The 46,127-nt window shown below is 72.8% G+C and carries 47 protein-coding genes and 1 riboswitch; of the genes, 20 read left to right on the forward strand and 27 right to left on the reverse strand.

Features of this window, described 5'->3' with window-relative positions:
* Window positions 1-85: 85 nt before the first annotated feature.
* The 3 genes from ACFCV8_RS13570 to ACFCV8_RS13580 all read right to left on the reverse strand — a co-directional run bounded on the left by ACFCV8_RS13570 (window position 86) and on the right by ACFCV8_RS13580 (window position 2,156).
* Window positions 86-475 carry a DUF3040 domain-containing protein gene (locus ACFCV8_RS13570; RefSeq protein WP_376685485.1) on the reverse strand — a complete coding sequence of 130 codons (390 nt, stop codon included), beginning with the start codon at window positions 473-475 and terminating at the stop codon, window positions 86-88.
* 292 nt (window positions 476-767) lie between these two features.
* A complete protein-coding gene (locus ACFCV8_RS13575) occupies window positions 768-1,526 on the reverse strand; it encodes a class I SAM-dependent methyltransferase (protein WP_376685486.1) in 759 nt (252 codons plus the stop codon).
* 102 nt (window positions 1,527-1,628) lie between these two features.
* A complete protein-coding gene (locus ACFCV8_RS13580; protein WP_376685487.1) occupies window positions 1,629-2,156 on the reverse strand; it encodes an SAV_6107 family HEPN domain-containing protein in 528 nt (175 codons plus the stop codon).
* A gap of 166 nt (window positions 2,157-2,322) precedes the next feature.
* Here ACFCV8_RS13580 and ACFCV8_RS13585 point away from each other — a divergent pair, with 166 nt between their 5' ends.
* From ACFCV8_RS13585 to ACFCV8_RS13605, 5 genes are all read left to right on the forward strand, one after another.
* Entirely contained in the window at window positions 2,323-3,117 is a 795-nt protein-coding gene (locus ACFCV8_RS13585) for an ATP-binding cassette domain-containing protein (RefSeq protein ID WP_376685488.1), read from the forward strand.
* Window positions 3,089-5,176 carry a YhgE/Pip family protein gene (locus ACFCV8_RS13590; protein WP_376685489.1) on the forward strand — a complete coding sequence of 696 codons (2,088 nt, stop codon included), beginning with the start codon at window positions 3,089-3,091 and terminating at the stop codon, window positions 5,174-5,176. Before ACFCV8_RS13585 ends, ACFCV8_RS13590 begins: the two co-directional genes overlap by 29 nt.
* Before the next feature lie 29 nt (window positions 5,177-5,205).
* Window positions 5,206-5,817, forward strand: a complete 612-nt coding sequence (locus ACFCV8_RS13595; protein ID WP_376685490.1) for a TetR/AcrR family transcriptional regulator — start codon at window positions 5,206-5,208, stop codon at window positions 5,815-5,817.
* Window positions 5,818-6,178: 361 nt separating this feature from the next.
* A complete protein-coding gene (locus ACFCV8_RS13600; protein ID WP_376685491.1) occupies window positions 6,179-6,799 on the forward strand; it encodes a DUF4126 domain-containing protein in 621 nt (206 codons plus the stop codon).
* A 30-nt stretch (window positions 6,800-6,829) separates the two neighbouring features.
* On the forward strand, window positions 6,830-8,347 hold the full coding sequence (locus ACFCV8_RS13605; RefSeq protein WP_376685492.1) for a phytoene desaturase family protein: 1,518 nt from the start codon (window positions 6,830-6,832) through the stop codon (window positions 8,345-8,347).
* Between the two features lie 37 nt (window positions 8,348-8,384).
* Here the strand turns inward: ACFCV8_RS13605 and ACFCV8_RS13610 are convergent, their stop codons facing one another.
* The 5 genes from ACFCV8_RS13610 to ACFCV8_RS13630 form a co-directional block, all read right to left on the reverse strand.
* Window positions 8,385-9,308, reverse strand: a complete 924-nt coding sequence (locus ACFCV8_RS13610; RefSeq protein ID WP_376685493.1) for a hypothetical protein — start codon at window positions 9,306-9,308, stop codon at window positions 8,385-8,387.
* Between the two features lie 50 nt (window positions 9,309-9,358).
* Window positions 9,359-10,276 carry a methylenetetrahydrofolate reductase [NAD(P)H] gene (gene metF / locus ACFCV8_RS13615; RefSeq protein ID WP_376685494.1) on the reverse strand — a complete coding sequence of 306 codons (918 nt, stop codon included), beginning with the start codon at window positions 10,274-10,276 and terminating at the stop codon, window positions 9,359-9,361.
* A gap of 98 nt (window positions 10,277-10,374) precedes the next feature.
* Window positions 10,375-11,028 carry a thiamine phosphate synthase gene (gene thiE, locus ACFCV8_RS13620; protein WP_376685495.1) on the reverse strand — a complete coding sequence of 218 codons (654 nt, stop codon included), beginning with the start codon at window positions 11,026-11,028 and terminating at the stop codon, window positions 10,375-10,377.
* 106 nt (window positions 11,029-11,134) lie between these two features.
* Window positions 11,135-11,500, reverse strand: a complete 366-nt coding sequence (locus ACFCV8_RS13625; protein ID WP_376685496.1) for an Rv2175c family DNA-binding protein — start codon at window positions 11,498-11,500, stop codon at window positions 11,135-11,137.
* A gap of 67 nt (window positions 11,501-11,567) precedes the next feature.
* Window positions 11,568-12,824: an NAD(P)/FAD-dependent oxidoreductase gene (locus tag ACFCV8_RS13630; protein ID WP_376685497.1), complete on the reverse strand. Its 1,257-nt coding sequence runs from the start codon at window positions 12,822-12,824 to the stop codon at window positions 11,568-11,570.
* 93 nt (window positions 12,825-12,917) lie between these two features.
* Window positions 12,918-13,029: riboswitch (TPP riboswitch) on the forward strand.
* Between ACFCV8_RS13630 and thiO the strand changes: the two genes are divergently transcribed.
* The 6 genes from thiO to ACFCV8_RS13660 all read left to right on the forward strand — a co-directional run bounded on the left by thiO (window position 13,027) and on the right by ACFCV8_RS13660 (window position 18,817).
* Complete coding sequence (gene thiO / locus ACFCV8_RS13635) at window positions 13,027-14,232, forward strand: glycine oxidase ThiO (protein ID WP_376685498.1); 1,206 nt, start codon at window positions 13,027-13,029, stop codon at window positions 14,230-14,232. (Overlaps the previous riboswitch by 3 nt.)
* Window positions 14,229-14,447 (forward strand): sulfur carrier protein ThiS, encoded by a 219-nt coding sequence (thiS, locus tag ACFCV8_RS13640; RefSeq protein WP_376685499.1) that lies wholly within the window; start codon window positions 14,229-14,231, stop codon window positions 14,445-14,447. Before thiO ends, thiS begins: the two co-directional genes overlap by 4 nt.
* A 3-nt stretch (window positions 14,448-14,450) precedes the next feature.
* A complete protein-coding gene (locus ACFCV8_RS13645) occupies window positions 14,451-15,245 on the forward strand; it encodes a thiazole synthase (RefSeq protein ID WP_376685500.1) in 795 nt (264 codons plus the stop codon).
* Between the two features lie 112 nt (window positions 15,246-15,357).
* The gene (gene pknB, locus ACFCV8_RS13650; protein ID WP_376685501.1) at window positions 15,358-17,274 is read left to right on the forward strand and encodes a Stk1 family PASTA domain-containing Ser/Thr kinase; all 1,917 of its coding nucleotides are present in this window, start codon (window positions 15,358-15,360) and stop codon (window positions 17,272-17,274) included.
* Between the two features lie 6 nt (window positions 17,275-17,280).
* Window positions 17,281-18,141, forward strand: a complete 861-nt coding sequence (locus ACFCV8_RS13655; protein ID WP_376685502.1) for a deoxyribonuclease IV — start codon at window positions 17,281-17,283, stop codon at window positions 18,139-18,141.
* Between the two features lie 67 nt (window positions 18,142-18,208).
* Window positions 18,209-18,817 carry a DUF4396 domain-containing protein gene (locus ACFCV8_RS13660; RefSeq protein ID WP_376685503.1) on the forward strand — a complete coding sequence of 203 codons (609 nt, stop codon included), beginning with the start codon at window positions 18,209-18,211 and terminating at the stop codon, window positions 18,815-18,817.
* Window positions 18,818-18,856: 39 nt separating this feature from the next.
* On the opposite strand, the gene ACFCV8_RS13665 is transcribed toward ACFCV8_RS13660, so the two are convergent.
* The gene (locus tag ACFCV8_RS13665) at window positions 18,857-19,489 is read right to left on the reverse strand and encodes a sulfite oxidase-like oxidoreductase (RefSeq protein ID WP_376685504.1); all 633 of its coding nucleotides are present in this window, start codon (window positions 19,487-19,489) and stop codon (window positions 18,857-18,859) included.
* 154 nt (window positions 19,490-19,643) lie between these two features.
* On the opposite strand from ACFCV8_RS13665, the gene bfr reads away from it, so the two are divergent.
* Window positions 19,644-20,123 carry a bacterioferritin gene (bfr, locus tag ACFCV8_RS13670; protein ID WP_376685505.1) on the forward strand — a complete coding sequence of 160 codons (480 nt, stop codon included), beginning with the start codon at window positions 19,644-19,646 and terminating at the stop codon, window positions 20,121-20,123.
* 40 nt (window positions 20,124-20,163) lie between these two features.
* Here the strand turns inward: bfr and ACFCV8_RS13675 are convergent, their stop codons facing one another.
* The gene (locus ACFCV8_RS13675; RefSeq protein WP_376685506.1) at window positions 20,164-20,385 is read right to left on the reverse strand and encodes a bacterioferritin-associated ferredoxin; all 222 of its coding nucleotides are present in this window, start codon (window positions 20,383-20,385) and stop codon (window positions 20,164-20,166) included.
* Between the two features lie 167 nt (window positions 20,386-20,552).
* Complete coding sequence (locus ACFCV8_RS13680) at window positions 20,553-21,905, reverse strand: class II 3-deoxy-7-phosphoheptulonate synthase (RefSeq protein WP_376685507.1); 1,353 nt, start codon at window positions 21,903-21,905, stop codon at window positions 20,553-20,555.
* A 98-nt stretch (window positions 21,906-22,003) separates the two neighbouring features.
* Between ACFCV8_RS13680 and ACFCV8_RS13685 the strand changes: the two genes are divergently transcribed.
* Both ACFCV8_RS13685 and ACFCV8_RS13690 read left to right on the forward strand, forming a co-directional pair.
* Complete coding sequence (locus tag ACFCV8_RS13685) at window positions 22,004-22,060, forward strand: trp operon leader peptide (protein ID WP_078513512.1); 57 nt, start codon at window positions 22,004-22,006, stop codon at window positions 22,058-22,060.
* Window positions 22,061-22,153: 93 nt separating this feature from the next.
* Window positions 22,154-24,058 carry an anthranilate synthase family protein gene (locus ACFCV8_RS13690; protein ID WP_376685508.1) on the forward strand — a complete coding sequence of 635 codons (1,905 nt, stop codon included), beginning with the start codon at window positions 22,154-22,156 and terminating at the stop codon, window positions 24,056-24,058.
* Window positions 24,059-24,080: 22 nt separating this feature from the next.
* On the opposite strand, the gene ACFCV8_RS13695 is transcribed toward ACFCV8_RS13690, so the two are convergent.
* From ACFCV8_RS13695 to ACFCV8_RS13710, 4 genes are all read right to left on the reverse strand, one after another.
* A complete protein-coding gene (locus tag ACFCV8_RS13695; RefSeq protein WP_376685509.1) occupies window positions 24,081-25,085 on the reverse strand; it encodes a 2-hydroxyacid dehydrogenase in 1,005 nt (334 codons plus the stop codon).
* Between the two features lie 137 nt (window positions 25,086-25,222).
* Window positions 25,223-25,915 carry a response regulator gene (locus ACFCV8_RS13700; protein WP_376685510.1) on the reverse strand — a complete coding sequence of 231 codons (693 nt, stop codon included), beginning with the start codon at window positions 25,913-25,915 and terminating at the stop codon, window positions 25,223-25,225.
* Window positions 25,912-27,153, reverse strand: coding sequence for a MacS family sensor histidine kinase (gene macS, locus ACFCV8_RS13705; RefSeq protein ID WP_376685511.1), 1,242 nt, complete (start codon window positions 27,151-27,153; stop codon window positions 25,912-25,914). Before macS ends, ACFCV8_RS13700 begins: the two co-directional genes overlap by 4 nt.
* 52 nt (window positions 27,154-27,205) lie before the next feature.
* Window positions 27,206-27,949, reverse strand: a complete 744-nt coding sequence (locus ACFCV8_RS13710) for a lysophospholipid acyltransferase family protein (RefSeq protein ID WP_376685512.1) — start codon at window positions 27,947-27,949, stop codon at window positions 27,206-27,208.
* Between the two features lie 185 nt (window positions 27,950-28,134).
* Here ACFCV8_RS13710 and ACFCV8_RS13715 point away from each other — a divergent pair, with 185 nt between their 5' ends.
* Window positions 28,135-28,914, forward strand: a complete 780-nt coding sequence (locus tag ACFCV8_RS13715) for an alpha/beta hydrolase (protein WP_376685513.1) — start codon at window positions 28,135-28,137, stop codon at window positions 28,912-28,914.
* Window positions 28,907-29,611, forward strand: a complete 705-nt coding sequence (locus ACFCV8_RS13720; RefSeq protein WP_376685514.1) for a hypothetical protein — start codon at window positions 28,907-28,909, stop codon at window positions 29,609-29,611. Before ACFCV8_RS13715 ends, ACFCV8_RS13720 begins: the two co-directional genes overlap by 8 nt.
* Before the next feature lie 13 nt (window positions 29,612-29,624).
* Here ACFCV8_RS13720 and ACFCV8_RS13725 read toward each other — a convergent pair whose 3' ends face one another.
* From ACFCV8_RS13725 to ACFCV8_RS13750, 6 genes are all read right to left on the reverse strand, one after another.
* A complete protein-coding gene (locus ACFCV8_RS13725; protein WP_376685515.1) occupies window positions 29,625-30,383 on the reverse strand; it encodes an endonuclease/exonuclease/phosphatase family protein in 759 nt (252 codons plus the stop codon).
* Between the two features lie 78 nt (window positions 30,384-30,461).
* Entirely contained in the window at window positions 30,462-31,403 is a 942-nt protein-coding gene (locus tag ACFCV8_RS13730) for an ROK family glucokinase (protein WP_376685516.1), read from the reverse strand.
* A 72-nt stretch (window positions 31,404-31,475) separates the two neighbouring features.
* Entirely contained in the window at window positions 31,476-31,949 is a 474-nt protein-coding gene (locus tag ACFCV8_RS13735) for a DUF5304 domain-containing protein (RefSeq protein ID WP_376685517.1), read from the reverse strand.
* Window positions 31,950-32,032: 83 nt separating this feature from the next.
* The gene (locus ACFCV8_RS13740; protein ID WP_376685518.1) at window positions 32,033-33,295 is read right to left on the reverse strand and encodes an ArsA family ATPase; all 1,263 of its coding nucleotides are present in this window, start codon (window positions 33,293-33,295) and stop codon (window positions 32,033-32,035) included.
* 5 nt (window positions 33,296-33,300) lie between these two features.
* Window positions 33,301-33,747, reverse strand: a complete 447-nt coding sequence (locus tag ACFCV8_RS13745) for an SRPBCC family protein (protein WP_376685519.1) — start codon at window positions 33,745-33,747, stop codon at window positions 33,301-33,303.
* Window positions 33,748-33,857: 110 nt separating this feature from the next.
* Window positions 33,858-34,661 carry a metallophosphoesterase gene (locus ACFCV8_RS13750; protein ID WP_376685520.1) on the reverse strand — a complete coding sequence of 268 codons (804 nt, stop codon included), beginning with the start codon at window positions 34,659-34,661 and terminating at the stop codon, window positions 33,858-33,860.
* Between the two features lie 279 nt (window positions 34,662-34,940).
* On the opposite strand from ACFCV8_RS13750, the gene ACFCV8_RS13755 reads away from it, so the two are divergent.
* Entirely contained in the window at window positions 34,941-36,737 is a 1,797-nt protein-coding gene (locus tag ACFCV8_RS13755) for an AMP-dependent synthetase/ligase (protein ID WP_376685521.1), read from the forward strand.
* A gap of 60 nt (window positions 36,738-36,797) precedes the next feature.
* Here ACFCV8_RS13755 and ACFCV8_RS13760 read toward each other — a convergent pair whose 3' ends face one another.
* Window positions 36,798-37,940, reverse strand: a complete 1,143-nt coding sequence (locus tag ACFCV8_RS13760) for a glycosyltransferase family 4 protein (RefSeq protein WP_376685522.1) — start codon at window positions 37,938-37,940, stop codon at window positions 36,798-36,800.
* Between the two features lie 144 nt (window positions 37,941-38,084).
* Here ACFCV8_RS13760 and ACFCV8_RS13765 point away from each other — a divergent pair, with 144 nt between their 5' ends.
* Entirely contained in the window at window positions 38,085-39,323 is a 1,239-nt protein-coding gene (locus tag ACFCV8_RS13765; RefSeq protein ID WP_376685523.1) for a glycosyltransferase 87 family protein, read from the forward strand.
* A 7-nt stretch (window positions 39,324-39,330) separates the two neighbouring features.
* On the opposite strand, the gene ACFCV8_RS13770 is transcribed toward ACFCV8_RS13765, so the two are convergent.
* The 5 genes from ACFCV8_RS13770 to ACFCV8_RS13790 all read right to left on the reverse strand — a co-directional run bounded on the left by ACFCV8_RS13770 (window position 39,331) and on the right by ACFCV8_RS13790 (window position 44,839).
* Entirely contained in the window at window positions 39,331-40,581 is a 1,251-nt protein-coding gene (locus ACFCV8_RS13770; RefSeq protein WP_376685524.1) for a hypothetical protein, read from the reverse strand.
* Window positions 40,582-40,612: 31 nt separating this feature from the next.
* Window positions 40,613-41,644, reverse strand: coding sequence for an NlpC/P60 family protein (locus ACFCV8_RS13775; RefSeq protein WP_376685525.1), 1,032 nt, complete (start codon window positions 41,642-41,644; stop codon window positions 40,613-40,615).
* A 238-nt stretch (window positions 41,645-41,882) separates the two neighbouring features.
* Window positions 41,883-42,911 carry an NlpC/P60 family protein gene (locus ACFCV8_RS13780; protein WP_376685526.1) on the reverse strand — a complete coding sequence of 343 codons (1,029 nt, stop codon included), beginning with the start codon at window positions 42,909-42,911 and terminating at the stop codon, window positions 41,883-41,885.
* A 286-nt stretch (window positions 42,912-43,197) separates the two neighbouring features.
* Window positions 43,198-44,559, reverse strand: a complete 1,362-nt coding sequence (locus ACFCV8_RS13785; RefSeq protein ID WP_376685529.1) for an NYN domain-containing protein — start codon at window positions 44,557-44,559, stop codon at window positions 43,198-43,200.
* A gap of 37 nt (window positions 44,560-44,596) precedes the next feature.
* Window positions 44,597-44,839, reverse strand: a complete 243-nt coding sequence (locus tag ACFCV8_RS13790) for a hypothetical protein (protein WP_376685527.1) — start codon at window positions 44,837-44,839, stop codon at window positions 44,597-44,599.
* A 162-nt stretch (window positions 44,840-45,001) separates the two neighbouring features.
* Here ACFCV8_RS13790 and ACFCV8_RS13795 point away from each other — a divergent pair, with 162 nt between their 5' ends.
* Together ACFCV8_RS13795 and ACFCV8_RS13800 are read left to right on the forward strand one after the other, a co-directional pair.
* Window positions 45,002-45,754: a rhomboid family intramembrane serine protease gene (locus ACFCV8_RS13795; protein WP_376685528.1), complete on the forward strand. Its 753-nt coding sequence runs from the start codon at window positions 45,002-45,004 to the stop codon at window positions 45,752-45,754.
* The gene (locus tag ACFCV8_RS13800; protein ID WP_072483264.1) at window positions 45,751-46,032 is read left to right on the forward strand and encodes an Lrp/AsnC family transcriptional regulator; all 282 of its coding nucleotides are present in this window, start codon (window positions 45,751-45,753) and stop codon (window positions 46,030-46,032) included. The genes ACFCV8_RS13795 and ACFCV8_RS13800 overlap by 4 nt, the downstream gene beginning before the upstream one ends.
* Window positions 46,033-46,127 lie beyond the last annotated feature (95 nt).

The raw sequence follows: 46,127 nt of genomic DNA on the forward strand, positions 1-46,127 counted from the left end.
TCGCGGTACTGGGGTGGGGGGGGGCCGGTCAACCCGGGCCCCCCCCTCACCCAAGTCTCTGCCCGGGCCCCGAGGGCCCGGTGGCCTACTGGCCCTGCTCGTCGCGGCGGCGCTGCCACCGCTGCTCGATGCGGTTCATCACCGTACGGCGCTGCCTGGACCGGCCGCGCTCGCCGCCGCCCGCCGCGGGGTGCTCACCGGGCTTGGGTGCCTTGCGCCAGCCTGTGACCGCGAGGACCGCACAGCCCAGCATGACGAGGAATCCGACCACACTGATCCAGATCAGGGTGGTGACCATTCCCGCCATGAGGAGCGCGATTCCCACCAGGAAGCCTGCGACCGCCTGGTAGACCCGTCGCCGGGTGTACGTACGCAGCCCGCTTCCCTCGAGCGCTGTCGCGAACTTGGGATCTTCGGCGTACAGCGCTCGCTCCATTTGCTCGAGCATTCGCTGCTCGTGCTCCGAGAGCGGCACGGAGTCCTCCTCGTCGTCGGCCGCGGGGGGCGGCCGGTATGCGGCCCTTCCAGGATAGGCAGGGATTCGCCCCCGTGAAACCCGCCTTCGTGCCCATCAGCCAGTCCGGGCCGCCACGACGGCTCGGCTGTCGAGGCGTTGATTCCCCGACGTCCGATCCGTCATGCCGGATGGTGTCCCCCGATCATACGGGCAGAAGCCTCCGATCGGGGGGCCCGGTGCGTACTCCGTCTGCCGCTGCGTCGCTGATCAGCCGCACCGAGGCCGGTCAACCGCCCGAACCGGACCGCGGTCAGGCGCGCTTCGTGCCCAGGACGTGCAGCTGCGTCGCGACCGAGTGGAAGGCGGGCAGCTCCGCCACGGCGGCCTCCAGCTTGAGCAGGGCGTCCATGGCCCCGGGCTCCGTGTCCACCAGGACGCCCGGCACCAGATCGGCGAAGACCCGTACGCCGTGGACGGCGCCGACCTCGACATCGGCCCCGGAGACGAGCTCGACGAGCTGCTCGGCGGTGTAGCGGTGGGGCACCGGGTCACCGGCGCCCCAGCGGCCCGCCGGGTCCTCGAGCGCCCGCCGGGCCTCGGTGAAGTGGCCGGCCAGCGCCCGCGCCAGGACGGCGCCGCCGAGCCCGGCGGCGAGCAGGCTGAGCGCACCGGACGGGCGGAGCGCCGCCACCGCGTTGCGCACGCCCTCGGCGGGGTCCTCCACGTACTCCAGGACGCCGTGGCACAGCACCGCGTCGTACCCGCCGCGCTCCACCACCTCGAACAGGCCGTGGATGTCGCCCTGCACACCGCTGACCCGGTCGGCGACCCCGGCCTCCGCCGCGCGGCGCTCCAGCGCGAAGAGCGCGTTGGGGCTGGGGTCGACGACGGTGACGCGGTGACCGAGGCGGGCGACCGGCACCGCGAAGTTCCCGGTGCCGCCGCCGGTGTCCAGGACGTCCAGGGCGTCCCTGCCGGTCGCCTTCACCCGGCGGTCGAGGGCGTCCTTGAGGACCTCCCAGACCACGGCGGTACGGAGGGAGGCGCGGGGGCGCAGCTGGTCCGTCACGGCAGATGACTCCTCGACACGGTGCCGCCGGGGACGGCGGAGCGTGAACAGTGCAGGTGGTAAGAGCGCTTCCCACCCTATTGCCTCGCACCGCCGCCGCCCTCATCCCGCCGCGGAGCGCTCCCGGCCCGCTTGCGGGGGCACCGGGCGGAGCACCAGCATCCGTTCGACCAGACGCAGGAACATCGCGGCGTCGCGCAGCAGGTCGTCGGCGTCCCGCCGGCTGGCGGCGCCGGGGATGCCGGCTTCCGCGCGGGCCCTGCGGCGGGCGCCCGAGGCGAACAGCGCGCTCCATTCGGTCAGCTCGGGGGCTATTTCGGGGAGCACCTCCCAGGCGCTGCGGATGCGCTCCCGGCGCCGCCGGGACGTCTCCGGGCGGCCCCGCGCGGCGAGCACCGCGGCGGCGGTGCGCAGCGCCGCGAGGTGGGCGGTGGCATACCGCTCGTTCGGCACATCGAGAGCGGCGGCCTCGTCGAGGCCCGCGCGGGCCTTGGCGAGAAGGTCGAGGGCGGCGGGCGGCGCCGAGGCGCGGCGCGGGACGGGGTGGACATCGCTTGCCGGACCGGTCAGTGAGGGGGCAGGGCCGGTGGCGCGGCGCCGGGGTGCGGCGGCTGCGGACGAGTGGGCCATGACGAAACCTCCTGTCTCGTGCAACGGCTCCGTGGCCGTATGCATCCATCGTGAGGGGCACCACTGACAATTCCCCCGAATCGGGCCCTGGCCTGCGGTTTTGCTTCGTTCGCAAGTTCGGACTATCTTTTGAACTGACTGGTCAGTTCAAAACAAGGGGGGACCTGTGGACAGCCCGCACGGGGCATCCGTCACCGCCGAGAACCTCGGCCTCAAAGGACCGCGCGGCTGGGCCTTCCGCGGCCTGGACGTCGATGCCGCCCCGGGATCGCTGGTGGCGATCGAGGGGCCGTCCGGCTCGGGCCGCACCTGTCTGCTGCTCACCCTCACCGGCCGGATGCGCCTCACCGAGGGACAGGCGAAGGTCGGCGGGCTGCGTCTGCCCCGCAAGATGGCGGCCGTACGCCGCATCGCCGCGCTGGGCCAGGTCCCCGGGGTGAACGAGCTCGACCCGGCCTTCACCGTGACCGAGCATCTGCGCGAACGGGCCCTGCTGCAGCGCCGCTTCGGCGGTGCGCTGCGCGCCCTGCTGCGCCCGCGCGCCGAGCGGGCCGCCACCGCCCAGGAACGGATCGACGCGGCACTCGAGGCCGCCGGCCTCGACCTGGAGACCCTGCCCAAGGGGGGAAGGACCTCCGTACGGGATCTGGAGCGGCTGGAGGCCCTGCGGCTGTCCATCGCCCTCGCGCTGATCGGCGGTCCCCGGCTGCTCGCGGTGGACGACACCGATCTCAAGCTCTCCGACGCCGAGCGCGTCGCGGCCTGGGAGCTGCTGCGGTCCCTCGCGGACGGCGGCACGACCGTCCTCGCCGTCTGCAGCCAGGCACCCGCGGGCGCGGTCACCCTGCGCACCGGCTCCGCCTCCGGCACCGCGCCCGCCACCGGCAGCACGGACGGCACCGACGAGACCACGACCGAGAAGGGACCGGCCGATGCGTTCGCCGAGACTGGCCGCGCTTGAGCTCAAGCGTTTCGGCAGGGGGAAGCTGCCGCGAGCCGCGCTGGTCGCGCTGCTGCTCCTGCCCCTGCTGTACGGCGCGCTGTACCTGTGGTCCTTCTGGGACCCGTACGGCCGCCTCGACAAGATCCCCGTCGCCCTGGTCAACGACGACAGGGGCACCACCCTGGAGGGCAAACGCATCGCGGCCGGTGACGAGATCACCGGAAAGCTGCTGGACTCCAAGGTCTTCGACTGGCACGAGGTGAGCTCCGCCGAGGCCGGCAAGGGCGTCGAGGACGGTACGTACTACCTCTCGCTCACCATGCCGTCGGACTTCAGCGAGCGGATCGCGTCCAGTTCGGGCGGCTCCCCCGAGACCGGCGCCCTCCAGGTGCGGACCAACGACGCCAACAACTACATCGTCGGACAGATCTCCCGCACGGTCTTCTCCGAGGTGCGCACCGCCGCCTCGACCAACGCCTCGCGCAGCTTCTACGACCGGATCTTCATCAACTTCTCCGATCTGCACGGCGCGACGGAGAAGGCCGCCAAGGGCGCCGACGACCTCAAGGGCGGCATCGGCAAGGCCAAGAAGGGGTCGGAGGACCTCGCGGACGGGCTCAAGGACGCCAAGGACGGCAGCGACCGGCTGGCCGGCGGGATCGTGAAGCTGAACAAGGGCGCGAGCGACCTCGAGACCGGCTCCCGGCAGGTGGCCGACGGCACCCAGCAGCTCGCCGACAAGGTGAACGGAGTGGCGGCCGACGTCCGCCCGTTCCTGAAGGACAACGGCAAGTCGATCGGTGACACCGCCCGGCTGGTCTCCGACACCGCGCAGACCGTGCAGGACAATCTCGACCTGCTGGTGAAGGCGGCGCCCACCGCGGCCACCGCCGCCCGCACGGCCTCCGACGACCTGGCCGACGTCTACCGCACCAGCTGCGTGGACGAGCCGGACCCCGACGCCACCCTCTGCACGCCCCTGAAGCGCGCCAAGACCACCGCGGCCGATGTCGCCGACGTCGCCGTCGACGTGAACGTGCTGGTCACCAACCAGAACGGCGACCTGAAGAAGCTGAGCGCCCAGCTGGCCACCCTCCAGCGGCAGGCCGACGACCTGACCGAGCACGCCCCCCGGCTCGACGAGGACCTGGAGTCCGCCGTCAAGAAGGTCAACGCGCTCAACACCGGCGCCCACAAGGTCGCCAAGGGGGCCGGTGACCTGCGCACCGGCCTGGTCACGGCCAGGACCGGCGCCACGAACCTGGACTCCGGCGTGGGCAACCTCAAGAAGGGCGCGACCAACCTGGACGGCGGGCTGGTCCGGCTCGGCGACGGCTCGGCCACCCTCGCCGAGGGGCTCAACGACGGCGTCGGCAAGATCCCCGACTACGACAAGAAGGACCGCGACGCCCGCACCGAGGTGATGGCCGACCCGGTGCAGCTGGCCTCCCAGTCGCTGCACGCGGCCCCCAACTACGGCACCGGCTTCGCGCCCTACTTCATCCCGCTCTCCCTCTGGGTCGGCGCGATGGTGGCGTACATGCTGATCCAGCCGCTCAACCGGCGCGCGCTGGCCGCCGGGGCCTCCGCCTGGCGGATCGCCTTCGCGGGCTGGCTGCCGGTGGCCGCGATCGGGCTGCTCCAGGTGGGCGCCCTGATGGCCGTACTGCACTGGGCGCTCGGCCTGGAGATGGCGCGGGCCGCCGGGACGGTGGGCTTCCTGGCCCTGGTGACCTGCTGCTTCGCGGCGATCGTGCAGTGGCTGAACGCCCGGTTCGGAGCCGCGGGCCGCATCCTCGTCCTGGCCGTGCTGATGCTCCAGCTGACCTCGGCCGGGGGCACGTACCCCGTCCAGACCAGCCCCGGCTTCTTCAACGCGATCCACCCCTACCTGCCGATGAGTTACATCGTCGAAGGGCTGCGGCGGCTGATCACCGGCGGCGGGCTGGGCCCGGTCTGGCAGGGCAGCGCCGTACTGCTGGCCTTCACCGTCGGGGCGCTCGCCCTCACCGCGGTGGCCGCGCGCCGCAAGCAGGTGTGGACCCTGGACCGGCTCCACCCGGAGCTGAGCCTGTGAGCACGCCGGAACCTGTGAGAATCGGGGGCATGGAAAGCAGCAGCACCACGCGTCGCCAGGCAACCCGGCAGAAGCTCTACGAAGCGGCCGTGACCCTCATCGCCGAGAAGGGCTTCTCGGCGACCACGGTGGACGAGATCGCCGAGCGCGCCGGGGTGGCCAAGGGCACGGTCTACTACAACTTCAAGAGCAAGACCGAGCTCTTCGAGGAGCTGCTGCGGCACGGCGTCGGGCTGCTCACCGCCTCGCTGCGCTCCGCGGCCGAGGAGACCGCGGACCGCGGCGGCACCCGGGTCGAGGCCCTGGACGCGATGATCCGGGCCGGCCTGGTCTTCATCGACCGCTACCCGGCCTTCACCCAGCTGTACGTCGCGGAGCTGTGGCGCACCAACCGGGCCTGGCAGGGCACCCTCCTGGTGGTGCGTCAGGAGGCCGTCGCCGTGGTCGAGGGAGTGCTGCGCGAGGGGGTGGCCGCGGGCGAGCTGAGCGAGGAGATCGACATCCCGCTGACGGCCGCCGCCCTGGTCGGCATGGTGCTGGTGGCAGCTCTGGACTGGCAGGCGTTCCAGCCGGAGCGCTCGATCGACGACGTGCACTCGGCGCTGTCACTGCTGCTGTACGGCCGGGTCAGCGGACGCTGAGCCGCCGGTCCCGGCACACGCACGGCACACGGAAAGGGCGCCGGTCCGGTGAGGCTCGATCCCCCCGAGCCTGCGCCGGACCGGCGCCCTTCGTCCTGCCGGAGAGCTTCCCCCGTGGCCCCGATCCCCCGTGGCCCCGCGCCCTCCGTCGTACTCCCCCGTTCCGGAGGGAGCGCCGCGGCCGTTCCGCCGCCCCGTGCCGGCGGTGCCGGAGCCGCGCTCTCTCCGTGGGCTCCACTCTTCCGTCCGCACGGGCCGGAGCCCATCCGCGTACCTACTCATCTCGTCGCCTAGGTACGGATACTCAGGACCGCGCACGGGCCCTCCCCGGGTGTCACACCCTCTGGTTACGATCACGTCCGTGTCCGTACTTCCCCTGGTGTTCACAAGTGGCTGGGCCAGCGGGATCAACGCCTACGCGGTGGTCCTGCTCCTCGGCGTCTTCGGCACGACCGGCCTGAGCGACGAGGTGCCCGGTGCGCTGCAGCGCACCGACGTCCTGGTGGTGGCCGCCGTGCTCTTCCTCTGCGAGGTGGTGGCGGACAAGATCCCGTACGTGGACTCGGTCTGGGACGCGGTGCACACCGTGGTCCGGCCGGTCGCCGGTGCGGTGGTGGCCGCGCTGCTGGCCGGGGAGAGCGGTTCGCTGCCCGAGATCGCGGCCGCGGCGGTGGGCGGTTCCACGGCGCTGATGAGCCATCTGGTGAAGGCCGGGACCAGGATGGCGGTCAACTCCTCCCCCGAGCCGTTCAGCAATGTCGTGGTGAGCATCGCGGAGGACCTGGGGGTCGCCGGGATCGTCACCTTCGCGATATTCCACCCGGTGGTGGCCGCGGTGATCGCGGGGGCGCTCCTGCTGGCGGGCATCGTGGTCGTCGCCTTCCTGGCCTCCAGGATCCGCCGCTTCCTGCGCCGCAGGGCCCAGCGGCGCGAGGAGAGACGAATGGCCGGGACGGCGGGTTCGCACTGGCCGACGGAGTGACTGCCCGCGGCGCCCGTTAAGGTCGCTGACATGGCACGTATTGCGGTGATCGGCGCCGGGATGGGCGCGATGGCGGCGGCCGCCCGGCTCGCCGTGGCAGGCCACCGGGTGACGGTGTACGAGCGGTCGGGGACCTACGGCGGTTCGGTGGGCCGGTACGCCCACGAGGGCTTCGCCTTCGACACGGGGCCGACGCTGCTCCATCTGCCCGCCGTCTACCGCGACCTGTTCGTGAAGACCGGCAAGGAGCCGCTGGAGCGCTGCGTCGAAATGGCCCAGGTCGATCCGGCGAGCCGTCACCTGTTCGCGGACGGCACGGCGCTCTCGCTGCCGAACGCCTCGCGGGCCGGGTTCGTCGCCGCGCTCGACGGTGCGCTGGGCGGCGGGGCCGGGGCGGTGTGGGGGGCGTTCCTGGACCGGGCGCGCGACGCCTGGGACCGCTCCCGGCGCCCGCTCCTGGAGGAGCCGCTGCGCTCCGACTGGCAGGTGCTCCGCCGTGATCCCTACCCCGCGCTGCGGCAGCGCCGTCTGCTGCGCCCGGCCCGGCAGGCTGGCACGGTCGCGGAGATCGGCGCCGGGGAGCTGGCCGACCCCCGGCTGGCCGCCCTCCTCGACGGGTACGCCCTGTCCCACGGGCTCGACCCCGCGCACGCCCCGGCGGCAGCCGCCCTGCTGCCGTACATGGAGGAGACGTTCGGCAGCTGGTACGTCTCGGGCGGCATGCGGGCCCTGGCCCGGGCGGTGTACGAGCGGTGTCTGGCCCGGAAGGTGGAGTTCGTCCTCGGCGCCGAGGTGGTCCGGGTCGTCGAGAAGGACGGCCGGGCGGCGGGTGTCGAGCTGGCGGACGGAACGGTCGCCGAGGCCGCTCATGTGGTGCTGGGAGCCCGGCCGTGGCCCGGCCTGGTGCCCGGTCAGGAGCTGTGGCGGGACGGCGAGGTGACGGTTCAGCCCCGGCCGGGCCAGGGCGTGGTGCCGGGCCGGTTCCTGGTGCTGCTCTCGCTGCGCGGGTCCCGGCCCGCGGACGCCGTGCACCGGACGCTGGTGCATCCGCCGGACGGCGCGGCGGAGCGCGCGGCGGTCTTCGGCGGGCGGCTCGCCGAGCGGCCCACGGTGACGGTGCTGCGCCCGGACGACCCCTCGACCCGCCCCGACGACGCCCACGAGGCGGTGACGCTGATGGCGACGGTCGCCCCGCACGGCCCGGTCGACTGGACGGATCGGGCGGTGCGCGAGCGGTACGCCGACGTCCTGATCGAGACGGCCTCCGCGGCCGTCCCCGGGATACGGGAGCGGCTGCTCCACGCCGAGGTGCGCACTCCCGCCGAGACGGCCGCCGAAACCGGCGCCGAGGGCGGTGCGGTGCCCGCGCCCGCGCTGGCCGGGGCGGACGGCCGGTATCTGCACGCCGCCAACCGCACCCGGCTCCCGGGGCTGTACGCGGCGGGCGGCTGGTCGCACCCGGGCGGCGGGCTCGCCCACGCGGGCATGTCGGGGGCGCTGGTCGCCGGGCTGATCGTGGAGGGCGACGGCTTCCGCGGCTCGCAGTGACCGTCCGGGCGGGCCCGCCGGGTCCGCCCGGGGGCCGTCAGTAGCGGTACTGCTGTTCGTCGTAGCCGTTGCCGTTGTTGTAGCCGTTCGGGAACGGGGCGGGCGGCTGCTGCTCCGGCGGGAGGGGCGGGACGTTCTCGCCCTCGCGCTGCTGGGGCACCCAGACGCCGCCCGGCGGCGTCTCGGGGGCGTACTGCTGGGCGTACGGGTCGGCGGTGTGGTCCGGCCGGCCGCCGAAGCTGTCGTAGCCGTTGCCGAAGCTGTCGTACGCGTCGTACGGGGCGCCGCCGGTGGTGGTGCCGGTGCCCACGTACGGGTCGGAGTAGGGGGCGTACTGCTGCGCCGTGCCGTAGTCGTACGGACCGGCGAGCGGGTCCTGGCCCGCGTAGGGGTCCTGGCCGGGCGCGCCGTGCGCGGAGGGGGCGGCGTACGGGTCGTACGCGGCGTACTGCGGCTCCGGCTGGGGCTGCGGGTCCTGGGCCGGCTGCGAGCGGTGCTGGCCGGAGTAGACGCCGTACTGCCCGGTGTCCTCCGGCATCGGCTCGGGTTCGTAGACCGCGGCCATCGTCGCCGTGGCGTCCGTGTGGAGCGAGTCCGGGCGCAGCGGGTCCGGGCCCTCCCCGGTCGCCTGCAGGTCCGAGACCTGGAGGGTGGGCCCGCGGCCCTCGCGCGAGCCGCCGCCCCGGCGACGGCGGCTCGCACCGGGCTTGCCCCCGATGGCCCAGCCGGTGGAGAAGCCGCGCCGGAAGGAGAGCGTGACGTACGTCTGGCCGACCGCGAAGGCGATCGTGCCGAGGACGATGACCAGGATCGACGAGATCAGCACGCCCAGGACCACACAGGCGAAACCGCCGAAGGCGAGCAGCCGCCAGCGCAGGCGTGCCTTGTACTGCAGCAGCACCTCGCCGAGCAGCCACAGCGCGACGATTCCGAACGCGATGTAGAGGACCGTCCAGCCCATGCCCGCCCCCTCCTACGGCCACCGCCACGGGTCACGGCGGGTACGGCCGGTCACGACTGCTTGTGCAGTCCGAGATTCTCGTAGATTTCGAGCGTCGCCGTCGAGTTGTTGAGCGTGATGAAGTGCAGTCCGGGCACACCCTCGGAGCGCAGCCTCGCGCAGAACCGCGTTGCGAAGTCGATGCCAATGGAGCGTACAGCGGCGGGATCGTCCTTGGCCGCGAGGATGCTCTCTTTCAGCTCGGAAGGGAAAGACGCGTTGCTGAGCTGAGCGAATCTGTCGAGCTGTTTGACGCTGGTCAGCGGCATGACCTCGGGGATGATCGGCGTTTCGCAACCCGCAGCGACCACCCGGTCACGCATACGCAGATAATCTTCCGGATTGAAGAACATCTGGGTGATCGCATAATCGGCACCGGCACGGCACTTGTCCACGAAATGCCGGATGTCGGTGTCCCAGTCGGTCGAACGCGGGTGCATCTCGGGAAAAGCCGCGACGCCGACGCAGAAATCGCCGGATTCCTTGATGAGCCGGACGAGGTCGGCCGCGTACCGCACGCCCTGCGGGTGCTTGACCCACTCACCCATCGGGTCGCCCGGCGGGTCTCCGCGCACGGCCAGGATGTTGCGGATACCTGCGTCCGCGTACTGCCCGACCATGTTGCGCAGCTCGGCGACGGAGTGGTTGACCGCCGTGAGGTGGGCGACCGGGGTGAGGGTGGAGTCGGCGGCGATCTGCTCGGTGGCGCGCACCGTCCCGGCGCGGGTGGAGCCGCCCGCGCCGTAGGTGACGGAGACGAAGCTCGGCCGCACGGCCTCGACCCGACGCAGCGCGTTCCAGAGGTTCCGCTCCCCCTTCTCGGTCTTGGGGGCCCAGAACTCGAACGAGTAGGAGGGCTTGCCGGTCGCGAGGAGCTCACGCACCGTACGCGCGTGATCTGTCCTGGTGGATGGTGTGCCAAGGGCCATACCGGCAGGTTAACCAGCGCCGTCCACCAATGGACCGGACCAGGGGGAATTGCCCGAATTGACCGGTACTTTGTCCATCCTTCGGACACCTGGCCGGATCAGATCGCGGCGCGCGCCCCGATCCGTGCGGCCAGCTCGGCGGTGGCCGCGGCCGGGTCGGCGGCCTCGGTGATCGCCCGGACGACGACGACCCGGCGGGCCCCGGCGTCCAGCACCTCGTCGAGGTTGCCCGCGTCGATGCCGCCGATGGCGAACCAGGGGCGCGACTGGCCGAGCGAGGCGGCGTAGCGCACCAGGTCCAGGCCGGGGGCGTGCCGTCCGGGCTTGGTCGGGGTGGGCCAGCAGGGGCCGGTGCAGAAGTAGTCCACGCCGGGCTGGGCGACGGCCGCGTCGACCTCGGACTCGGCGTGCGTGGAGCGGCCGATCAGCACGTCCTGGCCGAGGACGGCGCGCGCGGCGGGCACCGGGAGGTCGCCCTGGCCCAGGTGCAGCACGTCGGACCCGATGGCATGGGCGACGTCCGCCCGGTCGTTCACCGCGAGGAGCTTGCCGTGGCGGCGGCAGGCGTCGGCGAGGACGGCGAGGTGGTCGAGCTCCTCGGCCGCCTCCATGCCCTTGTCGCGGAGCTGGACGATGTCCACGCCGGCGCCGAGGACCGCGTCGAGGAAGGCGGGGAGGTCGCCCTGGCGCCGACGGGCGTCCGTGCAGAGATAGAGCCGGGCGTCGGACAGCAGCGCGCGTGCCGAGGACATGGTGCGGTTCCCCCCTGGGAGTACGTGGTGGAGCGAAGTGCCGACGGGCTGCGAGGGAGCGGGTCCGCGTGGCCCGCCCCCTCACCCGCTCACGCGGGACCGGCGGTCAGACGGCGAGCGCCTGGGCGCGGCGCTTCACCTCCGTGCCGCGATTCTCGCTCAGCGCCTGGGCAGGGGTGCCCGGCAGGGTCGGGTCGGGGGTGAAGAGCCACTCCAGCATCTCTTCGTCGTTGTAGCCGTCGTCCCTCAGGAGGGTCAGGGTGCCGAAGAGGCCCTTGACCACCTTGTCGCCGTCGATGAAGGCGGCAGGCACCTGGAGCGTCCGGTTCTCACCGCGGCGCACGGCGATCAGCTGGCCCTCCTTGACCAGCTGGCGCACGCGCGTCACCTCGACATCGAGCATTTCGGCGATATCGGGCAGGTGGAGCCAGGCGGGGACAAGAGCATCGATCTTTGCGTCAATCTCGGTCACGGGGACAAGCCTGCCATCCCGCACTGACAGCCGATACCCGGACTCCGCCCTTCAGGGTCACGGGGCGCTACGGGCGGACCGCCGACTTCAGCGGCACGGAGGGGTCGGCCACCGCCTCGGGGTCGAGCCGTGCCCCCGCCTCGATGAGCTTGCGCCCCTGCGCCAGGTCGCGCGGCCGCCCGACGGCGAGCACCGCGACCAGGACGCCGCCGCGAAGCCAGCACACCGACCAGGCGGGCCCGGCCGGATCGCCTCGCCACAGCAGGGTGTCGGCGCCCCCGTGGTGGCCGGCGTACTGCACGAAGCGGTCGAACTGCTCGGACCAGAAGTACGGGACCGGGTCGTAGGCCGGCGCCGCCGGGCCGTCCCCGGCGTCCGCCGCGAGGATGTGGGCGGCGGCCGTGCGCGGGCCCTGCAGGGCGTTGTCCCAGTGGTGGACGAGCAGGCGCTCGCCGTAGCGGGCGGAGGGGAAGGAGGCGCAGTCGCCGACCGCGTACACATCGGGCAGCGAGGTGCGCAGCGCCTCGTCGGCGGTCACCGATCCGTCGGGGCCGAGCTCGATGCCGGAGCCGGCCAGCCAGCCGGTGGCGGGGCGGGCCCCGATGCCGACGACGACCGCTCCGGCCGGGATCACCCGGCCGTCGGCGAGGACCACCCGGCCGGGCTCGACGCGGTCGACCCGGGTGCCGGTGAGGAGTTCGGCGCCGCTGTCCGCGTACCAGGCGGCCATCGGGGCGGCGACCTCGGCGGGCAGGGCGCCCGCGAGGGGCCGGCCGGCGGCCTCGACGACGGTGACGGCGCACCCGGCGGCGCGGGCCGCGGTCGCGAACTCGGCACCGATCCAGCCCGCGCCGACGATCACGACGTCGTGCTGTTCGCCGAGGACCGGCCGCAGCCGTGCCGCGTCGTCCAGGGTGCGCAGCAGGTGGACGCCCGCGACTCCCTCGGTCCCGGGCAGGACGACCGGTTCGGCGCCGGTCGCGATCACCAGGACGTCGTAGGGGACGGCGCCCGCGGCGGTGTCCAGCTCGTGTGCGTCCGGCCGCAGGCCGGTGACCTCGACGCCCAGGCGCAGTTCGATGTCCAGCGCCTCGAAGTCGATGTCGAAGGCGGAGTCCTCGGCCTTGCCGAGCAGGACCGCCTTGGACAACGGGGGCCGGTCGTAGGGCTGGTGGGGCTCGGCGCCGATCAGCGCGACCGGGCCGGTGAAGCCCTGCTCCCGCAGGGCCACCGCGGTCTGCACCCCGGCCATGCCCGCACCGACGATGACGACGCGGCGCCCGGCCCGCCCGTCCGGCTGCTCTGACTGCTGCTGCTCGCTCACCCGTACACCTTACGCATCTGACGATGCGTCAGGAAAGGGCGGGTTCCCCGCGACCGCTCGTCCCGCCCGCGGGCGGGGTTTAGGGTGGCCCCGTAGAGCACTCGCGGGAGCCCGGACGCACCGGGCTGAGAGGGAGGCTGGCGGCCTCCGACCGTACGAACCTGATCCGGGTCATGCCGGCGAAGGGAGGGGCTGGAAGCCCATGCGTTCCCCTCGGAACGGAAGCGGATACGACGTCCTCGTCATCGGGGGCGGGATCATCGGTCTGGTGACCGCCTGGCGGGCCGCGCAGCGCGGTCTGCGTACGGCGCTCGCCGACCCCGAACCGGGCGGCGGGGCCGCCCGGGTGGCGGCCGGAATGCTGGCCGCCGTCACCGAACTCCACTACGGCGAGGAGCTGCTGCTCGGCCTCAACCTCGCCTCCGCCGCCCGCTATCCGGCCTTCGTGGCCGAGCTGGAGGCGGCCAGCGGGCGGGAGACCGGCTTTCGCGCCTGCGGCACCCTGGCCGTCGCACTGGACTCCGACGACCGCGCCCATCTGCGGGATCTGCATGCCCTGCAACGGCGTTCGGGCCTGGAGTCGGAGTGGCTCACCGGGCGTGAGTGCCGCCGACTGGAGCCGATGCTGGCGCCGGGCGTCCGGGGCGGCCTGCGGGTCGACGGCGACCACCAGATCGATCCACGCCGGCTGGCCGCCGCCCTGCTGACCGCCTGCGAGCGTGCCGGGGTGGTCCTCCACCGCGAGCGGGCGGCGCGGCTGGCCGTGTCGGGCGGCCGGGCCTCGGGGGCGGTGCTCGCCGGGGGTACGGAGCTGGCGGCCGACCAGGTCGTACTGGCCGCGGGCAGCCTCAGCGGCCGCCTCCCGGGGCTGCCGGAGGAGGTCGTGCCGCCGGTCCGTCCGGTGAAGGGCCAGGTGCTGCGGCTGACCGTGCCCGTGCGGTACGCGCCGTTCCTGAGCCGGACGGTGCGGGCCGTGGTCCGCGGCAGCCACGTCTATCTCGTACCGCGCGAGAACGGCGAGCTGGTCGTCGGCGCCACCAGCGAGGAACTGGGCTGGGACACCACCGTCACCGCGGGCGGGGTCTACGAACTGCTGCGGGACGCCCACGAGCTGGTCCCCGGCATCACCGAACTGCCGCTCACCGAGACCCTGGCCGGCCTGCGCCCCGCCTCCCCCGACAACGCCCCGCTGCTCGGCCCGACCGCCCTGCCCGGCCTCCACCTCGCCACCGGCCACCACCGCAACGGGGTGCTGCTCACCCCCCTCACCGGTGACGTCATGGCGGAGGTCCTCACCGGCGGCGAGCCGCCCGAGCAGGCCCGCCCCTTCACCCCGCACCGCTTCCCGTCCGCCGCCCCCTCCGGGAGCCCCGCCGGCTCCTCCGTACGTCAGGAGCAGCCCGCATGACCGAGCCCGTGTCCCTCTGCGTGTCCGTGAACGGCGAACCGCGCCCGCTCTCCGCGGGCACCACCCTGGACGTACTGGTCGCCACCCTGACCGCCGCGCCCTCCGGGGTCGCCGCAGCCGTCAACGAGACCGTCGTACCGCGCGGCCGATGGGCCGCCACCGCGCTGGCCGACGGCGACCGGGTCGAGGTCCTGACCGCGGTCCAGGGGGGCTGACCCGTGTCCGACGACCTCCTCGCCCTCGGCTCCGCCGTCCTCGGCTCCCGGCTGATCATGGGCACCGGCGGGGCGCCCAGCCTCGACGTGCTGGAACGCTCGCTGATCGCCTCCGGCACCGAGCTGACCACGGTCGCGATGCGCCGCCTGGACCCGACGGTGCAGGGCTCGGTCCTCTCCGTCCTGGAGCGGCTATCGATCCGGGTGCTGCCGAACACCGCGGGCTGCTTCACCGCCGGTGAGGCCGTGCTGACCGCCCGGCTCGCCCGTGAGGCCCTCGGCACCGACTGGATCAAGCTGGAGGTGGTGGCCGACGAGCGGACCCTGCTGCCCGATCCGATCGAGCTGCTGGACGCGGCGGAGATCCTGGTGGACGACGGGTTCACCGTGCTGCCGTACACCAATGACGACCCGGTGCTGGCCCGGCGTCTCCAGGACGTGGGCTGCGCCGCGGTGATGCCGCTGGGCTCCCCCATCGGCTCCGGGCTCGGCATCCGCAACCCGCACAACTTCCGGCTGATCGTGGAGCAGGCCCGGGTGCCGGTGATCCTCGACGCGGGCGCGGGGACGGCCTCCGACGCGGCGTTCGCGATGGAGCTGGGGTGCTCGGCGGTGATGCTGGCGTCCGCGGTGACCCGGGCCCAGGAGCCCGAGCTGATGGCCTCGGCGATGCGGCACGCGGTGGCGGGCGGACGCCTGGCGTACCGGGCGGGCCGGATTCCGCGCCGCCACTTCGCCGAGGCGTCGTCGCCGGTGGAGGGGCGCGCGGTGCTGGACCCGGAGCGCCCGGCGTTCTGACTCCCGCGGAACGGCACGCGCTTCATGTCCCTGTCACGGCTCGGCTGCAGTACGGGCCCGGGACCGCCCCGGACCGCGAGGGGTGTCCTCGGCTGCTCGTAGACTCACTTGCGTGGATACGACCCTCCAGGACCCCCTCGTCGGGCAGCTGCTCGACGGCCGCTACCGCGTCGATGCCCGCATCGCCGTGGGCGGCATGGCCACGGTCTACCGGGCCATGGACACCCGGCTCGACCGGGTGCTCGCCCTCAAGGTGATGCACCCGACGCTGGCGGCCGACGCCACGTTCGTCGAGCGCTTCATCCGCGAGGCCAAGTCCGTGGCCCGGCTCGCGCACCCCAACGTGGTCGCGGTCTTCGACCAGGGCGCCCAGGGCCAGTACGTGTACCTGGCGATGGAGTACGTCGCGGGCTGCACGCTGCGCGACGTGCTGCGCGACCGCGGCGCGCTCCAGCCGCGGGCCGCCCTGGACATCCTGGAGCCGGTCCTCGCCGCCCTCGGCGCGGCGCACCGCGCGGGCTTCGTGCACCGCGACATGAAGCCGGAGAACGTCCTGATAGGGGACGACGGCCGGGTCAAGGTCGCCGACTTCGGACTGGTACGGGCGGTGGGCACCGCCACCGACACCACCGGGTCCGTCCTCGGCACGGTCTCCTACCTCGCCCCCGAGCAGATCGAGCACGGCACCGCCGACACCCGCAGCGACGTGTACGCCTGCGGCGTCGTCCTGTACGAGATGCTGACCGGGTCCAAACCGCACGGCGGCGACACCCCCGCCCAGGTCCTCTACCGGCACCTCAACGAGGCCGTGCCGCCGCCCTCGGCCGCCGTGCCGGGGCTTCCGTCCGGGCTCGACGCCCTGGTGGCGGGCGCCACCGCGCGTGACCCCGAGGGCCGCCCGTCCGACGCGGTGGCGCTGCTCGCGCGGACCCGTGAGGCCCGCGCCGGTCTCACCGACACCCAGCTGGACGCCGTACCGCCGCAGGCCACGGCCGAGACGCACGACGCCGCCGAGGACCGCACCAGCGTGATCCCGCGGCTGATCCCGGCCGGGCAAGGGGTCTCGCACCACACGAGCCGGCTGGAGACGCCGCCGCTGCCGCCGGAGCGGACCGCGGCGCCGGGCCGGGCGGGCCGCGGACCACGGCGCTCCGTGCTCGCCGCGGTCGTCGCCGTGCTGCTGGTGCTGGGGATCGGCACCGGCGTCTGGTACATCAACTCCGGCCAGTTCTCCCAGGTGCCCTCGCTGCTCGGCCAGACGCAGAAGGAGGCCGAGAAGCGGCTCTCCGACGCCGGTCTGGAGCTGAAGGGCGTGGAGCGGGCCTACAGCGACACCGTGGCGCGCGGCAAGGTCGTCGGCAGCGACCCGAAGTCCGGCGCCCGGGTCCGGGGCAACGACGCGGTGACGCTGGTCGTCTCGCGCGGCCCGGAGATCGTGCAGGTGCCGGACCTGCGGAACCTCTCGCTCGCCGACGCCAGGCAGGAGCTGAAGAAGGTCGGCCTGGTGCCGGGCATGGTCACCAAGGAGTTCGACGAGGAGACGGTACGGGGCGACGTGATCCGTACCGACCCGGCGGCGGGCACCGGGCGCCACCCCGACTCGGCCGTGGCCCTCGTCCTCAGCAAGGGCTCCCCGGTGGAGGTCCCCGATGTCACCGGACTCTCCGTCGAGGACGCCACCGCCACGCTCGCCGACGAGGGGCTGAAGGCGAAGGTGCTGCCGGGCCGGGTGCACTCGCCCGAGGTTGCGGGCGACATCGCCCGGCAGTCCCCCGGCGAGGGCGCCGAGGCCGCCGAGGGCGACACCGTCGAGCTCACGGTCTCCGAAGGCCCGCGCATGATCGACGTCCCGGACGTCACCGGCCAGGACCTCGACGACGCCACGGCCGAGCTGGAGAAGGCCGGCTTCGAGGTCAAGGTCGACCGTCCGTTCCTGTCCTTCAGCGACACCATCGCGAGCCAGTCCGTCAAGGGCGGCGACCAGGCCGCCGAGGGCAGCACCATCACCATCAAGACCAAGGGACTCTAGATCCACATGCGCAACCCAGTCGGCGGCCATGTCCCCGTGGCCGGCGGCCTCGCCAAGGTCGGTCTGCCCTACGCCCGCGAGATGGGGGCGGAGGCCGTCCAGGTCTTCGTCGCCAACCCGCGCGGCTGGGCCACGCCCGCCGGCGACCCGGCCCAGGACGAGCGGTTCCGCGCCGAGTGCGCCGCCGAGTCGATTCCGGCGTACGTCCACGCCCCCTACCTGATCAACTTCGGCTCGCACACGGCGGCGACCGTCGAGAAGTCCGTGGAGTCGCTGCGCCACTCGCTGCGCCGGGCCCGTGAGATCGGGGCGCTGGGCGTGGTGGTGCACACCGGCTCGGCGACCGGCGGCCGCCCGCGCGAGGAGGCCCTCGCCCAGGTGCGTACGTACCTGCGGCCGCTGCTGGACGAGCTGACCCGTGACGACGACCCGGATCTGCTGCTGGAGTCGACCGCCGGACAGGGCTTCTCGCTCTGCTCCCGGACCTGGGACTTCGGCCCGTACTTCGAGGCGCTCGACGCCCACCCCAAGCTCGGCGTCTGCCTCGACACCTGCCACATCTACGCGGCGGGCCACGATCTGGCCGGTCCGGCGGGCATGGCGCAGACCCTGGACCTGCTGGTGTCCACGGTCGGCGAGGGGCGGCTGAAACTCATCCACGCCAATGACTCCAAGGACGTGGTCGGCGCCCACAAGGACCGGCACGAGAACATCGGCTCCGGGCACATCGGCGAGGAGCCGTTCCGCGAGCTCTTCGCGCATCCGGCGACCGCTGGAGTGCCACTGGTCATCGAGACCCCGGGCGGCAAGGAAGGCCACGCGGCGGACGTGGCCCGGCTGAAGGAATTGCGCGCCCCACACCATTGAGGAATACCCCGCCGGGGTATACGGTTCCTGCTGTCGGCAGGGACCGCTACTCGGCATGGGGGATCGCATGGAGCACGGAACGAACCACGGGCAACACGCGGACACGGACCACATAGACCACTCCGGTCACACTGACCACTCCGGTCATGGTGCCCACGCCGCCCACGCCACCCACGACAGCCATGCCGCCCACACCGACCACACCGACCACCACAGCGGCCATCATCACGGCCACGGCGGCAAGGTCAGCTGGTCCATGGCCGCGCGCGCCACGCTGCACTGCCTCACCGGATGCGCCATCGGCGAAGTCCTCGGCATGGTGATCGGCACGGCGCTCGGCTGGGGCAACATGGCGACGATGGTGCTCGCGATCGTCCTGGCGTTCTTCTTCGGCTACACGCTGACGCTCCGCTCCATCCTGAAGGCGGGCGTCGACTTCGGCACCGCACTGCGGGTCGCGTTCGCCGCCGACACGCTGTCCATCGCCGTCATGGAGCTGATCGACAACGGCGTGATCGCCCTGTGGCCGGGCGCCATGGACGCCACCCTCGCCGACCTGCTGTTCTGGGCCACGCTGGCGCTCTCGCTCGCCGCCGCCTTCCTCCTCACCACACCGGTGAACAAGTGGATGATCGGCCGGGGCAAGGGACACGCGGTGGTGCACCAGTACCACTGAGGGGCGCGCAACGGGCCGCCCGACCCCGAGGCCGGCGGGTCAGAGCTCGGGGCCCTCCCCGGGCTCCTCCTGGTAGGAGTACCGCTGCTCGCGCCATGGGTCCCCGATGTTGTGGTAGCCGCGCTCCTCCCAGAAGCCGCGGCGGTCGGCCGTCATGTACTCGACGCCCCGGACCCACTTGGGGCCCTTCCAGGCGTAGAGGTGCGGCACGACCAGACGGAGCGGAAAACCGTGCTCGGCGGTGAGCAGCTCGCCTCCCTTGTGGGTGGCGAAAAGTGTTCGCTCCGACGCGAAGTCGGAGAGCCTCAGATTGGAGCTGAATCCGTACTCGGCCCAGACCATCACATGGGTGACGCCGGGCGCGGGCGGCGCGAGCTCCAGCACCGTACGGGCCAGGACACCGCCCCATTCGGCCCCGATCATGCTGAATTTCGTGACGCAGTGCAGGTCGGCGACTACCGAGGCGAAGGGCAGCGCCGAGAAATCCTGATGGTTCCAGCAGTGCTTCTCACCGTCCGCGGTGGCCCCGAAGACCCGGAACTCCCAGCGGTCGGGCTTGAACTTCGGAACGGGCCCGTAGTGGGTAACCGGCCAACCTCGCTGCAGTCGCTGCCCCGGGGGAAGCCCGGCCTGTTCTGACGCGCGGTGTTCCCGGCTTTCCGGCTGGCCCATGTCTCCATGGTGACAGACAGGCAGGGGTGGTCCCGACCAACTTGGCGGCAATCCGGACAACTCCTAGTAAGTACTCACTTACTGGACGCGTTGGGGATGCGATGACAGGATGCGGCCAATCTGCCCATTCCACCGGTCGGAAGGAGCCTCTGCGATGCAGGGCGACCCCGAGGTCCTTGAGTTCCTGAACGAGCAGCTGACGGCGGAACTGACCGCCATCAACCAGTACTTCCTCCACGCGAAGATGCAGGAGAACTTCGGCTGGACGAAGCTCGCAAAGTACACCCGCTCCGAGTCCTTCGACGAGATGAAGCACGCGGAGATCCTTACGGACCGCATCCTCTTCCTCGACGGGCTGCCCAACTACCAGCGGCTCTTCCATGTGCGGGTGGGGCAGACCGTCACCGAGATGTTCCAGGCCGACCGGCAGATCGAGGTGGAGGCGATCGACCGCCTCAAGCGCGGGATCGAGCTGATGCGCGGCAAGGGCGACATCACGTCGGCGAACATCTTCGAGTCGATCCTGGAGGACGAGGAGCACCACATCGACTACCTCGACACCCAGCTGGAACTGGTCGAGAAGCTCGGCGAGCCGCTGTACATCGCCCAGGTGATCGAGCAGCCCGACAGCTGACCGGCCAGGCGGGCCGGTCGGGACGGCTCGACCCGGCCGGTCAGGCCGCGTCGGAGAGCGGGGACTCCTGCTTCTTCCGGTCGAACAGCTCGCGGCGCGGACACGCGCCGCGGCCGAGCACGGCCTGGATGGCCCGGACACAGCCGCCGCAGTCGGTGCCCGCCTTGCAGACGGAGGCGATCTGCCGGGGGGTGCAGGCTCCGGCGTCCGCATGCTCCTTGACCTGCTTCTCCGTGATGCCGAAGCACGAGCAGACGTACACGCGGATTCACCTCCCGGGCGGGATCGGTCGTTCTCTGCCACCCCGTCTGTCGGTGAGGCATACCTAACCTTACCCGGCGCCGAAACGTGCCGAAAGCCTCCGGACGCCCTGTGGGGCACGGATCACATCGATCCGTGCCCCACAGTCGTGCGTCGTGCGCGTACCGCTTACTGGTCCCGGTACATCTCGGCGACCAGGAAGGCCAGGTCGAGGGACTGGCTGCGGTTGAGCCGCGGGTCGCAGGCCGTCTCGTAGCGCTGGTGCAGGTCGTCCACGAAGATCTCGTGCCCGCCGCCGACGCACTCGGTGACGTCGTCGCCGGTGAGCTCGACGTGGATGCCGCCGGGGTGCGTGCCGAGGGCCTTGTGCACCTCGAAGAAGCCCTTGACCTCGTCCAGGACGTCGTCGAAGCGGCGCGTCTTGTGGCCGGAGGCGGCCTCGAAGGTGTTGCCGTGCATCGGGTCGGTCACCCAGGCCACGGTGGCGCCGGAGGCGGTGACCTTCTCGACCAGGGTCGGGAGCTTGTCACGGACCTTGTCGGCGCCCATCCGGACGATGAAGGTCAGCCGGCCGGGCTCGCGGTCCGGGTCGAGGCGCTCGACGTAACCGAGTGCCTCCTCGACCGTGGTCGTCGGGCCGAGCTTGATCCCGATGGGGTTGCGGATCTTCGAGGCGAACTCGATGTGCGCGCCGTCCATCTGGCGGGTGCGCTCACCGATCCAGACCATGTGGCCGGAGGTGTCGTACAGCTCGCCGGTGCGCGAGTCGGTACGGGTCAGCGCCGACTCGTAGTCCAGCAGCAGGCCCTCGTGCGAGGCGAAGAACTCGACCGCCTTGAACTCGGCCGGGTCCGTCCCGCACGCCTTCATGAAGTTCAGCGCGTTGTCGATCTCGCGGGCGAGCGCCTCGTAGCGCTGGCCGGACGGGGACGACTTCACGAAGTCCTGGTTCCAGGCGTGCACCTGGCGCAGGTCGGCGTAACCACCGGTGGTGAAGGCACGGACCAGGTTCAGCGTGGAGGCGGACGCGTGGTACATCCGCTTCAGCCGCTCCGGGTCCGGGACCCGGGCCTCCTCGGTGAAGGCGAAGCCGTTGACGGAGTCGCCGCGGTAGGTCGGCAGGGTGACGCCGTCACGGGTCTCGGTGGACTTGGAGCGCGGCTTGGAGTACTGCCCGGCGATCCGGCCCACCTTGACGACGGGCACGGAGGCCGCGTACGTCAGCACGGCGCTCATCTGGAGCAGCGTCTTCAGCTTGGCGCGGATGTGGTCGGCCGACACGCCGTCGAAGGCCTCGGCACAGTCACCGCCCTGGAGCAGGAACGCCTCGCCCTTGGCGACGGCTCCCATACGGGCACGCAGCTGATCGCACTCGCCCGCGAAGACGAGCGGCGGATACGACGCGAGTTCCGCGAGTACATCGCGCAGAGCCTCGGCATCGGGGTACTCGGGCTGCTGCGCCGCGGGAAGGTCTCGCCAGGTGTGGCCACCGGCGACAGAGGTATTGGCGTTCACGGTCACGACTCCCACACTACGGGGTCCGGCGGCGGCACCCTCCCGAAAGCTCAATAGTTGAGACACGCGCTCGTTCGGCGCGGGTGTCGGTTAGGGTTCCGTACATGTTCGCGCAGACGACCCAGAACTGGTGGTGGACCGCTCATCCGGCGGCCCACTGATCGATCGCGCGCACAGACCACGCGAAGGCCGCCCGAGGGGCGGCCTTCTCCGCGTTTTCGGGAGCCGTTCCTCCGCACCGGAAGGAACCTCCCATGCCCCGCCAGTCCCCCACGCCGCACCGCACCGAGTCCGTCGTCGCCGGGCTGCTGCGCGAGGACGGCCCGCCGTTCGCGCTGCTGCGCAGGCGCACCCCCGGCCGCGACCACGACACCGTCGAGGTGCTGACCGGCCGGGTACGGGAGGCCGAGCGGCTCGCCGATCTCCCGGTCGGCCCGCTGCCCTCGCTCGCCCTGGTCCCGTTCCGGCAGATCGCCGAGCGCGGTTTCGACGTACGCGACGACGGGACGCCACTGTCCGTGCTGGTCGCCGACGCGACGTACGAGCTGCCGCTCGCCGAGGTGCTGGAGCAGCTGCCGGTGCGGGACGTACGGGTCGAGGGCGGGGCGTTCGACGTCGGGGACGAGGAGTACGCCGGGATCGTGCGGCGGGTCGTCGAGGACGAGATCGGGCGGGGCGAGGGCGCGAACTTCGTCGTCCGGCGGACCTTCCGGGGCGAGATCCCCGGCTTCGGCCGGGCTGACGCGCTGGCTCTCTTCCGGCGGCTGCTGGCCGGTGAGCGCGGCGCGTACTGGACCTTCGTCGTGCACACCGGGGCCAGGACGCTGGTCGGCGCCAGTCCGGAGGTGCATGTGCGGATGTCGGGCGGGACGGTGGTGATGAACCCGATCAGCGGGACGTACCGCTACCCCGCCGGGGGCCCGACCGCGGAGAGCCTGCTGGCCTTCCTCGCCGACCGCAAGGAGACCGAGGAGCTCTCCATGGTGGTCGACGAGGAGCTGAAGATGATGTGCACCGTCGGCGACATGGGCGGGGTGGTGGTCGGGCCGCGGCTCAAGGAGATGGCCCACCTCGCCCACACCGAGTACGAGCTGCGCGGGCGTTCCTCGCTGGATGTGCGGGAGGTGCTGAAGGAGACCATGTTCGCGGCGACGGTCACCGGCTCCCCGGTGCAGAACGCCTGCCGGGTCATCGAGCGGTACGAGCCCGGCGGGCGCGGCTACTACGCGGGGGCGCTGGCGCTGCTGCGGCAGGAGCCGGACGGCGCGCAGAGCCTGGACTCGCCGATCCTGATCCGTACCGCCGACATCTCGGCCGGCGGCGAGCTGCGGGTGCCGGTCGGGGCGACGCTGGTGCGCCACTCCGATCCGGACGGCGAGGTCGCCGAGACCCATGCGAAGGCGGCCGGGGTGCTGGCCGCCCTCGGGGTGCGCCCCGGCCGGCCGCGGGACGAGGCGTCCCGGCCCCGCCTGGCGGCCGACCCCCGGGTGCGGGCGGCGCTGGACGCCCGGCGGGACGGCCTCGCCCCGTTCTGGCTGCGGATGCAGGAGCGCGCCCGCGACCTGTCCGGCCGGGCCCTGGTGGTCGACGGCGAGGACACCTTCACCGCGATGCTGGCACACCTGCTGCGCTCCTCGGGCCTGGACGTGTCGGTGTGCCGCTTCGACGAGCCTGGGCTGCGGGAGCGGGTACGGGCGCACCGGGGGCCCGTCGTGCTCGGGCCCGGGCCCGGGAATCCGGGCGACGCCGCCGATCCGAAGATGCGGCTGCTGCGCGGCCTGGCCGCGGAACTGGTCCGGGACCACCGGCACGGGCTGCTGGGGGTCTGCCTGGGCCATGAGCTGATCGCGGCCGAGCTGGGTCTGGAGATCGTCCGCAAGACCGTCCCGTACCAGGGCGCGCAGACCCGGATCGACCTGTTCGGGCGGCCGGAGACGGTCGGCTTCTACAACAGCTTCACCGCGCGCTGCGACGCGGACGCGGTCACGGAGCTGGCGGCGCACGGCATCGGGGCGAGCGTGGACGCGGCAACCGGTGAGTTGCACGCGCTGCGCGGGCCGGGGTTCGCCTCGGTGCAGTTCCACCCGGAGTCGGTGCTGACGCTGCGCGGGGCGGGGATCGTGTCGGAGCTGCTGGCGGGGCTGCCGGTGGCGGGCTGAGGGGGCGGGCGGTCCCGGCGCCTCAGCCCTTCGGGGCCGCCGGGACCAGTACGTTCTCGCTGCGGCGGCCGGCCAGGTAGTCGGCGACGTTCCGCACGGTGGTGTCGATGATCTGGCCCACCGCGTCCTCGGTGTAGTACGCCTGGTGGGAGGTGACGATGACGTTCGGGAAGGTGACGAGCCGGGCCAGGGTGTCGTCGTCGATGCCCTCCAGCGACTTGTCGAGGAAGAAGAGCCCGGCCTCCGCCTCGTAGACGTCGAGTCCGACGCCCAGGAAGCGGCCCGCGCGCAGTTCGGCGACGAGTGCGGTGCTGTCGATGAGCCCGCCCCGGCTGGAGTTGACCAGGATCGCGTCGTCCTTCATCCGGGCCAGGGCGTCCGCGTCGATGATGTGGTGGGTGGCGGGGAGCAGCGGGACGTGCAGGCTGATCAGGTCGGCCTCGGCGAGCAGCTGCTCCCTGGGCACGTAGGTCATGCCGAGGCCGACGCAGGCGGGGTTCTCCGCGACGTCCCAGCCGAGCAGCTTCATGCCGAAGCCGTGGGCGATGCGGGTGAAGGCCTCGCCGATCTTCCCGGTGCCGATCACGCCCGCGGTGCGGCCATGCATGTCGCGTCCGAGGAGTCCGTCGAGCCGGAAGTCGAAGTCGCGGGTGCGGCTCGCGGCGCGGATGATCCGGCGGTTGACGGCCATCGCGAGGGTCCAGGCGAATTCCGCGACGGAGTACGGCGAGTAGGAGGAGACGCGGGCGACCCGCAGGGCGAGGCGCTCGGCGACGTCGAGGTCGATGTTGTTGAAGCCGGTGGAGCGCTGGGCGATCATCTGTGTGCCGCCCGCCGCGAGGGTCTGGAGCACTCTGGCCCCGAGGTCGGCGTTGACGCTGGTGGAGATGATCTCGTAGCCCGCCGCGATGGGGGCGGTGTCCCTGTTCAGGAAGACGTCCAGGCAGCGGACCTCGTGCTGTCCCGCGAAGGCCCGCTCGATCAGCGGCTTCTCGTCGGACTGCACACCGAAGGCCAGGATCTCCACGGCTTCTCCCGTCGCTCGCGCGGACCGGCGTCCGGGACCCGGTGCCGGGACCGGGCCCCGCCCCTGTGCCGGTCCTCGCGAATATACGGTCCGCCCGGCCGCCCCGCCGCTCGGACCGGGCGGCGGGCGGGTGGTGCTCAGGCGTCGTCGAGGCCGCGCTCGATGGCGTAGCGCACCAGCTCCACGCGGTTGTGCAGCTGGAGCTTGCCGAGGGTGTTCTGCACGTGGTTCTGCACGGTGCGGTGCGAGATGACCAGCCGTTCGGCGATCTGCTTGTACGAGAGTCCCTTGGCGACCAGCCGGAGGACCTCGGTCTCGCGTTCGGTGAGCCGGGGTGCCTTGGGCTCGTCGGCGGCGGCCGGTGCGGGGTCGGAGGCGAGCCTGCGGTACTCGCCGAGGACCAGTCCGGCCAGGCCCGGGGTGAAGACCGGGTCGCCGACGGCGGTCGACCGCACGGCCTCGGTCAGCTCCTGCGTGCTGGCCGACTTGAGGAGGTATCCGGTGGCGCCGGACTTGACCGCCTCCAGGACGTCGGCGTGCTCGCCGCTCGCGGAGAGCACCAGCACCCGCAGTCCGGGGTGGGAGCCGACGAGCTCCTTGCAGACCTGGACGCCGGGCATTCCGGGGAGGTTGAGGTCGAGCACCAGGACGTCGGGGGAGGCGGCCTTCGCCCTGCGGACCGCCTGCGGTCCGTCACCCGCGGTCGCCACCACGTCGAAGCCGGACTCGGACAGGTCGCGGGCGACGGCGTCGCGCCACATCGGGTGGTCGTCCACCACCATCACCCTGATGGGGTGTTCCGGGCCGCCCCCGGTGGTCTCCGTGCTCATCTCGCTGTTCCCGCCTTCCCCCGTGGATCCTTCGAAACCTTCGAAACCTTCGGCATCCTCAGCTCGACCTCGGTGCCCTGGCCGGGGACCGAGATCAGCTCGGCCGTGCCGCCCAGGTCGCGCAGCCGGCCGCGGATCGACAGGGCCACCCCCATCCGGCCCTCGCCCTCGGCCTGGGCGAGCCGGCCCTCCGGGATTCCGGGGCCGTCGTCGCGGACCGTCACGATCACCTCGTCCGGCCAGTCCTCGACGAGGATCCAGGCCTGGGCACTCTCCCCCGCGTGCGCCCTGACATTGTCCAGCGCGGCGCCGACGGCGGCCGCCAGTTCGCGCGCGGCCGCCGGGGCGAGCAGCACCGGGGCGCCGGGCTCGGCGAAGCTGGTCCGGGAGCCCGCGTGCGGGGCGAGCAGGGAGCGCAGGTCGCAGGGGGCGTTGCCGGACGGCTCGTCGTCGGCCTCCACCCGGCGGACCACGGCGCCCTCGGCGGCGTCCTCGGAGACCCGGTCGGCCGGCACCAGCCCGCTGGAGACCAGGCTGCGCAGGGCGATCTCCTGCTCCCCGGCGAGCCTGCCCAGCTCGGCCGCCTCGCCGCCGAGCGCGGTGCCGCGGCGCTGCACCATCGCGAGGACCTGGAGCACGCTGTCGTGGATGTCGCGGGCCAGCCGCTCCCGTTCGCGGGTGGCGGCCTCGATCTCCAGGGCTCGGGCGAGAGTGCGCTCACTGGCGCGGGCGACCTCGACGACGTACCCGATCGCGATGGAGGCGACCCAGACCAGCAGCACGTTGTGGAAGGTGTCCCGGCTGGGGTCGCCGCGTTCGACGATGTTGGCGACGGCGACGAAGGTGGAGGCGAAGGCGGCCCAGCGCCAGCCTCCCTTGATCGCGAAGGCCAGCACCGAGCCCGCGGTCCAGATCGACGGCAGCGTCGGGCCGTCGACCTGCTGGGCCTCGAAGTCGGCGAGCGGGGTGAGGAGTATCCCGGCGAGCGCGATCGCCAGGTCCGCGCCGAGGAAACGCCTGGTGCAGGCGGTGGCGCCCGCGACCTTCGGGAGGGTGGCGAGCGTCCAGACCACCATCACCGTCAGGAAGACGACGGCCACCCACGGCCGGTCGTACTTCGCCCGTCCGAAGACGGAGAGCAGCACCGCGTAAATCATGGTGAGAATGCGGTACGCGGTCAGCGCACGCCACAGCGGCTGCTCGACCGACATCCGTACGACGCGCACGCGCCCGGCCACTTCCCCACACCCCCCGGACGGCACCGGCGCGCGCACGCGCCGTACCGTTCCTTCAGTCCTGTGCCCCGGACCCGTCGTTCCTGTGCTTCTCCGCCTCGGCCCTGTGCTTCGCCTCTTCGGCGATCTGCCGCTTGGCGGCCGTCGCGTAGATGTCGACGTACTCCTGGCCGGAGAGCTTCATGATCTCGTACATCACCTCGTCGGTGACCGAGCGAAGGATGAAGCGGTCCCCGTCCATGCCGTGGTAGCGGCTGAAGTCGAGCGGCTTGCCGATCCGGATGCCCGGGCGCATCAGCTTGGGCATCACCTGGCCGGGCGGCTGGATCTTCTCCGTGTCGATCATCGCGACGGGGATGACGGGCGCGCCGGTGGCCAGCGCCACCCGGGCGAGACCGCCGGGCTTGCCGCGGTAGAGGCGGCCGTCGGGCGAGCGGGTGCCTTCCGGGTAGATGCCGAACAGGCCGCCGCTCTCGATCACCTGGATGCCCGCCTTGATGGCCGCCTCACCGGCGCCGCGGGTGCCGGAGCGGTCCACCGGGAGCTGGCCGACGCCCTTGAAGAAGGCGGCGGTCAGCTTGCCCTTCACGCCGGTGCCGGTGAAGTACTCGGACTTGGCGATGAAGGTGACCTTGCGGTCCAGGACGGCCGGCAGGAAGAAGGAGTCGGAGAACGACAGGTGGTTGCTCGCGAGGATCGCCGGTCCCTGCGCGGGGATGTTCTCCAGGCCCTCCACCCACGGCCGGAAGGCGAGCTTCAGCCCTCCGCCGATGGAGAACTTCATTGCGCCGTAGATCAACTCGGGTGCCTCCTGTGTGCTGTCCGACAGACCATATCCCGTGCGCGGCCCGGCACGGGGCCGTTGCGGCGGCCCGTGCCGGTGACGGCCCTGGTCGGTGTCAGCCCGGTCGCGTACGGTGAAGCAATCCTCTTCACTACTCCCCTTTTGCGCTCCCCCGCGAGCCTCACGAACAGGAGACCTTGGTGCCGGTCCTTCCCGGAGCCGAGCCGTTCCGCCACGAGGGCGGAGAGGTCGGCGTCCTCCTCTGTCACGGATTCACCGGTTCCCCGCAGTCGCTGCGCCCCTGGGCCCGTTATCTGGCGGAGCGCGGGCTCACCGTCTCGCTGCCGCTGCTGCCGGGGCACGGCACCCGCTGGCAGGACATGCAGCTCACCGGCTGGCAGGACTGGTACGCGGAGGTGGACCGGGAGCTGCGCGCCCTGCTGGAGCGGTGCACCCGGGTCTTCGTCTTCGGGCTGTCCATGGGCGGCGCGCTGACGCTGCGGCTGGCGGCGAAGCACGGCGAGGCGATCAGCGGCCTGGTGCTGGTCAACCCGGCGAACAAGGTGCACGGTCTGGCGGCGCACGCGCTGCCGGTCGTCCGCCATCTGGTGCCCACGACGAAGGGGCTGGCCAGCGACATCGCCCTGGCGGGTTCCGACGAGGTGGGGTACGACCGGGTGCCGCTGCACGCGGCGCACTCGCTGCGGAAGTTCTTCCGGCTGGTCGACGCCGAGCTGCCCCAGGTCACCCAGCCGATCGTGCTGCTGCACAGCCCGCAGGACCATGTGGTGCCGCCCGTGGACTCGGCGCGCATCCTGAGCCGGGTGTCGTCGACGGACGTCGAGGAGATCCTGCTGGAACAGAGCTACCACGTGGCGACGTTGGACCACGATGCGGAGCGGATCTTCGACGAGAGCTACCGGTTCATCGGCCGCCTCGCCCCGAGCGTCGGTAAGAAGGGGAGCACGTCAGGTGGCTGAGCACGACGCGGAGCGCGCGGGCAGCGAGGAGGAGCGCGAGCCGCTTCCCGCAGAGGGCGCGGCCGCGCCCGACGACGGCACGGGCCAGGAGGAGACCGCGCCCCGGACGGCCGCGCCGGGTGCCGGGGGCGGCGGCGAGGGGGCACCGGTCGACGAGGAGGCCGCGTGGCGGGCGATCGTCGCGGGGTACGGCGAGGAGCCGCCGGATCCGCCGGGCGCCAAGCCGTTCCGGTCGGTCGAGGACCTCGCGCTGCTGGAGAACGACGGGGCCGGCACCCCCGGCCCCGAGGGGCCCGGCACCCCGGAGATCGACAAGGGGCTCGGCAAGAAGCGGCCGAGGCCGCCGGAGAAGCCGCTCGGCAGCTCGGTCGTCTTCGCCCCCGGTGTGATGGGTCCGCGCGACTACGGGCTCCAGGAGCCGAAGGACGACGACCTCGACGAGAACGACGAGGGGCATTTCGTCCCCCCGGAGCCCCCGCCGCTGCCGGAGGCCGACGCCACGGCCAAGTTCGCCTGGCTCGGGGTGGTCGGCGGTCCGGTGCTGATGCTGCTCGCGGTGGTGCTGGGCTGGGAGATGACGTGGTGGTTCACCACGGTCTGCATCGGCGGCTTCCTGGGCGGTTTCGTCACGCTGGTGGCCCGGATGAACGACGACGGGGAGGACGACGACGACCCCGGGCGCGGCGCGGTGGTCTGAGCAGCCGCGGCCCTCAGGGCTTCAGTGCGGGGACCCGCAGCGCGGCCAGCACCGGAAGGTGGTCGGTGGCCGTGCGCAGGTCCGCGTCGGCGACCCCCGGCAGCCCGGCGGGGACGCCGCAGCCGAGCACCTCGATCCCGGGTGTCGCGAAGACCGCGTCGATCCGGCGCTCCGGGCGGCTTGCCGGGTAGGTGTGCTCGCCGCCCCAGGGGCGTACCGTCCAGCAGTCCTGGAGCCCGCCGGCCAGCCGGGCGAAGGCCCCGCCCGGCGGTACGTCGTTGAGGTCACCGGCCGCGACGGCGTGCTCGACGCCCATCGCGTCCATCCGCTCCAGCACCGCCCCGGCCTGGGCGAGGCGTTCCTCGCGCTGCAGGCTCAGGTGGAAGCTCAGCAGGCCGATCCGGGTGCCCGCGATCCGTACCACGGAGGTGGCCAGGCCCCTGCGGTGCTGCCCGGGGGTGAGCGGCAGCAGAACGTCCTCCGTGCGCTCCACCGTGGCCCGCAGCGAGCAGAGCAGCAGCGGACCGGCCGCCGTGGCGCCGCCGCCGAGGACGACCAGATCGGTGCGGGCGGCGAGCCAGGCGGCGCGCTTGCGCCAGCGGAAGAAGCGCGGGGCCTCCTGGATGAACACCAGATCGGGGGCGCAGGCGCCGATGACGCGGACCAGCGCTCCGGGGTCGTCGCGCATCGAGCGGATGTTGTAGCTCAGCACCCGGACGACGGCCGAACCATCCGGCTCGGTACGGGAGTCGGGCAGTGGCGTCAGGACCATGGGCCTCACGATACGACGGACGCCCGCCGCTCCCCCAGGGGCGCGACGGGCGTCCGTCGTGTCGTGCGCGGGTGCGGCTCAGCCCTGACGGGCCAGGTCCGCGGCACCGACCAGCCCGGCCTCGCCGCCGAGGCGGGCGGCGAGCACCTGGGCGTGCGGGCGCCATTCGCCGCCGATCAGCCAGCGCCGGAAGGACTTGCGGATCGGGTCGAGGACCAGCTCGCCCTCGTCCGAGACCCCGCCGCCGACGATGAACGCGGACGGGTCGAAGAGCGAGGCGAGGTCGGCGAGTCCGGCACCGGCCCAGCGGGCCAGCTCGCGGAAGGAGTCGATCGCCACCGGGTCGCCCTGCCGGGCGGCCTGGCTGATGTGCTTGCCCTCGATGCCGTCCACCGTGCCGTCGCCGAGCGACAGCAGGACCGTGGCGTTCTCGGGGGTGGCGTTGGCGCGCTGCCGGGCGTAGCGGACCAGCGCCCGGCCGGAGGCGTACTGCTCCCAGCAGCCCTGGCTGCCGCAGCCGCAGAGCAGACCGTCCGGGACGACCCGGATGTGGCCGAACTCGGCGGCCACGCCGAAGCGTCCGCGGCGCAGCTTGTTGCCGATGATGATGCCGCCGCCGAGCCCGGTGCCGAGCGTGATGCAGATGACGTCGTCGTGGCCCTGTCCGGCGCCGAAGCGGTACTCGCCCCAGGCGGCGGCGTTGGCGTCGTTCTCCACGACGACCGGGAGGCCGACGCGCTGCTCGACCTTGTCCTTCAGCGGTTCGTGCCGCCAGTTGATGTTCGGGGCGAACAGCACGGTGGCGCGCTTGTCGTCGACGTATCCGGCGGCGCCGATGCCGACGGCCTCGATGCTCCGGCCCTCGCTCGCACCGGACACGGCCGTCGCGATCGCGTCCACGATGCCGTCGGCGGTCGGCGGGGTCGGCACCTTGTGCGTGGAGAGGATGCGGCCCTCTTCGTCGACCACGCCAGCTGCGATCTTCGTGCCGCCGATATCGACGCCGATGGTGAGTCCCATGAATCCCTCAGTTCCGGTCGTGCCCCGCTGGGGCAACCGTACCCGAGCCGGGAGCCCGCCCAGCGGCGCCGGTCAGTCGAGGTCGATGTGCTCGCCCGCGGCGGGCGGCTCGTCGCGCGGGTCGGTGGGATCACCGGCCCGCTTCTCCGTACCGGCCCCGTCGGCGGCGGCCCCGTCGGCGGCGGTACGGGTCCAGCGGCGCTCCTGGCCCTCGACGGCGGAGCGGTAGGCGGCGAGCAGTTCGCTGCCGGCCGCGGCGATGTGGTCGAAGACCTCGGGGTTGCGCTCGATGACGGGCTCGACCGCGGACCTGGCCTGCTTGATGATCTGCTGCACCGTGCCCTGGGCCGCGGCGCCGAGCAGCGGCGTCTGGAGGGACGAGACCTTCTCGGCGACGGCGTCGACCAGCTTGCGCAGCTCCTCCGCGGCGGAGCCGGGCGGCGGGCCGTGCTGGGCGCGGCGGCGGGCCTTCTCCGCTTCGAGGTCCTCGGCGCAGGCGCTCGCCCACGCGTCGTCGTCGGCGGGACGATCGGTGGCTTCGCTCATGGCGGACTCCTGCGACGTGGTGTGCGGCGGCCCGGCGTACGCGGTCGCCTGCTACCGACGTTACCCGAACGGCCGGGTGCCGTTCAGCCCGTCCGGGGCCAGAGGCCGGGGTCCGGGGTGAAGCGGACCCGGAGCAGTCCGTCGGTGAGCGAGGCGCCGGAGACGGTGCAGCGGCGCAGCCCGGACTCCAGTGGCACGGTCCGGTGGAACGGGCCCACCGTGAGCAGCAGTTCGTCGCCGCGGCGGACCAGCCGGAGGTCCTTCTTGGCGGCGCCGGGCAGCGGCAGGCACCAGACCAGGACCGGTGCGCCGTCGTCGGTGGGCGGGGTGCTCACGATCCGGCTGCCGGGCAGCAGGGCGCCGAGGCCGTCCGGGGCGTCGGGCACCTCGATCCACCAGGGGTCCTCGGCCCGGCCGGGGCCCGGTACGCCGGGTTCCGCGGCGGGTGCGGCGTGCTCGGCGAGGCGGGCGAGGTCGTCCAGGCCGCGCGGGTCGCGGCCCAGGTGGGGCACCTCGCGCAGCTCGGCGTGGGGCGCCCACTCCGCCCGCCAGCGGTCGACGGTCTTCTCCTGCTGTGCGGCGAGCCCGGCGAACCAGGGGTCGGCCGCGTGCCGGGGCAGGAGGCGGTTCACCGCGAGGGTGTCGACCCGCAGCCCGTGCAGGGCGAGGCCGGTGCGGGCGGTGCGCAGGGCGTCCTCGGCGGCGGGGCCGGGCTCGGCGACCAGCCGGAGCGTGGTGGCGCGGTCCTCTATCAGGGCCTGGACGGCGGCCAGCTCGGCGTCCTTGCGGGCGGCCGCCTCGTACAGCCACTGGGCGGGCATGGGGACCCCGGCGAGCTGGGCGAGCATCGGGCGCAGGGCGCGGGCGGCCTGCCGCTCCGGGGGCAGCAGCCTGCGCAGATAGCGGCGCAGCCGGGCAGGGAGGGAGAGCAGGTCGAGAGCCTCGCGCAGCGGTGGCAGGTCGACGACCAGGAGGTCGTGGCCGCGGCGCGACCAGTCGCCCTCGGCGGCGCGGCGCAGGCTGTGCAGCAGGGCGAGCTGGGTGCTGCCGGGGAGTTCGGTGATCTCCTCGCCGTCCAGCCGGTTGCCGCCGAGCAGGTCGAGGACGCCGGACGCCCGGTCCTGGAGGGCGAGGAGCTCGCCGCGGAAGTGTTCGGCGGAGTCGATGCGGGCGGTCCACAGCCCGTCGGTGACCTCGGTGGGTTCGCTCTCCCCGGGGAGGCCGGGTATGCCGTCGGCGGTCAGCAGCAGGGCGCGCTCGCCGCGGCGGGCGGCGGCCAGCGCGGTGGCCGCCGCGACGGTGGTACGGCCCGCGCCGCCGGGGCCGGTGACGAGGACCGTACGCATCCGGGTCAGGCCTTCGGGACGGACTCGACGCGCTTCTTCAGACCGGCCAGGGCGCGGTCGATGATGACCTTCTCCGCCTTGCGCTTGATCATGCCGAGCATCGGGATCTTGACGTCGACGGTCAGCAGGTAGGTGACCTCGGTGCGGTCGCCGCCGAGGTCGGTCAGGATGTAGGAGCCGTCGATGGCGCGCAGCATCTGGGACTTGACGAGCGTCCAGCTGACCTCGTTCCCGCCGGTCCAGGTGTAGGCGAGGGTGTGGTCGTCCTTGATCGCTCCGGCGTCGAGGACGAGCCGGACCTGCTCGGCGCGGCCCTGCCCGTCGGTGGCGAGGACCTCGGCCTCCTTGACCTCTCCGGTCCACTCCGGGTAGCGGGCGAAGTCGGCGATCACGCCCATGACGTCGGCCGGTGCCGCCTCGATCGTGATGCTCGACCTGGTGTGTTCAGCCATCGCTGTGGCTCCTCCAGTGCGGTGTACCCGGTGCGTCGGCAGAGACCCTGCCGTCAGAAGGCTATCGCGTGTGCGCGGTGCCCCGTCCCGGGGTCCGGCGCCCGGCGCGGTCACCACTCCAGGGCCCATGGCCTGCCGGTGGACGCGAAGTGACCGACGTTCACACACTCGGTGGCGCCGATCCGCATCCGGCGCACCAGCGGCTGGTGGACATGGCCGAAGAGGGCGTAGCGGGGGCGGGTCGCGCGGATGGCCTCCAGCAGTGCCCGGCTGCCGCGTTCGAAGCGGCGCGCCACGGTGTCGTAGGTCAGCTCCGGCACCTCGGGCGGGATGTGGGTGCAGAGCACGTCGACCGGGCCGAGCGCCTCGATCTTCGCCGCGTACTCCTCGTCATCGATCTCGTACGGGGTCTTCATCGGGGTTCGCAGTCCGCCGCCGACGAAGCCGAAGACCCGGCCGCCGATCTCGGCCCGCTGCCCGTCCAGGACGGTGGTGCCGGGGTGGGCGTACTCGGACCAGAGGTCCGGGATGTCGACGTTGCCGTAGGTGGCATAGGTGGGTGCCGGGAAGGCGGCGAAGAGTTCGGCGTACTGTCTGCGCACCGCGGAGACGATCGCGGCGTCGCGGTCGATGCCCGCCCACAGGCTCCGGCCGAACGCGCGCGCCTCCTCGAAGCGGCGCGCGGTGCGCAGGGCGACGATCCGGTCGGCGTTCTCCACACCGAAGAGGTCGGGGAAGATGCCGCGGGAGTGGTCGGCGTAGTCGAGGAAGAGCACCAGGTCGCCGAGGCAGACCAGTGCGTCGGCGCCGTCCCCGGCGCGGGCCAGTGCCTCGCTGTTGCCGTGCACATCGCTGACCACATGGACACGTGTGCGCTTCCTCGCGCCCCGTACGACCCGCTCTCCCACTGCCATGGCGATCACCCTAGAACTCCGCCCGTCACCTCGGTAGGCCCCACCGACCTGCGCATATCGCCGCCCTGTCCGACGGGTGGACTACTGTGCGGCCAAGGATCACCGCGATGTGTGACGCATAAGACATCTGGCCCGGACCCCCTATCGGGAACCTTGTACTCGTGGGTAACGTCCGGGCAGTCCAGTTGTGCTCGTCCCACCGAGCACGAGCCAGTCTTGGACCGCAGCCGGTGCGTCACACAGAGCCGTGGCACCGGAGCCCGATGAGGAGCAGCAGTCTTGCGCGAGTTCAGCCTTCCGGCCCTGTACGAGGTCCCCTCGGACGGCAACCTGACGGATCTCATCCGCCGCAATGCCGCTCAGCATCCCGATGTCGCGGTGATGAGCCGCAAGGTGGCGGGCGTCTGGACCGACGTCGACGCCCGGCAGTTCCTGGCCGAGGTCAGGGGCGTCGCCAAGGGACTGATCGCGGCCGGCGTCGAGCCGGGTGACCGGGTGGCCCTGCTCTCGCGGACCCGGTACGAGTGGGTGCTGTTCGACTTCGCGATCTGGAGCGCGGGCGCGGTCACCGTCCCGGTGTACGAGACCAGCTCGCCCGAGCAGATCCAGTGGATCCTCGGTGACTCCGGCGCCGTGCTCTGCCTGGTGGAGTCCGCCGGGCACGAGGCGTCCGTGGAGTCCGTCCGGGCCGACCTGCCCGCGCTGAAGAGCATCTGGCAGATCGACGACGACGCGGTCCGGCGGCTCACCGCGAGCGGTGCGGACGTCCCGGACGAGACGCTGGACCTGCGGATGGCGACGGCCAAGGCGGACGACCCGGCCACCATCGTCTACACCTCGGGCACCACCGGCCGCCCGAAGGGCTGTGTGCTCACGCACCGCAGCTTCTTCGCCGAGTGCGGCAACGTGGTGGAGCGGCTGAAGCCGCTGTTCCGTACCGGCGAGTGCTCCGTGCTGCTCTTCCTGCCCGCCGCGCACGTCTTCGGACGACTGGTCGAGGTGGCGTCGGTGATGGCCCCGATCCGGCTGGGCTGCGTACCCGACATCAAGCACCTCACCGAGGAGCTGGCCTCGTTCCGGCCCACGCTGATCCTCGGCGTCCCCCGGGTCTTCGAGAAGGTCTACAACGGGGCGCGCGCCAAGGCGCAGGCCGACGGCAAGGGCAAGATCTTCGACAAGGCCGCCGACACCGCGATCGCCTACAGCCAGGCCCTGGACACCCCGCAGGGCCCGTCCTTCGGACTGCGGGTGAAGCACAGGATCTTCGACAAGCTCGTCTACGGAAAGCTGCGCGCGGTGCTCGGCGGCCGCGGCGAGCACGCGATCTCCGGCGGCGCCCCGCTGGGCGCGCGGCTCGGCCACTTCTACCGCGGCATCGGCTTCACCGTCCTGGAGGGCTACGGCCTGACGGAGTCCTGCGCGGCCACCGCCTTCACCCCGTGGGACCGGCAGAAGGTCGGTACGGTCGGCCAGCCGCTGCCGGGCTCGGTGGTGCGGATCGCCGACGACGGCGAGGTGCTGCTGCACGGCGAACACCTGTTCACGGGCTACTGGAACAACCCGTCGGCGACCGCCGAGGCACTGGCCGACGGCTGGTTCCACACCGGTGACATCGGCACGCTCGACGAGGACGGCTACCTCACGATCACCGGCCGCAAGAAGGAGATCATCGTCACCGCGGGCGGCAAGAACGTCGCCCCCGCCGTGATCGAGGACCGCATCCGCGGGCACGCCCTGGTCGCCGAGTGCATGGTGGTCGGCGACGGGCGGCCGTTCGTGGGCGCGCTGGTCACGCTGGACGAGGAGTTCCTGGGCCGCTGGGCCGCGGAGCACGGCAAGCCGGCCGGTTCGACGGCCCGGTCGCTGCGCGAGGACCCGGAGCTGCTGGCCGAGGTGCAGCGGGCGGTGGACGACGGGAACGCGGCCGTGTCCAAGGCCGAATCGGTCCGCAAGTTCCGCATCCTGGACGCCCAGCTGACCGAGGAGGCGGGCCACATCACGCCCTCGCTGAAGCTGAAGCGGAACGTGGTGGCGAAGGACTTCGCGGACGAGATCGAGGCGATCTACCGGGGCTGACCGCCGCCGGTACGAGAGAGGGGCCCGCACACGCACGGTGCGGGCCCCTCTCCCGTACGGTCAGAGCAGCGCCCGCAGCCGCTCCGCGAGCAGGTCCCAGCGCCACTTCTCCTCGACCCAGGCCCGCCCGTTCTCGCCCATCCGCCGCCGCAGCTCCGGGTCCTCCAGCAGGGTGACGATCCGCTCGGCCGACTCCTGCGCGCTGCCGCCGCGCACCACCCACCCGGTCTCGCCATCGAGCACCGCGTCGGGCGCGCCGCCCGAGTCGCCCGCCACCACCGGCAGTCCGGTCGCCGACGCCTCCAGGAAGACGATGCCCAGGCCCTCCACGTCGAGGCCGCCGCGCCGGGTGCGGCACGGCATGGCGAAGACGTCGCCGGCGCCGTAGTGCGCCGGCAGCTCCTCCCAGGGCACCGGCCCGGTGAACCGCACCGCGTCGGCGACCCCGGTCGCGGCGGCCAGCTTCCGCAGCTCATCGGCGTACGGTCCGCCGCCGACGATCAGGAGCACCGCGTCCGGCACCCTGGCCAGGATCGCGGGCATCGCGCGGATCAGGGTGTCCTGGCCCTTGCGCGGCACGAGCCGGGACACGCAGACGACGACGGGCCGGTCCGCGAGGCCGAGCGAGGCCCGCACCCGCTGCCCGCCCGAGTCGGGGTGGAAGGTCTTCTCGTCGACGCCGGGCGGCAGCTGGACCATGCGCGCCGCGGCCCCGCGGGTGAGCGCGGGGGCGATCCGGGAGCGGGTGTACTCCCCCAGGTAGGTGATGGTGTCCGTGGACTCGCCGATCCGCCGCAGCAGCTGCCGGGAGGCGGGCAGCTGGGCCCAGCCCGCCTCGTGGCCGTGGGTGGTGGCGACCAGGCGGCGGGCCCCGGCCCGGCGCAGCGCCGGGGCCATCAGCCCGAGCGGGGCGGCGGCGCCGAACCAGACGGAGGTGCAGCCGTGCTCCCGCAGCAGCCCCGCCGCGCGCCGGGTGACCCGCGGGGTCGGCAGCAGCATCGTGGTGGGGTCGCGCACGACGGTGAAGGGCTGTTCGGCGTCGAAGGCTGCGGTGGCCGCCACGCCCTCGGGGCTCCGCTTCCAGGTGGAGGCGTACACGACGATCCGTCCGGGGTCCAGGCGCAGCGCCATGTTGTGCAGGAAGGCCTGGATGCCGCCGGGGCGGGGCGGGAAGTCGTTGGTCACGATCAGGGTCTTGTCCATCGCGGCCGACAGTACCGGGCCAGGTCCGATGGCTCCGGCACCGGCCGGGCGGGCATCATGGCTCCTCGCACCCGTCGGCGGGTGCGAGGGGGCGTCCGGCCGTTCAGGGGGCGGGCATCCCCGGGGACGAACGGATGAGGCGGCATGACGGGATCGGCGGGCGCACGCTGCGCGGTCGTGGTGTGGGTCCTGACCAGGGTGGCGCTGCTGCTCTGCGTCACCAAGGCGATCACCCTGCCCGGACCGGACGTGACCAGCGACGTCTCGGCGATCTACCACGGCTGGTCGGAGGTCCTGAAGAGCGGTACGTACCCGCGGGAGGACGTCACCTGGCAGTATCCGCCGCTGGCCGCGCTCGCGGTCCTCTCCCCCGGGCTGCTGCCGATGCTGGACTACACCTCGGCGTTCTTCGTCCTGGCGTGCGGCTGCGATCTGCTGGTGCTGGGGCTGCTGCTGTACGCGGGCCGGGGCGAGGGCCGGTGGCAGGCGGGCACCTGGGTGTGGGTGGCGGGGGTGCCGCTGCTCGGCACGACCGCGTACGCCCGGTACGACGTGATGGTGACGGCGGTGGCGGTGGCGGCGCTGCTGGCGGGGGTGCGGCATCCCCGGGTGCTGGGGGCGGGGGCGGCGGTGGGCGCGCTGCTGAAGGTGTGGCCGGCGCTGCTGCTGGCGGGTACGGCGCGCGGGCGGCGGACGCGGCTGGCGTGGGGTGCCGCGGCGGTGACGGGGACCGTGCTGCTGGCGGGGTGTGTGCTGGCGGCGCCGGGTGCGCTGGCCTTCCTCGGCTTCCAGCGGGACCGGGGCACCGAGGTCGAGTCGCTGGGCGGGCTGGTCTTCCATGTGGCGCGGCAGTTCGGCTGGTCGGGCCGGGTGGAGCTGCACTACGGCTCGCTGGAGTTCCTGGGGCCGCGGGTGGAGCTGGTGAGCACGCTCGCGCTCGGGCTGTCGGTGCTCGCGCTGGGCTGGCTGGTGCTGTGGCGGCTGCGGGCCCGTGAGTTCACGGTGAGCACCCCGGCCGACGCGGCGTTCGCGGCGGTGCTGCTGTTCACCACGACGAGCCGGGTGATCAGCCCGCAGTACATGCTGTGGCTGGTCGGGCTGGCGGCGGTCTGTCTGGTCTTCCGGGGCGGCCGGATGGTGCTGCCCGCCGTTCTGGTGCTGGTGGCGACGGCGGTCACCCAGGGGGAGTTCCCGCTCGGCTTCGTGCACGTGGTGTCCAGCGACGCGACCGGGGTGACGCTGATGTTCGTGCGCAACGGGCTGCTGGTGGCGGCGACGCTGATCGCCTGTCACCGGCTGTGGCGGCGTACGGTGCCGGGGGCCGGGGGCGCCGACGCGTCCGCGGTCGGTACCGGCCGCGTGGCGGAGCCGGTCGGTTCCTGAGCGGTGCTCAGCCGAGGTGGGTGCGCAGCCAGGTGCGCCAGAGCGCGGTGAACCGCGCCGGGGTGGTGCCGAGCACCTCGCCCAGGGCCTGTTCGACCGCGCCGTCCCGCTCAGGTCGGGCGCCGACGGCACGGTAGAGGGCGAGCAGCTCCGGTTCGCCCCAGTGGTCGGCGATCAGTTGGCAGGCCGCCCAGCCGCCCTCGTACGCCCTGGCCAGGCGCTCCGGATCACCCGCGAAGCCGAAGTCCGCGTCGGTGGGGAGGGCGGCCGGCAGTTCGCCGCGCCGGACGGCGGCGGCCAGTTCGGGGGCGATCCGGTCGGGGGCCCGGCCCTCGCCGCGGTAGGCCGCCCAGTCGGCGAATCCCTCGGAGAGCCAGGCCGGGGTCGCGGCGGAGGTGTCGGCGCGGGTGGCGACGTGGGTGGTCTCGTGGGTGAGGACGATCCGCTGCCCGAACGTGCCGAGCGTGTCGTACGCCTCCGGGTTGACGATCACCCGGTCCGCGGGGTTGCGGCCCGGTTCGCCGGTCCTGCCGGTGGTGACGGCGGCGATGCCCCGGTAGTCGGCCGAGGAGCCCAGCAGCGCCGCCAGGTCCGCCGGGGTCCGGGGCACCAGCACCACCACCCGGCCCGCCCAGCGCTCCGGCCGGGCACCGGAGACGGCGGGGACCGCGCGGTCGGTGGTCCGGGCGATCGCGCGCAGCTCCCGGTCGGTGCGGCCGACGCCGAGCACCAGGCTGTGCGTGCCGCGCACCACCCGTACCGCGCCCTGCTGCCAGAGCTGCTGGACGCCGTCCGCGCCGGGCCGGTCACCGGTGACGTACCAGCGGCCGTCCGCGCGGTCCCGGCGCAGCTCGAGTACCCGGTCCGCGGTGACCGGGGCGGCGTCGTACCCGGTGATCCGGTAGCGCAGCTCCACATCGGCCCTGGCCCGGTCGGTGTCCCGGGCGGTCACCCGGACCAGCCGGTACTCCCAGGCGCTCAGCGGTACGTCGGCGAGGTTGCCGAGTTCCCGGCGCTGGGCGGTGCGCAGTGCGGTGGCGCCGGGGTCGGTGGTGGCCAGGTAGGCGTCCGGGTCGTGGTGGAGCACGGCGTCCGCGCGGCGGTCCAGGGTGGCGCGGACGGCCCGGTCGACGGTACGGGCCGGGGCGTCGTCGCCGGGGGCCGCGCAGCCGACGAGGAGCAGCAGCCCGGCGAGCAGCGCCGCCGCGCCGCGCCGCCCGCTCCGTACCCGCCCACGCCGTCCGCGTCCTTCGTTCACCCGGTCGAGAGTACGGGTCGTGCCCCGGGGGTCAGACGCGGGTGACGGAGGAGACGGGCATCATGCCGACCGGGTCGTAGCGGACCGAGGCGCCGGGGTACGGGGCGTGGATGACCTGGCCGTGGCCGACGTACATCGCGACGTGGCTGGCGTCCGCCCGGTAGACGACCAGGTCTCCGGGGCGGGCCTCGGAGAGCGGCACCATGTGGCCCGCGTACCGCTGGGCCTGCGAGGTGCGCGGCAGGCTGACCCCGGCCCGGGCGTAGGCCCACTGCATCAGCCCGGAGCAGTCGAACCCGGACGGCCCGTTGGCCCCCCAGACGTACGGGTGGCCCAGCGCCTGCCGGACGGCCAGGACGGCGGCGGCCGCGCGGGCGGAGCCGGCCGGCAGATCGGCCAGGTCCGGGAATCCGGTGTCGCGGCCGGAGCGCGAGGCCCGCTCGAACTCCGCCCGGTCGGCGCCGGTCAGCGTGGACAGCAGCCGCCTGGCCTCGGCGAGTTTGCGTTCGACGGTCCGCTTGTGGCGGGTGGCCGCCTCCCGGTTGTGCTCCAGTTCGGCCAGGGCACGGGCCGCTTCCGCGCGGGTCTGCTCCAGCCCGCGCCGGGCCTGCTGGAGCTGGTGGAGCCGGGCGGACTGAAGGCCCGTCACCCGGTCCAGCACGGCGGCCCGGTCGAGGTAGCTGTCCGGGTCGGAGGAGAGCAGCAGGGCCAGCGAGGGGTCGATGCCGCCGGAGCGGTACTGGGCGCTCGCCGCCGACCCGAGCACCGTGCGCAGCCGGTTGACCTGTTCCTGGTCGCGGGCCGCCCGGTCCTGGGCATGGGAGATCTCGCCGCGCAGCCTCCGGGTGTTCTCACCGGCCCGGTCGTACTGCTGGGTGGCCCGTTCCGCCTCGGTGTACAGCCGGTCGACGCGGGCCTTGGCGGTACGGGGGGCCGTCTGCGGGTCGGCACTGGCGGCGGTGGCCCCGAGGGTGGCGGCCGCGGTCGCCGCCGCGGCCGTCAGGACCGTGGCCCGGACGCCCGGGTTGAGGCCGGGCTGTGTGGAACGGCGATGGGACACCACAGAACGCCGCACTCCCTTCCGCTGTACGCAGACGCGCGCAGCCCCTGCCGCCCGGGGCGGGCGGACCGACGACCGGGAGCTGCACAGCAGACAGACAGTAGTCGGGTGATCACTCGCCGGCCATGGGCCGCGCCGGTCGGGTGGACGCCGGGAACGACGACGCCCCGCCGGTGACCTTGCGGTCTTTGGCGGGGCGGACGGTCTGCGCGGGCGCGGGAATTCGCCCGTTCGGGCGTCGTCAGCCGACGCGTACGCCGAACTGGAAGCTGCCGATGGTGTTCATCGACTCGTAGCGGACGAACGTGCCCGGGTACGGGGCGTGCAGCACGGTGTTGTTGCCCGCGTAGAGCGCCACGTGCGAGGTGTTGTTGAAGAACACCAGGTCGCCCGGCTTCAGCGCGCTGCGCCCGATCCGGACACCGTCGTTGACCTGGGTGTAGGTCACACGGGAGATCTGGACGTTGGCCTGGGCGTAGGCCCACTGGGTCAGCCCGGAGCAGTCGAAGGAGCCGGGGCCGGTGCCGCCCTTGCCGTACGGCTTGCCCACCTGGGTGGAGGCGGCCTGGAGGGCGGCGGCGCCCCAGGCGGAGGCGGGGGCCTCGTTGCCCAGCTCGACCCGGTCGCCGGCGTCGCGGCTGGCGCGCTGCTGCTCCTGGCGCATCTCCGTGCGCTCGGCGGCGGTCAGGGAGTTCAGCATCTGCTGGGCCTTGGCCAGCTTGGTCTGGAGTTCCTTCTTCTTCACGCCGAGGGTCTTGCGGACGTCCTCGAGGTCGCCGAGCTTGGCCTGGGCCTCCTTGCGCTGCTGCGCGAGGACCCGCTGCTTCTCCTGGATCTTGCCCAGGGTCTCGGTCTGCTTGGCCGTCAGCTGGTCGAGCGCCGAGGCCTCGTCGAGGTAGGTGTCCGGGTTGGACGAGAGGAAGAGCTGCACCGAGGGGTCGATGCCACCGGAGCGGTACTGCGCGGCGGCGAGCGAACCGAGGCCGTTGCGGAGCTTGTTGATCTCCTGCTGGCCGCGGGCCACCTTGTCCTGCAGCGCGCCGACTTCCTTCTCCAGCTTCTGCTGCTTCTCCTTGGCGCCGTAGTACTGCTCGTTGGCCTCGCCGGCGTCGTGGCTGAGCTTCTCGACCTTGGCCTTGACCTCGCTCTTGGACGGCTTGGGGTCGGCCTGGGCCGCCTGGGAGGACAGGGCTACGGCAGCGGTGGCGGCCGCGGTGATCACGGTCACACGGGCTCGGCTCGGCTGCTTGGGACGACGGTGGGACGCCACGAAGGCGAGCTCCTTCTTCCTCCAGCCGCCTACCGGGCTGTGGGGGATGCGGACTCCCCGGCTCCGTGCACGTCACGGACTCGGCGGTTCCTTCGCCGTCACCCCGGATGGGTGATCAACCGTGCGAAGGTTCGAAGGCCGACCCTAGTGACCGAGTTGTGATCAGTTCAAATCCTCACGCCAAAAATCTCGTCACACCACGCACTTCTTTACCCGCGACGCACGGGGCGTAGCGGCGAACTGACGGTCCGTTCCCCGATTTCCCCCGAGAACCGACAAGCAGTGACTAGACGCGCGAAAGGCGCTTCAGGAGCAAGACGGACGCAACGGGCCTGGCGCCCGCCTTCGCCACCCCGTCGGCGACCTCGCGGTCGGTGGAGACCACCACGACGGGCCGGCCCGGAGGCTCGGCGCGCGCCAGCTGACGGATCAGCTCGTCGGCGGTCACCCCGGGCTTGCTGAACAGCACCCGGACCCCGCGCGGCGGCGCCAGCAGCACCGGAGCCGCCAGCTCGGCCCCGTCGAAGACGCAGGTCACCTCGGCACCGGTCTGGGCGGCGAGCACCGAGAGACCGCCCAGCAGCCTCAACCGCTGCTTCTCCAGGGGCAGTTGCGGATAGCCGGTCTTGGTGACGTTGTAGCCGTCGATGATCAGGTGCGCCTGCGGCAGCGCGAGCAGCTGGTCCAGCAGGGCCGGATCGGTCTCCGAAAGGGCCCTGGCCGCGATGTCCTTGGGCGACATCCGGCCCGGCTCCACCGCGTCGACCCCGTCGGCGGGGCGCATCGAGGAGGGCGGCAGGGCCAGCTCCCGCCGGAGCCCGCTCGCCGCGTCGAGCACCGTGTCCAGCAGCAGCCGCAGCCGCATGTCCTCGACCGAACGGCCCTCCCGGGCGGCCCGGCGGCCCGCCTCCACGGCCGCCTCCGCCTCCGCGAGCCGCGCCTTGAGCCGACGGCTCTCACTCTCCGCCGCCGAGACCTGGGCGGCCGCCTCGGACCGTACGGTCTCGGTCTCGGCCCGGCTGCGGCGCAGCGCCGCCTCGCCGCGCCTGACCTCGTTGACGGCACTGCGCAGCTTGCGCTGGAGGGCGTCGGCCTCCTTGCGGGCCGCGTCCAGCTCGGTACGCAGCCGCTCCGTCTCGTCCTTCGTGTGGGAGCGGGCCCGCTCCAGCTCCTCGCGCAGCCGCTCCAGCTCGCGGCGGCCCTCCTCACCGGCCCGCTCGGCGTCGGCGCGCTGGACCTCCTCGCCCGCGGCGGCGACCAGCTTCACCCAGCCCACCGGGCGCAGCACATAGGCCGCCGCGGCCACGTCGACGGGGTCGGCCGCGGCGGGCGGCGCACCGGCCTCCAGGGCGGCGGCCAGCTCCGGCTGCCCCTCCTTGAGCCGCTCGCCGATGCGCTGCCGGAACAGCGCGTCGCCCTCCAGGGCGGCCGCCATGGCGTTCCCGGCGAACTTGGCGCGCCGGGTCGGGGTGAAGCGGGCGTACTGGCGCAGCTGGGCCGGGAGTTCGGTGACCGTCAGGCCGCCGAACGCGTCCGCCACCAGCGCGACGACCCGTCGCCGTACCCCTTCGGGCAGCGGACGGTCGAGCACCTCGGCGGCGTCGCCGGCCGACTCGGCCGCTCCGGCGCCGCTCGCGGGCTGCTCCACCATCCGTCACCCCAAAAAGTCTGTGGGCGCGGCTCCGTCAGGAGTCGGCACCCGGCCTGTCCACCAGTTCGATCTGATCCACCGCGTTGCACCAACGGCATCGGACCGACTCGATGGTCTCACTGACCACCTCGCGTTCCTCGACGGTGGCCACACCGGCCAGGTCGAGATGGACATATTCGACGACCTTCGAGGAACGCGTCACGTCGAAGCGCGTGAGATTTCCGCAGAGCGTGCAGCGCCAGCGGGTCCCGTCGGTCGGCTGGGGAACCGTCGTCATCGTTGCGTCCTCTTTCGTCGAGCCTCGTGCCACTTGCTTCAAGGATCTCGCGGTGCGCCGTCGAACTGCGGATGTCCTGCCGTAACCCTACGGCCTCACCGCGTCCCCCAGACACGGCGAGGCGGTCTGTCCCGTTCCCTCCGCTTGCGTCATGCTCTGTTCATGATCGATCCGCGAGCCGTGGCGGGCCGGGTGACCGGCGGGCTGCTCCGCACGGTCACCCCCGGCGGACCGCTGGTGACCCATTCCCTGATCGCGGCCTGCGTCGTGGTCTTCGCGATCAGTCCGCTCTCCGGCCTCCGCCGGGTCCATGGCGGCACCGATGCCGTGCTGGCCTCCCAGGCCGGGTACTTCGAGCGCTGGGGCGTGATCCCGAGCGAGCTGTGGGAGGGCTCCGGGCACGCCCTGCTCACCCCGCTCACCGCCCTCTTCGTGCACGGCAGCTGGCTCCACCTGCTCGGCAACATGCTCTTCCTGTACGTGTTCGGGGCGATGGCCGAGGAGCGGATGGGCCGGGCCGGGTTCACCTTCTTCTACGTGATCAGCGGCTACCTCGCCCTGATGGCCTACGCCGCCGCGCACGCCGCCTCCGACCAGACGCTGGTGGGCGCCTCGGGATCGATCTCGGCGGTGCTCGGGGCCTTCCTGTACCTCTTCCCCCGGGCCCGGGTCACCAGCCTGTTCCCGTTCCTCTTCTTCCTGCCGCTGCGCTTCCCCGCCTGGATCGTGCTGGTCTTCTGGTTCGTCCTGCAGTGGCTGGCGGTCCAGGGCGCGGGGAACGACGGGCCGGGCGTGGCCTACCTGTCCCACGTGGTGGGCTTCGCCCTGGGCTTCCTCTACGCATGGGGGCGATACCGGCGTACGGATAGAGTGAAGGCACCAGCCGCGGCCACCGAGGGAGAACGTCAGCCGTGATCACCGCGATCGTGCTCATCAAAACCAGCGTGGACCGGATTCCCGAGATCGCCGAGGCCATCGCCGCGCTGGACAGTGTCAGCGAAGTCTTCTCGGTCACCGGTACGTACGACCTGATCGCCATGGTCCGGGTGGCCAGGCACGACGATCTGGCCGATGTCATCCCCGGCCGGATCAGCAAGATCCCCGGCGTCGAGGCCACCGACACGCACGTGGCCTTCCGCACCTACTCGCAGCACGACCTGGAGGCCGCCTTCGCCATCGGCCTGGACGCGTAGGCACCTCTTCACGACACCTCGGCGGGGGGGGGGGCGGGGGTGCCCCGCCCCCCCCCCGAGCGTTTGGAAAGGTGTCACCCCCCCCCCCCCGACCC

Source organism: Streptomyces sp. NPDC056347 (assembly GCF_042262625.1).
Taxonomy (GTDB): Bacteria; Actinomycetota; Actinomycetes; order Streptomycetales; family Streptomycetaceae; genus Streptomyces.

Coding starts and splice junctions, on each gene's coding strand:
- ACFCV8_RS13580 (WP_376685487.1), bottom strand. CDS start 2,156: ATGGCCCACTCGTCCGCAGCCGCCGCACCCCGGCGCCGCGCCACCGGC.
- ACFCV8_RS13590 (WP_376685489.1), top strand. CDS start 3,089: ATGCGTTCGCCGAGACTGGCCGCGCTTGAGCTCAAGCGTTTCGGCAGG.
- ACFCV8_RS13595 (WP_376685490.1), top strand. CDS start 5,206: ATGGAAAGCAGCAGCACCACGCGTCGCCAGGCAACCCGGCAGAAGCTC.
- ACFCV8_RS13605 (WP_376685492.1), top strand. CDS start 6,830: ATGGCACGTATTGCGGTGATCGGCGCCGGGATGGGCGCGATGGCGGCG.
- ACFCV8_RS13610 (WP_376685493.1), bottom strand. CDS start 9,308: ATGGGCTGGACGGTCCTCTACATCGCGTTCGGAATCGTCGCGCTGTGG.
- metF (WP_376685494.1), bottom strand. CDS start 10,276: ATGGCCCTTGGCACACCATCCACCAGGACAGATCACGCGCGTACGGTG.
- thiE (WP_376685495.1), bottom strand. CDS start 11,028: ATGTCCTCGGCACGCGCGCTGCTGTCCGACGCCCGGCTCTATCTCTGC.
- thiO (WP_376685498.1), top strand. CDS start 13,027: ATGCGTTCCCCTCGGAACGGAAGCGGATACGACGTCCTCGTCATCGGG.
- thiS (WP_376685499.1), top strand. CDS start 14,229: ATGACCGAGCCCGTGTCCCTCTGCGTGTCCGTGAACGGCGAACCGCGC.
- ACFCV8_RS13655 (WP_376685502.1), top strand. CDS start 17,281: ATGCGCAACCCAGTCGGCGGCCATGTCCCCGTGGCCGGCGGCCTCGCC.
- ACFCV8_RS13660 (WP_376685503.1), top strand. CDS start 18,209: ATGGAGCACGGAACGAACCACGGGCAACACGCGGACACGGACCACATA.
- ACFCV8_RS13665 (WP_376685504.1), bottom strand. CDS start 19,489: ATGGGCCAGCCGGAAAGCCGGGAACACCGCGCGTCAGAACAGGCCGGG.
- bfr (WP_376685505.1), top strand. CDS start 19,644: ATGCAGGGCGACCCCGAGGTCCTTGAGTTCCTGAACGAGCAGCTGACG.
- ACFCV8_RS13690 (WP_376685508.1), top strand. CDS start 22,154: ATGCCCCGCCAGTCCCCCACGCCGCACCGCACCGAGTCCGTCGTCGCC.
- ACFCV8_RS13700 (WP_376685510.1), bottom strand. CDS start 25,915: ATGAGCACGGAGACCACCGGGGGCGGCCCGGAACACCCCATCAGGGTG.
- ACFCV8_RS13725 (WP_376685515.1), bottom strand. CDS start 30,383: ATGGTCCTGACGCCACTGCCCGACTCCCGTACCGAGCCGGATGGTTCG.
- ACFCV8_RS13730 (WP_376685516.1), bottom strand. CDS start 31,403: ATGGGACTCACCATCGGCGTCGATATCGGCGGCACGAAGATCGCAGCT.
- ACFCV8_RS13735 (WP_376685517.1), bottom strand. CDS start 31,949: ATGAGCGAAGCCACCGATCGTCCCGCCGACGACGACGCGTGGGCGAGC.
- ACFCV8_RS13740 (WP_376685518.1), bottom strand. CDS start 33,295: ATGCGTACGGTCCTCGTCACCGGCCCCGGCGGCGCGGGCCGTACCACC.
- ACFCV8_RS13745 (WP_376685519.1), bottom strand. CDS start 33,747: ATGGCTGAACACACCAGGTCGAGCATCACGATCGAGGCGGCACCGGCC.
- ACFCV8_RS13750 (WP_376685520.1), bottom strand. CDS start 34,661: ATGGCAGTGGGAGAGCGGGTCGTACGGGGCGCGAGGAAGCGCACACGT.
- ACFCV8_RS13760 (WP_376685522.1), bottom strand. CDS start 37,940: ATGGACAAGACCCTGATCGTGACCAACGACTTCCCGCCCCGCCCCGGC.
- ACFCV8_RS13765 (WP_376685523.1), top strand. CDS start 38,085: ATGACGGGATCGGCGGGCGCACGCTGCGCGGTCGTGGTGTGGGTCCTG.
- ACFCV8_RS13790 (WP_376685527.1), bottom strand. CDS start 44,839: ATGACGACGGTTCCCCAGCCGACCGACGGGACCCGCTGGCGCTGCACG.
- ACFCV8_RS13795 (WP_376685528.1), top strand. CDS start 45,002: ATGATCGATCCGCGAGCCGTGGCGGGCCGGGTGACCGGCGGGCTGCTC.